Genomic DNA, 57,671 nt, shown 5'->3' on the forward strand with positions numbered 1-57,671 from the left:
ATAGAATGGCTGTGAATCAGTCCCTGAAAACACCATTACTTGTATACAGAATAATCAGGGAGTGACCTTCTATGCCAAGCAAGATTGCAGTGCATAAACCGGCAGAGCCGCAGAGCGTGAACCAGAGCAGACCGGCGCAAGTCCCGCTCGCAGACAAGGCGGCATTGAAGCCGCCGCTGCGAACACCGCTTGAGCTCAACCAGCTGGCCCACCGCCTTCGAACGGCCCCGGAGACTGTAAGCTCCAGAGAGTTCAATCTGCTCAGCGGTGTAATTGGCCTGCGGAGTGCGCTTATGCTGCTGGACCAAGGCAAGCGGACCAAGCCTGAGAAGGCTGAACAGACCCGTGCGAAAGATGACAAACCCGTTGTGCAAAAATCAGGCTCCCCAAAAACGGCTGAGATAAAGTCCCCGCCAATCTTAGAAAAACCGGAAGTGCCTCATGGCATCCATGCCTCCAGGAAAACCTCACAGCCGGAATTCATGCGGGTAGGGGAGCCGGAGGTCAAGCCTGCCGCAGTCAAAGTACAGGCAAAGAAGTCTGTAAAAGCGGAGGCGGTTATACATGCCCGGTCAGAAGGCGGATTGGGGCCTCCGGTGAAAGTGAGCTCCAGTGCGAAGCCGGAGCGCCAACCGGAAGCTAAGACGGAAGGGAATACCTCTTCGAGAATAGATGCAGCAGGTCGTAGGCCGGCAGACAAGCCAGCTGCGCCGGGGCAAAAGTCTGCAGACCATTCAGCTGCGCCAGGGCAGAAGTCTCCAGCAGCAGGTTCACGGACCTCTGCTTCGCCTCTGCAAGCCAGAAAGGCAACAGCCAAAGCCCCGGTGGTTCTTATTAAAGGCAGCAACCCGGGCAGCGTAATCCAGCAGCTAAGCAGCATTGCTCCGGCTGAAATCAGTCAGGCGTACAACCAGGCGGCAGGTGTCTCTGGTGAAGCGCTGGGGCAGCAAAGACAGCAGGCTGAGAAGGCACTTCCAGCTATTCCAACTCCAACCGGCATCGCGCCAGGCCAAGCTGCTGAAGCTTCAAAGCGCACAACGGCAGCTCCGCTGCCAGCCGCCACACTGCCTGCTCTTCAGAGCGGGAAGCAAGGCGGGGATACGTCAGCTGGAATGAACAGCTTTCCTCAAGTCAACGAGGAGACAGATCCGGATCAAATGATGGAGGAAGCAAGCAGGTATGCGGCGAATCCGCCGGAGATGAGCCTCACCGGTGAGGCCGATCCTTCCCAGGTAGAGAGCTTTCAGGCAGAGGCCAAGCAGCATGTGCAGACTGTACAGGCGTCCGAGCTGGAGCAGACCCGGCAGGATTTTGGAGAAAACCGGATTCAGCCTAAGCCGGATAAGAGCATTCTCCGTTCGGCGCATACGGTCCGTGCGGTGGCGCCGCCAGCTTTTCAGCTGAAGCCCACGGGTTCAATTCCACCCGATGTAGCTGGCTACCTCAACCCGCAGCTGGCGGCTCAACTTCAGGTCTATATGGAGAATAGTCAAGCGAAGTACCAGAAAGGAAAGGCGCCGTTTGATGCGGGAGTCACAGCTGCTGAGGGCGATACCAAGGCAGAGATAGAACGGCTGAAGGCTGAAACATCGGGGAAGCAGCAAACTGAGCAGACTGCGGCTAAAGCAGAGGTCTTAGGGTACCGGATGCAGTGGCAAGAAGAGATCAAGGCTACCAGCGGGGAATTTGACCGCGAAGCGGGGGCAGCTGCAGCAGAGAAGAATCGGGAAATCAAGGGCATCAAGGATGAGAAGGAAGGCGAGGTCAAGCGCAAGCTGTCTGATGCCGAAGCTGAATCCCGGAAGGAATATAAGAATACGAAGACCCAGGCAGAGGAGAAGCAGAAGGAAGGGGAGGCTGAAGGAGAACAAAAGAAAAAGGCCAAAAATCCCTGGGAGTGGCTCAAGCAAAAAGGCAAGCAGCTTGGCGAGGCTATCCAGAAGGGAATGAACTTCCTCTTCACCCAGCTGCGTAAGGCCGTCAAAGCTATTTTCGATAAAGCCAAGCAAGCGGTTGTAGGGCTGATTGAAGCTGGCCGGAAGCTGATAGTCAGTGCAATCAAAGGCTTCGGGAACGTGCTGAAGGGAATTGCGAATACGATTTTTGCCCGCTTCCCGGGCATTGCCAAGAAGATTAACGGCTGGATCGACCGTGCGGTGAACAAGGCAGTTCAAGCTGTGAATACGGCTGCTGCTCTCCTGAAAAAGGGGGTCAGCGCCGCACTGGATTTCATGGGGAAGACAGTGGATAAGCTGTTCGCTGGTGTCCAGTCGCTGTATAACGGGATATTATCGGGAATCGGGAAATTCTTGAGCGGTGAATTCAAAATTAATTTCGGCAAGGCTTTGGAGGTTGCGCAGATTGCTGCGGAGGTTGCAGCTGCTTTTGCAACGGGCGGGGGAAGTGTACTGGTGCAAATCGCCACTTGGCTGACCTCGACCCTCCCTAAGCTGCTGCGTCAGGCGAACACGGTTATGACTGTGGTCAATACCCTGCGGAATTTCAAGGTGCAGAATCTGAAGCAGCTTCTGAATCCGGCGGGCTTGGGCGGCTTTCTGGTCAAGGGGCTGTTCGGTGAGCTGAAGCCACTACAGACGGGCCAGGCAGATGACAAGGAGAAGGACAAGGATGGGGGCAAGGCTCCGAAAGGCGGAAGCCAGGAAAAAGGACTGATGAAGGTACTGCAGCTTCTTCAGGGCGTGTTCATAATTCTTCAAAAGACAGTCGGCAAGGTGTCAGGCGCGATTAACAAGGCTCTGCCGGTGATCAACATCTCGGGCAAGTCGTGGTTCAACCCGTTCAGCATGGTGTATGCCGGTATGGTTCAGGGTCTGGAGGTATTGAAGAACCCTGCCCAGGCGCTGAGTGAGGGAGCAGGCAAGCTGAAGGAAGCGGCTGGAGGCCTGTTCAAGGGAATTCGTGAGAAGGTAACCGAAGCCGCCAGCGGCATTAAAGCAAAGGTTCAACTGCTCGGAAAACCTACTCAGCTTATGTCCGTCTTGGCTAACAAAAGCGTCGATATGGTACTTAATTTCATCATCACTAATCCGCCGTCAGCACTGATTAAGGCTGTATTCAAAGGGATTGAAGCTGTGGCGGGCCAATCACTGGTTGACCTGATCCGCCAGCATATTCCGTTCGCAGACAAGCTGATTAACAAAATTGCCGCGTCCAGCCCGGTCCAGAGCCTGCTTCAGCCGCTTCAGGGACCTGTGGACAAGGTAGGCGGATTGATCGACGAAGCCACAGAAGGAGCAACGGGACTGGTGGATGAAGCCCAGGCGCAGACCAATCAGGTCTTCGGCAACGGCACGAAGCTGCTGTCCAATCTGTCCGGGATCACCGGCGTTGCGGGCAAAGACAGTCCAGGCAAAAAAGAAGAGCCCAAAGCCGGTGGAAAAGCGGGTGCTGCAAAAAAAGAAACCAGCGGTGACTTCCTCGGCACTGTCAAGGGAGGCGTGCATACCCGCTTGTTAGCTTTCGGCAAGCAGCTTTTGAAATCAGGAGTGAATCTCGTAGTCGCAGGTGCCGGGAAGCTCAAGAACGCCATTGCCGGCCTGCTGGTTAACTTCAAAATCGGCAAAGAAAGCCACCAGCTCTGGGTTGAGAAGCGCGGCAGCGGGCATGTGGTGATGATGGCTAGTGAGAATAAACGAACCGTACCCAAAATTATAGAGGGATTTAAGATACGAATAGGGAATTTAGACAAGATTAAAGTTGGGAATAAAGATTTTAATATTCACGAGCGAATTAAGCAATTAAAAGAACGTAATACCAAGATAGAAGCCACACCACGGGACAAGTTAGCGAATTCAGATCTTGAAACTCTCGCGCCTGTGATCAGTGAGGTTGAACAGTATCTGGAGAAAAAAGAGGGTGGGGCTGAGGGGACGGATGAAGGTAACTTATCCAAATCAGATTTAGGAAAGAAAATAGGAGAAGGGGGGAACAAAGAAGTCTTTGAATACGGTGATGATAAAGTTGTCGCAATTTTAAAAGATAAGAAACCAATAACTTCAATTGATGACGAGTTAAAAATGCTTGATCTATTAGACGAACAAGGGTTACCAAGTGTACCTAGAAAAAAAATAATTGTTGATGGAAGGCCAGGAATTGTTATGGACAAATATGCTAAAGGTTCGAAAGATATTGTTGCATTAAGCGATAAAAAAGTACAGGTTGTTAATGGCATGGATACAAGACTTCTCAATGAGAATAGTATTAAGGACTTGGAAAATATTAAAAAAACAATGGTAGATAAAAAAATAAAAATTGATGATCTGCAATTTTTAATTAAAGAAGATGGGCACATTGTAATTGCAGATCCACTAAAGGTGCATTTAAAAACGAAACCTTCTAATAATAACCTGAAAATGATTAATTTACTTATTGAAGTAGCTAAAAATAAAAAATAATTGAGGTGTAGTTTATGAAACATGATTTTTTTGAATCATCTATTCCCTCTGCCAAAAGAAACTTACTGGATCTTTTAATTGGAAAAAGAGTTGAAAATTTAATTCGATATAGCTGGTGGAGCAAAGAAGATTCAGCAACCGAATGTGAGATAGATAAAAAGGATGTATTTTCACTTACAACAGGACCTTTTTGTATCGAGTTTGAACCAAATATATTAATAGGATTTAATAGTGATGTTACAGTTAGCAGTATAATATTATGGGCTGAAACCATAGATGGTAAAGAAACTGAAGACTTAATGAAGAATGACAAAGAACTGTTTCCAATTGAAGCATGTGACCAAGAATATTCGGAGAATTACTTTAAAAATATTGTTGGTCAAAGTCTAATTAAATATGAAATAATTAAAATTGAAACAATGAATTCCTTGCAATGGGATCATCCTAGAGAAGTTGGACTTGTTTTATTCTTTTCCGACAATAGCCATATTGTTTTATCTCATCAATTAACAAATGAAGTATCTGATGATTTTACAGTAATCTGCTGGGATCAAGTTAATAAAGATATATACCCTTTATTATATAAAACGAGTGAATTTTGGGGTTGAAAACATTTAATCAATAACATAAAGGCTATCCCAACCGCCGCTTTCACGGCTTTTTGGGACAGCCTTCTTTATTACACTTATCTTAATACGAACTCAAAGACGAAGCCCCGCCAGAAGGCCCTTGCGCCTTGCGGAACGCGGAAGGGGACATGCCGCTCTGCTTATTGAAGATGCGGTTGAACTGGGAGAAGCTGTTGAAGCCGCATTGTCCGGCGATGTCGGAAATCTTGTGCCGGGTATGGAGCAGGAGCTGCTGGGCTTTGCGGACGCGGGTCATCTGGATGTATTCGGTCAAGGTGAAGCCGGTGACGGTTCTGAACTGGTGCGATAAATAATAAGGGCTGATATAGAATTCCTTGGAGATGGAGTCCAGGGATAACTCGCTGCCGTAATGGCTGTGAATGTGGGCGGTAATCGAATAGATTTTTTGCATCATGGCATTGCCGATCTCTTCCAGCACGTACGCATTCTTGTCATACTGCTGGGACAGGCTGCACAGAAACTGCTGGAACAGACTGTGAATCAGCACAGGGTTCAGGGGTGAAGTGCTGCGGGAACAGTTGAAAATGGCATTGAGCGGCTCGAACACGGCACTGCGCGGTCCTCCGGTGAACCGGAAGATCGGAACCTCCTCGGAGAACGGCTGCAGCATTGCATTGTAAGCGGTCTCAAATCCGGGCATATTCCTGGGCAGGTTGAAGTTGATAATCAGCCGTTTGTGCGGCGGGCCCGCGGGATACTGGGTCATATGCAGCCGGTACGGGGCGAGCAGAACAATGTCATATTGCTGCAGGGCATGTACATTGCCTTCAATAATATGAGTAGCGCTGGAATCCAGCAGAATATGAATCTCATAAAAGTCATGATCGTGCTGAAACTCCATATTGATGTCGTGAGAGCGCTGATCGTAGTCAAAATAGTAAAAGAGCGGATCAGCCGGAGTATTGATACGTATACTATAACCTTGTTCGTATAACAGGTCGCTGTCGAGCATAGCCTCACTCCTCACCTTTGCCGTTTACTAAAGAAGCCTGAGCCGTTTCCACCTGTATATTATAGGCCGAAAAAAGCAAAATATGCAATGAATAGAGCGGAATACAGCAAGAGTAGGGTAGTTTTTGGAGTGGAAGGTTTGCTATAGTGACCATATGAAAGCGGATACAGGGAGTGATAGGGATGTTATTCACAGAAGAAAAGCTGATCAAACGCCAGGCTGAAGTGGAAAAGTATAGATATCTTAAGGTCCAGGAGCTTACAGAGTTCGCGTTCGCTGAGGATGAGGAAGGGGCTAACGGGGTATACCCGCAGTCGGTGTCCTTTGATGGCATCATCAGGCTTCAGGAGCATTGGCGCGGGCGGGACCGTTACATCTGGCTGCGCACGGAGGTTGTACTGCCGCCAAGTCAGGCAGGCTTCAAAATTGCCGGCAGATTTGATTTTGGCAAAACAGGGGATTTCAATAACTCCGGCTTCGAATCGCTGCTGTTCGTGAACGGCTCGCCTTATCAGGGCGTAGATAACAACCATAGAGAGGTAATCTTCGGTGATGAATGGGGCGGGCAGACGGTAGAGCTGGCCTTCCGGCTGTGGTCGGGACTTGAGGGCGGCGGAGTGCCCAGAATTCAGGAGCACCGGCTCAACGAAGCATTCATCGGCTATTTGGACGAGGGCATAGATGATCTGTTCTACATGTCAAAGGCGGCGCTCGACACCTTCCGTTACCTGGGCAGAGACCAGCCGGAGAAGCAGTGGCTGTTAAGAGCACTGAATGAGGCCTTCCGTCTGATCGACTGGTCAGAGCCGGGTTCGCCAGAGCATACGGCTTCACTCTATCAGGCAGGTGCAAGTCTGAATCAGGCGATAGAGGCAATGCCGCAGACTTTTGACGTAACGCTAACAGCTGTCGGCCATACCCATATTGATGTTGCCTGGCTATGGCGCTTGAAGCATACCCGTGAAAAGACAGCCCGATCCTTCTCCACCGTACTGCGGCTGATGGAGGAGTTCCCGGAGTACCAGTTCCTGCAGACGCAGCCTCAGTTGTACGCTTATCTGGAGCAGGATTATCCGGAGCTGTTCGGTCGGATCAAAGAGAAGGTGAAGGAAGGCCGCTGGGAAGCGGAAGGGGCGATGTGGCTGGAGTCGGATTGTAATATCCCGTCCGGCGAGTCGCTGGTCCGCCAGATTATGCTGGGCAAGCGCTATCTCCGTGAACAATTCGGCGTAGAGAGCAAGTACCTGTGGCTGCCGGATGTCTTCGGATACAGCTGGGCATTGCCGCAGATTCTGCGCAAATCGGGTATCGACACGTTCATGACGACCAAAATCAGCTGGAATCAGTTCAACCGGATGCCGCATGACACCTTCTGGTGGCGGGGGATGGACGGCTCAGAGGTGCTGACGCATTTCATCACGACCTCCGAGAAGGATGGAGCTGAATACACCTATAACGGACGGATGACGGCAGGGCTGCTGCGCGGGATCTGGAATTCCTATCAGGATAAGGAGATCAACGATCACCTGATGTTTGCATACGGCTGGGGTGACGGGGGCGGCGGGCCGACGCGGGAGATGCTGGAGCTCCGCCGGCGCTTTGACAAGCTTCCCGGCATTCCGAAGATTGAGATGGGCAGTGCCGGGGAGTATTTCACCGGACTGCATGAACGGATCGGGAAGACGGAGGCGTTCGTACACACCTGGAACGGCGAGCTGTATTTCGAATGCCACCGGGGCACGTACACCTCGCAAGCCCGCAACAAGAAATATAACCGCCGGCTGGAGCTGCTGCTGCGCGATGCCGAGTGGCTGCATACGCTGATGGGTGTAAGACAGGGGAATCTTGAAACCGCTTATCCTGCGGCTGAACTGACCGGGATCTGGGAGATTCTGCTGCGCAACCAGTTCCATGACATCATTCCCGGCTCGTCGATCGCTGAGGTCTATGAGGACAGCGATGCTGAATATGCAGAAGGCGAAGCGCACTCACTTGCTCTGATTAACGGTGTGGCTGATGCTAATAGCGGCAATAAGCCGGAGCTGCAAGCATTCACTCTGCTGAACAGCACGAACTGGAACCGTCCTCGTTATGCGTTGATTCCTATAGATGCCGCTGATTCCGTACAGGTTCATAATGCTGACGGGAACCGGCTGTGGCAGCAGCGGACGGCAGACGGGGAAGTGTTGGTCTATGTTCCGTCTGTGCCTGCACTGGGCACGGCAGTGCTGAAGGTAGTACGCGGACAAGCAGCCGAGGGCTCTCAGGAGGCGCAGATTCAGCCGCTTGCAGCCGTATCCGGCAACACGCTGAGCACACCGCTTGTGGAAGTAGTGTGGAATGAGCAGGGGCATTTCACTTCGATGGTCGACCGCAAGAGCGGCCGTGAGCTGCTGGCGCCAGGGCAGCGCGGGAATGTACTGCAGGTGTTCGAAGATAAGCCGCTGGATTTTGAAGCGTGGGATATCGATATTTTCTACCAGGAAAAGATGAACGAGATCACTCAGCTGACCGGATGTGAGCTGACCGAGAACGGCCCGCTGCGGGCGGTGCTGCGCATGACCTGGACCTATCACCGTACAACGGTAACCCAGGACATCATCTTCTACCGTGATACTGTAAGGATTGATTTCCGCACGGAGCTGGACTGGCATGGGCATAACCAACTGCTGAAGGTGGCCTTCCCGGTGGATATTCATGCGCTGGAGGCTACTTATGATATTCAGTTCGGTAACGTGAAGCGTCCTACTCACTGGAATACGAGCTGGGATTACGCCCGCTTCGAAACGGTGGGCCATCAGTGGGCGGATGTCAGCGAGAAGGGCTATGGGATAGCGCTGCTTAACGACTGCAAATACGGCTATGACATCAAGGACAGCGTGCTCCGGCTGACGCTGCTGAAGTCGGCGGTGCATCCCGATCCGCAGCAGGATCAGGGGCATCATGAATTTACGTATGCCCTGTATCCGCATACCGGTGATTTCGTTGAAGGCGGGGTGGTCCAGGAGGCGTGGGAGCTGAATCATCCGCTGCGCAGTGTGGCAGGTGAGCTGGAAGGGAACCCGTTGCTCTATGTCGACGGCGCACATGTGACAGTGGATGCTATCAAACGTTCGGAGGACGGCAGTGATGTGGTGCTGCGGCTGCATGAATATGCAGGCTCCCGGACGAAGGTCACTATAGACAGCGCTTACGAGATTGCCTCCTGGCAGGAATGCAACCTGATGGAGGAGCCGCTGGGAGACTGGCAGGAAGCAGAGGAGCTGAGCTTCCAAGTGAAGCCGTATGAGATTAGAACGTTCAGAATCAAGCTGCGCGGAACGCATGTAGATGAAGGGGGTTATGGACAGTGGAAGTAACAGAGAAGCAGACGGTGCCGGTAAGCTGTGTGAGCAAGGAAGAGGTTATGCAGAAGCTGGACCTGGTTACGAATAAGCTGCTGAAGCTGGGCCGGCCGGATAATGAAGCGGAATTGCAGAACCTGGGGGAGGATGCGGAGCGCCGGGGGTATTTTGCCAGGGACTTCGGGATGGAAGAGTGGGATTGGCCGCAGGGAGTGGGGCTGTATGGCCTGCAAAAGCTTGACCGGCATTTCGGGGATGGCCGTTATGCGGAATACACCAAGCCGTGGATGGCCCGGCAGATGGAGAAGGGACTGCCCAGCCGGAATATTAATACGACTGCGCCACTGCTCTCGCTGATGGAGCTGGAGGAGGCCGGAGAGCTGAGTCTCGAATGGATAGAATGGCTGATGCACGGCCTGCCCCGGACGCTGGAGCAAGGCTATCAGCATGTGACTACGGGGACTCAGAAGCATGAGATCTCGCTCCATGAGAATGAGATCTGGATTGATACGCTGTTCATGGCGATTCTGTTCACGGCCAAAATGGGTGTGAAGTACGACAACCCGGAGTGGCGCGAGACCTCGCTGCATCAGCTGCTGCTGCATATTAAATATCTGTATGACAAAAAAACCGGCTTCTTCTTCCACGGCTGGCATTTTGAAGAGCGCCACAACTTCAGCGAAGCCTTCTGGTGCCGCGGCAACGGCTGGTTCGCCCTCGGCCTGCCGGAATATCTGGAGCTGATGCGGCCCTATCTGGCAGACGGAGTCTTCAGCTATCTCCAGCAGACGCTACAGGCCCAGGCCGAAGCCTTGCTCGCATGTCAGAGCGGGGACGGACTATGGCATACCCTGCTGGATGACTCTGGCAGCTATACCGAAACCTCCGGTTCGGCTGCGATAGCCGCCGGTATTCTAAACAGTGTGCGCCGTGGGCTGCTCCCGGAGGCTTACAGCGAACCGGCTCTGCGGGCAATCCGCGCCATCCTGGACAGAATTGACAGCGAAGGCACAGTGCTTGGGGTGTCCGGCGGTACTCCCATCGGCGCAGCCAAGGAGGACTACAAAGGGATTATCATTGCCCCTATGGCCTACGGCCAGGCGATGGCTCTGGTCGCGCTGGGCGAAGCGCTGCATTACTGCTGAGTCCGGAGTCTGGGCAGGGGCGAAGCGGGCTGAGTGAAAAGAATTGAACTAGCGGCAGTCATGGACGGAGAATCGTCGCAGACTACCGCTTGTTTATTGTTGGGGGAACGCGCAGGGGATGGGGACCAAATGTAATTGAAAAACCGATCACACTAAGTATCCAACCCATGGTCCTCATCGATGCACCAGCCGAATTCGCCGGCAATGGCCATCACCAACCCGGTTATCGCACGCTCCAATGGCTCATCTATCTTAGTTGCCGGGAGAATGACCTCGACCAGATTCACCGCTTCAATCCCCTCCAGCGTATAGTAAGCGTAGCTGCCATTCGAATTTGCGGAGAGTCCCTTCAGCCCAACATGCGCGCCATAGAGCGCTTTGGAGAATCGCAGCGGCCCGGTCTGCTCAAACCCCAGGGTCTCTACGACAAACTGCTCCAGCACTTCTGTTTTTACGCTTTTGGAGTAATCCATAGAATGAATGCTGATATAGTCATACACTTCACTCACCTCACGTCTGCATGAACTCAATCTTGCTTCTGTACAGATTCAGAATCCGCACCTGATCCTCGCTAAGCTCCCCGAAGTTCCAATACATATGCATCAGGTTGTACTCAAACAGCTCTTTCAGTCTTATAAACAGCGGCAGTTTTCTAGACATCTCAGCAGAGAGGGGATGCTCTTCCTTATATCCGTCTGTGATTGCCTTGGTTATCGTACGCTTATAATCCATAAGGTTCTGTCCACCCGGGAATGAGTACTCCAGTGCAGAATAGATCGGCACAGCTAAATCATAGGCATAATAATGCCGCTCACAATCCTGAAAATCAATCATTGTCAGCGCAGAGTCACTGTCCACCAGGGTATTGTTCAGCCACAGGTCGCCGTGGATTAAGCCGTAGTTCGCCTCATCTTTGGGCAGCATGCGGATCTGCTTGAGCACATCCTTCGCAATATCCCGTATGGCCCGCTCTTCGGCAGGAATATGCTTTAGAAAATCATATTCATCGTTATCATACCAATGCGGAATCGGCCGGGCAGCTTCAGACTGCTGATATTCTTTGCTCACCTGATGCATTCTGCCTATTTGCTGTCCGAGGGTTCTGAGTATGGTTTTGTCCCATTTAGCCCGGGGCAGGTGGATTCCGGCTGCCGCCCGGAACAAGACCACGGACTTCTCCTCTTCACTCAGCAGCAGGGTGCTGACAAGCGAACCCAGTTCAGTAGGTACAACCTCAGGCACCCGTACGCCCCGGTTGAACAGAAAGGTAGTCCAGTTCACTTCAGCTAATTGTTCTTCATAGGTCTTATAGTTCGTAATTCGGGCGAAGAATGTCCCCTTCTCCGAGTGGCAACGGTACATTTCATTGGTGACGGTCTCCATATGGGAGAGTTGAACAGGATAGGTGTTATTGAGAAATTGCAATAGTTGTGCTTGCATAGGTTTGTTAACCTCCTTTTGACTTACAGATCTTGAGACAGGCGGATCATATCCACCACCTGCATCCCGTTCTCATAGATTTCTTCACTATAATGTCTGATGAAAAAGTCCTTGTCGATTCCGGTGATCCGGAAGCCGCATTTCTGATACAGGGCAAGCTGGCCGATACTGGAATTGCCTGTACCGATCTCCAGCGTTTTGAAGCTGAGCCGCCTGGCCTGCTGAATGGCGTGATTCACCATTTGCTTCCCGATCCCCTGGCCCTGGAATGCCTCATCCACTGCAATATTGACCAGCTCGGCGGTCTCCGGCCGGGTAGGCAGCAGGACATAGACACCGACCACACGGTGATCCGCCTCGGCAACGAAGCATTGCCCCCTCGCCACATAATCCTCAACCAGCTTCGATGCAGGGTCGGCCAATAAAAGCAATTCGGTAGGTGCCTGTTCATCCGTATGTAATGCTCTGATCTCCATTTCAGCTTCGCTCCTTGTTCATTAGTAGTTGCAGAGCTAGAGCCTCACGAATGTGATGTAATCCACAGGGGCAGGCTCTGCGCCTTCCATCCGGAGGGCCCGGTTGATCTGCCCCCGGTGATATTGCCCATGTAAAAGCACCTGCAGCAGGATGTCCCGGATAGAGGTCTGGAACGAATGTCCATTCTGGCTGCTGTAGCTGATCATCTGATCCAGCACAGATTCTTCCAGCTTGCCGATATAGCTGCGGTATTCCTTAGCGTTAGCTTCGAACATTCGCCGGATCTCCGGCAGGTCTTCCGCTTCCTTCCATAACCAATACTCTGCGTTGCTCTTGCCCTGCAATCGCGACAGCCAGACTTGCTCTGCAACCGCCACATGCCGCACCAGCTTGAGAAGCTCCGTGTCCTTCGTGTGACTCGCTTCAAGTGCGTCCAAGATCCGCCCGTCTGCCCAGTACAGATGGTCCATCATGCGCATGATAGTCTTCATTTGATTTCCTCCTTTTGAGTTTACTTCATTGCTTGCGAACCAAGACAGCGCCTGTAGTTCCATCGAGCTCTCTTCTCCACCTGGATTATAGCCGCTAAGTCTGATCTTCATACAGAATGCCCTCCCAGGTCAATGGATGTCTGGGCATCAATTCATGTTAGGCTTCTGCAGGATCACCCTCTGAATTGATGGAAATGACGGTTTCGCTGAGCTGTGATGCTGCATTCGGAGGCAGATCGCTCTTATCAAACACCGCCTTCATGAATGCGGTTGCAGCTTCTGCGGTAGCGGCATGAACGGGAACTGCATGCTGATCATTGTAATGAAGCGGAATGTCGGAAAAAGACATGTGCTGAGCCCCTTTTACCCGATAGAAATAGGCGTTGTTCAGAGAGTTGAAGGCATAGCGCTGCCCGTCGATATAATCGGATGCAATGGTCTCATTCATAGAGGCTGCCATCTCCCGGTATGCCGAAGCTTCTTGCCGCAGCAGCAGAACGGGAACAGAGGACTGTCCGTCTTCCCGGCGTATGAGGTGAAAACTGGGATCGAGCAGGACAGCAGCCTTGATCCGGCGATCCTGCTTGGCGGCCTCAAGGGAGGCGGCACCTCCGAGCGAATGTCCCATGACAGCAACCTTATCCAGATCGAACAGCCCGGCTAGCTCAGTATCGGAGCGGTTAAGCACCTTAAGGTGATCCATAACTGCGATTATATATTGAACCCGGTTGTGGAGCAGACGGGACCAGCTGGTGTAGTCACTGCTTGCCAGCTCCGCCATTTCCGGTGCCTGCCTGACATAGCTGCCGTCTGGAAATACGGTGAAGACGGACTCCTGCGGAGCGCTCAGCGTAACTACCACGTGATTTTTGGAGACTAGTTTGGATATCACTCCAAGATACATATCGCGTTCTACACCGAATCCAGGCGAGAAAAGAATGACGGGGTACCCCCCTGATTGTACGGCTAATGCCCCGCCTGTTGTTACACTGGCAATATTCAGGTTGTCCAGATCAACACCCATCTCTGTCAAAAGCTTAGCTGCCTCTGCCTGGCAAGGTGCGTACAGGTCTATACCCTTCAGCGGATCTCCCCCGATTGCCGGATGAAAAATACTAATAACGAGTCTGGGGCTTCCTTCCAGAACCCTTATGAATCTTCCAATCATTATAGCTCACCTTTCTTAATGGATATATATTCCTACTAGATAGACGCCTGCTTGTCTGTTTGGTTGCGGTGATGTTCTCTTAATAGACTCAGTACCGAATCGATCACAGCTTGCGGCTGATAGAGTTGAATGGAATGCCAGCTATCCGTGGCGATGATCTGCTGCGTCTTTCCGGTTAGCTGGAGGAGCTTCTTCTGTGATTGTTGCCAATCTTCATTTTGTCTTCCGGCGGATAATACGATGACTGGTAATTCCGAATCTAAAGGCTCTGACTCTATTAACTGGAGGGCACTTTCTATGGTGCAGAGAGATTCCAGATAAGCCGCTTTATACGCATTATTCCGATATCCCAGAGCAGTCACTTTTTGTTGGACAGGTGGAGGTAACCGTTTTGCACCAATATGTTGTTTTAATAGACGGGGCAACCCTATGGGGGACCAAAGATAACCCATTCGCAGTCGTCTCAGGTGCCGCAGCCGCTCTTCATATCTGATTTGATCAAAAGTGGATTCGATGAATCTTTGCTCATGTGTGGAGTCCACAAGAATAATCCCGGAGACCTCTTCAGGATACTTAGAAGCATACAGCCGCATGATCATTCCGCCATAGGAGTGCCCTACAAGGATGTATGGGGGTTCTAATTCAAGCTGCGTTAGTAATTCCCGCAAATCACGGACATAGCCTTCGCAAGTCGGCTCACTGATAGGTGTAGTGCTCCAACCGAACCCGGCCCGGTCATAGGAGAGGACCTTGGTATGTTTGGCTAATACGGGCTGAACCAGCGACCAATCCAGAGCACAACCGCCCATTCCTGATTCCAATAGAATCGTCGGAAGATTACTCGTGTTGCTGCCGGCAACAATCGCATGGAGACGGTGTGTTCCCACAGAGATTATTTCTCCTGGAGCCTTATATTTATACAGAAGGTATCTGGAAAGAGCCGCTTGAATCCATGTGAATGGAAGTCCGATCAGAGAGATAATTACACGAAGAAGGCTTTCGGTATAATTAATTTTGCTCATGAGACACCTCATTTCCTGTTCTAACTTGCATATTATAGGATTCATTTGATTGTTAAAGAGAAATCTCACAGTATCCATTTCCTATTTTATTTCGGCCTACGCTTATCTGATCTTTTGGAGAAAAGATTTGCTTGAAGCTTTCCCGGGCATGAAGTATACTATTCTCGGGAAGGTTAAGCGCTTACCCTCTGAGGAGGATAAGCGAACATGGTTAAACCGATTGTAGTTGGCATTATCGGTGCGGGGAGAATCGGCCGCCTCCACGCTGACAATCTGCGTGCGATGCCGTCGTTCAAGCTGAAGTCCATAGCTGAAGCTATGATGAGTGAGGAATTGCTGGCCTGGGCAGAGAGCAGGGGGCTTGGCTCTGTTTTTGCTGCGGGTGAAGATATACTGAATGATCCTGAGATTGAAGCGGTGTTCATCTGCACGCCGACCGATTCGCATGCGTCCTGGATTGAGCGGGCTGCGCTTGCGGGTAAACATATTTTCTGTGAGAAGCCCATCAGTCTCTCCTCGGAAGAAACCCAGCGGGCCTTGCAGGCGGCAGAGGACGCTGGTGTGCTGCTGCAAGTGGGCTTCAACCGCCGGATGGACCCCAGCTTCCGCAAGCTGAAGCGGCTGGTTCAATCTGGGGAACTGGGAAATCCGCATATTGTGAAGATCACCTCGCGTGACCCGCAGCCTCCCGGTGAGGCCTATGTACGGTCTTCGGGCGGAATGTTCATGGATATGACGATTCATGATTTCGATATGGCCCGTTATCTGGTAGGCAGTGAAGTGGCCGAGGTCTACACCCGGGGGGCGAATCTGATTGATCCGATGTTCGGCCGTTGCGGGGATGTGGACACCGCCGTCATTACACTGACATTCGTGAACGGGGCGATCTGTGTGATCGACAACAGCCGGAAGGCTGTATACGGCTATGATCAACGGGTCGAGGTCTTCGGGACGCTGGGTTCGGCAACGGCCGACAACTGCCGCCCGACAACAGTGGAGGTATCCACCGCGACTTCGGTTACCCGCGATCAGCCGGAGCATTTCTTCCTGGAGCGCTATAACCAGGCATTTATGGAGGAGATTGTTGCATTTGCCCGTTCGGTAAGGCTCCAGGAGCCTGTCATTTGCAGCGGCCGTGACGGCGAAGCCGCACAGCTCATTGCTGAAGCGGCCAGACAATCGTATCTGAGCGGACTTCCCGTCAAGCTGTCTGTGACTGCTGCGGAAGCAGGGTTTTCTGAACTGCAAGCCTTGTAAGCGGATACAGATATTGAAGACAGAGGAGGATGAACGAAGATGCCTGATTTACTCGTTAAGGCCGGAGCGCCGGATAAGGATGGCTGTATCGCTGCGGTCAGCCCGGAGAGCGCCGGATGGAAATATGTCGGGTTCGAGGTGTACCAATTGCAGGCCGGGGCTACCCTGGAACGTGATAGCGGTGGGAAAGAGATCTGCCTGGTGCTGCTGGCAGGCAAAGCAGATATAGTGGTGGATGGCGAGCGGTTCGCCGACATCGGCGGACGGATGTCGGTCTTTGAAGACAAGGCTCCTTATGCTGTATATGTTCCGGCGGGAGCGCATTATGAGGTTAGCGCATTGACAGAGCTGGAGCTTGGGGTCTGCCTTGCTCCGGGAAGCGGTAAATATCCGGCACGGCTGATTACCCCATCAGATGCGGCAATCGAGGACCGCGGCTATGGCAGCATGACCCGCAAAGTCGTTAATATCCTGCCGGAGCACAGCGTAGCCGAGAGCCTGCTGGTGGTCGAGGTGCGCACGGGCGGCGGCAACTGGTCCAGCTATCCGCCGCACAAGCATGACCAGGATAACCTGCCGGCGGAATCCTACCTGGAGGAAACGTACTATCACCGGGTCAATCCCGCCAAGGGCTTCGTGGTGCAGCGGGTCTACAATGATGACCGCAGTCTCGACGAGACTATTGCTGTCCCGGATAGGAGCATCGTGCTGGTGCCGGAGGGGTATCACCCTGTCTCTGCGCCGCCGGGATATGACTCCTATTATCTTAACGTAATGGCCGGACCCGTCCGCACGTGGGTGTTCCACAATGATCCCGATCATGAGTGGCTGTTCAAGCCGGGTGCAGGCGGGCCTGCCAAGGAAGAGTGAACGGGTGACGCAGGCAGTTTCATAGAGTAATCTTAAGGCTTCCGCTGGGCGGAGGCCTTTTCTGCCTTTACAATCCAAATGAAGCTGTGCGATGCTGCCGATGTAGTGATTCGGAGTTGGCTTCTGTGCGAAATGCTGTATTTTTTGCAACAATGAGGAATAGATAGCTGAAGTTTGGCAGAGATGTTGCAGGGAATGCAACAATATCTCCAGAAGGTTGCCAGAAGAAGGCTGAATCCTGCTAAAAGTACAACAATTCTGCGTTTGGAGACTATGCGGAGAGAGGATGTTGCATTATGTGCAGGATTTGCGGAAAGTAACAGGACTTGCGCGAACTGGCGGAGCTGACCTGTGTTAACCGGTAAACCAATCTGTGGCGGCACACCTGTTGAAATAGACAGCGCTGGAGGACTTCCTTATAATCTAGTTATTAGAAGGCATGAACGCAAAGGCGGGCTTAAACCATGAAACCTACAATCTATGATGTGGCACGGGAAGCAGGCGTCTCTATCGCTACGGTGTCGAAGGTATTGAATAAGAGCGGCCGGATCAGCGACAAGACGCGGGAAAAAGTAGCACGGGTCATGGAGGAGCTGAACTACCAGCCCAGTCTGGTAGCTTCTGCTCTGACCAGCCGCCGGACGGGGACCATCGGGCTGATGATTCCCGATATTGCCAATCCTTTTTTTGCGGAGACAGCCCGCGGCATCGAAGATGTTGCCCAGGAGCAGGGCAGCGACTTAATCGTATGCAGTACTGACCGCAGCGACGAGAAGGCGGCCCGGTACATCTCGTTGCTGCTGCGTAAACGGGTGGATGGCCTGATCATTGCCTCTCATACGGGGAATCCTGAGCTGATTCGCGGAATGGTGGCTGATCATGTGCCGCTCGTGCTGTTCTCAGCCGATATCCGTATGCTGGAGGGCAACAGTGTCACCGTCGATGATTACAAAGGCGGCTATCAGGCCACGGAATATTTGCTGTCCCTCGGTCACCGCAGACTGGGAGTGATCTCTGACAATCTGCCGGGGAGCAGGCTGCGGGTGGAGGGGTTCCTGGATGCGTTGAAGGCGGCAGGGATTTCTTTTGACAATCCGGCGAATCTGATCCACACCTCGGCTACACTGGAGAACGGACGCACGGCAGCGGCAGAAATGCTGAACCAGGCACAAGAGATACGCCCGACCGCCATTTTTGCCTGCAATGACCTGCTGGCGATCGGGGTGCTCAAGGAGGCGCGCAGTGCCGGCCTGTCGATTCCCCGCGACCTGTCCGTAGTGGGCTTCGACAATACGATGCTGGCCGAAATCTGCCATCCCTCGCTGACCAGTATCGCCCAGCCTCTGCGCGAGATGACCGAGCAGGCGATGCTTCTGCTGAATGAAGCGATCAGCAACCCCGCCAGCCCCAAGCGCAAAATCATGCTGATGCCCGAGCTGGTCATCCGCCATTCGACCGGTCCGGTTCCGCACTAACCACACACTATCTACTCAAGACCTGTTCCGGCTGCGGCTGGGAGCAGGTCCTTTTTGTGTGCTGTAGTAGTGTGGAAGAGCGCAGGTGTGTGGGGGACGTGGACCGGATGTATGCGGAAAACGGAATACAATGGGCTAGTGAGCCTATGAGTGGGCGGAGGTATGCGGAAAACCGAATACATTGGGCCGGACGAATGCGCGTGGGCAAGATGTATGCGGAAAACGGAATACAATGGGCTAGTGAGCCTATGAGTGGGCGGAGGTATGCGGAAAACCGAATACATTGGGCCGGGCGAATGCGCGTGGGCAAGATGTATGCGGAAAACGGAATACAATGTGCCGGACGAGTGCACGTGGGTGAGGATATATGCGAAAAACCGAATACAATGTGCCAGCCGACTCTCCCCGTTAGGCATCAGCGTGTGCTAAGGCGGAGAACAAGTGGATTTACTACAACTACTGAGGAACGATTGCCCGCCAGAGGGACAGCAGTTGGAAAAATGGCACTTAAATAATCCCGATATCCACATCGGCGGCAAAATCAATCAGAGTAGTTGCTGTTTTTCCGCTTGCTTGCTCCTTATCGACAAAAACCGATGAATTAAGCTGCGTTTTTCCACCTATTTTCCGTGGGGGGCTCTTCCCCTTCAACTTCTTCCACCCGATTTTTGATATCGCTTTCAAATTGAGGATTGCCAAAAGCGCGCTTCTAAACTATACTAAAGTAGAAAATTAGGTTAAGCGCTTACCCTCCCCCCAAGAGATGAAATGAAACACTCTGTTCTTACGATTGTGCGATTTATAACTTCATTATGCGATGTACAGCTTCACTGTACGAATTACAACTTCCCTGCGCGATGATAGCTCCACTGTACGATTCACAGCTTCACTGTCCAATTGACGACGATTTACAGCCATTCGTATTGCCGAATGAACTATCTTTTCCCTAGCTTGATTAAGGAGGCATCACTATGAAGGGTTTACAGTTCGACCCTGACCGGCGGCTGGATGTAGTTGCTGTTGGCCGGTTGTGTATAGATTTGAACGCCAATGAGACCGGGCGGCCGATGGAAGAGACGATGACCTTCACCAAATATGTCGGCGGCTCTCCGGCCAATATTATCATCGGTGCAGCGCGGCTCGGTATGCGTACCGGCTTCATCGGCAAGCTGGCCGACGACCAGATGGGCAGGTTCATCCGCAGCTATCTGCAAAAGGATGGCATCGACGACAGCCAGGTCTGCGTGGACCGGACGGGTGCGGTGACGGGGCTGGCTTTTACAGAAATTAAGAGCCCGCAGGAATGCAGCATTCTGATGTACCGCGACCATGTGGCCGATCTGCTGCTGAACACGGAGGAGATCTCAGAAGAGTACATCGCCAGCTCCAAGGCGCTGCTCATCTCCGGCACGGCGCTGGCGCAGAGTCCTTCCCGCGAAGCGGTGTTCCTGGCGCTGGAATTCGCCCGCAAGCATAACGTGACCGTGTTCTTTGATCTCGATTACCGCCCTTATACCTGGACATCAGCCGCTGAAACGGCGGTCTACTATAACCTTGCTGCCGAGAAAAGCCACTGCATCATCGGCACGCGCGAAGAATTCGACATGATGGAGAATCTGTACAATCTGGCAGGCGCGGATGATCAGGCGACGGCAGCCCGCTGGTTCTCGCATCAGGCAGAGCTGGTGGTCATCAAGCACGGCGGCAGCGGCTCGATCGGCTATACAGCGGATGGGCAGAGCCACCGGAGCGGGATTTTCCCGGCTAAGGTCCTCAAGACGTTCGGTGCAGGCGATTCCTATGCGTCAGCCTTCATCCACGCTCTGATGAGCGGGCACAGTGTCAGCGAGGCGATGCGGCGCGGCAGTGCTTCGGCCTCCATTGTCATCTCCCGCCACAGCTGCTCCGATGCGATGCCAACCCTGGAGGAGCTGGAGGAATTCCTGCGGACCAACGAGGAGGTTACAGCAGGAGCGCAATAAGCAAGGGTAGTCAGCAGACTTTATATAGAACCGAAGGAGTGGACATAAATGACAGAGCAAACGGCACAAGTACTCAAAAATTATATCGGCGGGCAATGGGTAACAGCCGATACGGAGCAGACGGAGCCGGTAGTGAATCCGGCCACAGGTGAGCTGCTGGGCAGAACGCCTCTATCCGGCAGAGCCGATGTGGACCGGGCGGTGGCGGCGGCTAAGGCAGCTTTTGCAGGCTGGTCCGCAACACCGGTGCCGCGCAGAGCACGGATTCTGTTCAAATATCAGCAGCTGCTGGTCGAGAATTGGGAGAAGCTGGCGAAGATCATCACCATGGAGAACGGCAAAAGCTTCAAAGAAGCCTACGGCGAGGTCCAGCGCGGCATTGAATGCGTAGAATTCGCGGCGGGTGCTCCGACACTGATGATGGGCCGGCAGCTGCCGGATATTGCTACTGGTATCGAGTCGGGGATGTACCGTTACCCAATCGGGGTGGTCGGCGGGATTACCCCGTTCAATTTCCCGATGATGGTGCCTTGCTGGATGTTCCCGCTGGCGATTGCCTGCGGCAATACCTTTGTGCTGAAGCCCTCGGAGCGGACACCGCTGCTGGCAGCCCGCCTTGCGGAACTGCTGGAGGAAGCCGGACTGCCGGAGGGTGTGCTGAATGTGGTGAACGGCGCGCATGAGGTGGTGAACGGGCTGCTGGAGCACCCGGATGTGAAGGCGATTTCTTTTGTCGGATCACAGCCGGTGGCGGAATATGTATACAAAAAAGGAACGGACCATCTCAAGCGCGTGCAAGCGCTGGCCGGAGCGAAGAACCACTCGATCGTGCTGGCGGACGCGAACCTGGAAGCCTCAGCCTCCCAGATAGTGAATGCGGCCTTCGGCTCTGCCGGGGAACGCTGCATGGCCTGCTCGGTAGTAACGGTACAGGAGGAAGTCGCTGATGAGCTGATCTCGATCCTGCTGCGGGAGTGCAATAGCATGACCATCGGGAATGGACTGGAGGAGGATACGTTCCTGGGGCCGGTGATCCGTCAAGGCCATAAAGAGCGAACTGTTAGCTACATTGAACAGGGAATCGCCGAAGGCGCGAAGCTGCTCAGGGATGGCCGTGAGGATGCGGCGGTGCAGGGAGAAGGTTATTTCATCGGACCTACGCTGTTCGACGGAGTGACGGAGGAGATGAAGATCTGGCAGGAGGAGATTTTTGCGCCGGTGCTGTCAGTGATCCGGGTGAAGGGTGTGGCTGAGGCGGTGGAGATTGCGAATCGCTCGCGGTTTGCGAACGGGGCTTGCATCTTTACGAATAATGGCGGTAAAGTCCGTTACTTCCGCGAACATATCGAGTCCGGCATGCTGGGAGTCAATGTTGGAGTGCCTGCGCCGATGGCCTTCTTCCCGTTCTCGGGCTGGAAGGATTCGTTCTACGGCGATCTTCATGCGAACGGAAGCGACGGAGTAGAATTCTATACGCGCAAAAAAGTCGTCACTGCCCGCTGGCAGTAGACAAGGCGAAGGGAGGACATGAAGTGGAACGTATCCGATTAACGACAGCGCAGGCGCTGGTTAAATTTCTGAATCAGCAATACGTGGATTACGGCGGCGGGCCGGAACGCTTCGTGCACGGGGTATTCACCGTGTTCGGGCATGGCAATGTACTTGGATTGGGGCAGGCCCTGCAGGAAGCGCCGGGTGAATTGACCGTCTATCAGGGACGCAATGAGCAAGGGATGGTTCACGCGGCAACGGCATTCGCCAAGCAGAGCCGCAGACGGAAGATTATGGCGTGCACCGCTTCAGTAGGTCCTGGAGCTGCTAATATGCTGACGGCTGCTGCAACAGCAACGGCGAATCAGATTCCTGTGCTGCTGCTGCCAGGAGATACCTTCGCTACCCGCCAGCCTGACCCAGTGCTCCAGCAGATGGAGCATACGCATAATCTGTCGATCACGGTTAATGACGCCTTCAAGGCAGTCAGCAAATACTGGGACCGGGTGACCCGGCCGGAGCAGCTGATGTCGGCAATGCTCAGCGCGATGCGGGTGCTGACCGATCCGGGAGATACCGGGGCGGTTACCATTGCGCTGCCGCAGGATGTGCAGGGCGAAGCCTGGGAGTATCCGGCGGATTTCTTCCGCAAGCGGATTCACCGGGTCATCGCCCGGCTGCCGCACCCGCAGGAGATCGCGGCTGCGGCTGAGCTGATCGCCAGCAAGCAGCGGCCGCTGCTGGTCTGCGGCGGGGGTGTCCGGTATGGGGATGCCGGAGCGGCGCTGCGTGCTTTTGCCGGGAAATTCGCCATTCCGTTCGGAGAGACCCAGGCCGGTAAAAGTGCCGTAGCCAGCAGCTTCGAGTACAACCTCGGCGGCATCGGTGTCACCGGCAACGGCTGCGCGAATGCGCTGGCCCCGGAGGCCGATCTGGTGATCGGCGTCGGCACCCGTTTTACGGACTTCACCACCGCCTCGAAGAGTCTGTTCAGTCATCCCGAGGTGGAATTCCTGACGCTGAACGCTTCGCCCTATCATGCGGCCAAGCTGGACGCGCTGGCGGTGGTCTGCGATGCTGCCGAAGGCTTGAACGCCTTAGCCGCAGCGCTGGAGGAGCGGGGATACCGTTCTGCGTACACGGATGAGATCACCCAGGCGAAGAAGTCATGGGCTGCGGAGAGAGAACGTTTAGCTGGCGTGGAGTATCCGGGGAATGCCGGGAATAGCGTGCCAGCGGGCAGCGCGTCTGTGGAGAGTGTTGTTGACGATAACGCCGCTGCTGGTGTGCCGGGAGCGGAGCGCTCTACAACGTCGTTCACCCCCGAAGTAGCCGGACATCTCGATGAGAAGCTCCCGGAATATGCAGAGGTGCTGGACACTTCGCTGACCCAGACGCAGGTGCTGGGGATCATTAATGAAGCTATTCCGCAGGATGCGATTGTCATTGGAGCGGCGGGCAGTCTGCCGGGAGATATGCAGCGGATGTGGAACTCGGAGGTGCCGGATACCTATCATATGGAATACGGCTTCTCATGTATGGGCTATGAGATTGCCGGGGCACTGGGCATCAAGCTGGCTGAGCCGGGGCGTGAGGTCTATGCGCTGGTCGGGGACGGCAGCTACCAGATGCTGCATTCCGAGCTGGTAACCAGCTTACAGGAGAACCGGAAGATTAACGTCCTTCTGCTGGATAATGCAGGCTTCGGCTGCATTAATAACCTGCAGATGGAGCAGGGAATGGAGAGCATGGCTACAGAATTCCGCTACCGCGAACCGGACGGCCAGCTCAGCGGCGACCTGATGCGAATTGACTATGCGGCGAGTGCGGCTGGTTATGGAGTGCAGACCTTCCGCGCGTCAACAGTTGGGGAGCTTCGCACGGCCCTTGCTGCGGCCCGCCAGTCGGAGCGTTCCACGCTGATCGATATCAAAGTGCTGCCGAAGACGATGACCCACGGGTATGACGCCTGGTGGAATGTCGGGGTTGCGGAGGTGTCCGGTAAGGAAGCCGTACAGGAGGCTTATGACCGGAAACGCAGCGGACTTGAGAAAGCCCGGAGCTACTAAGCGGGCGCTGCATGTGCGTGAAGCAGGCAGACGGCGCACAGTGCATCAAGGATTCTGCCATACTTGGGAGTGTGGAAGGGGTAGAACATGAGCATGTTCAGAGACAATGCCGTCCGGCTGGCGATCGCTCCGATTGCCTGGACGAATGATGATATGCCTGAGCTGGGAGGCGGCAATACGTTCGAGCAATGCATCAGCGAGATGGCGCTTGCCGGATATGAGGGCAGCGAGGTGGGCAATAAGTATCCGCGCTCCCCGGAGGTGCTGCACCGGGCGCTTGCGTTGCGCAGCCTGAGTATCGCCAGTGCCTGGTTCAGCGCCTTTCTGACGGTGCGGCCGTATGAAGAGACGGCTGAAGCGTTCAGAGCGCACCGGGATTTCCTGCATGAGATGGGCGCCAAGGTCATAGTCGTATCCGAGCAGGGCCGGAGCATTCAGGGGCAGATGGATACGCCGCTGTTCGCTGATAAGCCGGTATTTACCGATAGCGAATGGACTACGCTCGCAGAGGGGCTGGGCGGACTTGGGCGGCTGGCGGCGGAGAAAGATATGTCGCTGGTCTATCACCATCACATGGGCACCGGGGTGCAGACCGCAGCAGAGATTGCCCGGCTGATGGAGCTTACAGATCCTAATGAAGTGTCGCTGCTATACGATACGGGGCATCTGGCCTTCTCCGGCGAGAATCCGCTGGAGGTGCTGCGTGAGCATCTGCCGCGGATTAAGCATGTGCATCTGAAGGACATCCGGCCGGAGATGGTCCAGCGGGTGAAGGCGGAGAACCTTAGCTTCCTGCAGGCGGTAAAAGCGGGAGCCTTCACCGTACCGGGTGATGGCTGTATCGCGTTCGGAGAGATTTTTGCCGAACTGGCTGCCTCGCCCTATACGGGATGGTTCGTTGTCGAAGCGGAGCAGGACCCCGCGCTGGCCGATCCGCTGGAATATGCGATCAAGGCGCGGCGGTATATCCGGGAACATAGCGGTTTGTAGGACATCCGGGTGGCAGCCTGTATGTCTGAAGGGCAGGAATATGCGGGGGTGCACAGCTGCGGCTGTGCGCGCTCCTTTTTTTCATGAAATCCATCGATCAGGTGGAAGCTACGGGTGGAGCTAGTTGGAATTACTCCACTTGCTGCCGGAAGAATGAATCCTGGTACAACAGCAGTTGGAAAAACAGCACTTAATTTAATCACATTTCATTCAAAGTGCCATTAGCGATACGATTAAATGCTGTTTTTCCACTTGCTTGGGTATTAACGTAAGCAATTGAATAAATAAGATACATTTATCCACCTGTTGTGCCGGAGTCGGTTGCAGGCGGGGCCGAGTGGGTTGAAGGCAGTGCCGGAGTCGGTTGCAGGGGTATGGCGGGGAAAAAGGCCCGGGGGGAGTTGACTTTATCTGGTTAGCTGGAGGAGAAGCGTATGTGCTATAATGGCAGGAATTCGAACGGCGGTCAGTTGAAGAAGCTGCCGGAGTTGAAATAGATCTTATGTCGGAGAGCCGCCGCAGAGCAGCCTTGGACGAAGCATATATGAAGCGGCCGGATACGGCCGGGTATCCTGATGGTTGTGGAGGAGGTTGTCGAATGTTCCGTTCCTGGTATCGCCGGTTGCTGCTGTCTTATTTCCCTATATTTTTGCTGACGGTGACGATTCTGATCTTTGCCTCTTTTGTGTTTATTAATGATATCTCCCGGACGGAAACGAAGAAGGCAGACCGCATCTCCGCCAGCTATCTCAGGGATAGTGTAGACCGGACGATCAAGGAAGCTGAGCTGTCGGTGCTCGATGCGGTAGAGCGGAGCGATGCTTACAAGCTATACTTCAATAATCAGGGAGTGACGGACACATCGACTATCTATGCTGTGGCCCTGAGTCTGCGCAATCTGATTAAGGAATCCTCGTATATCCAGTCGGTGTATTTGTATGACCGTGTGCGTGGAAGCGTTCTAACCGATACGGGGCTGAAGGAGCTGGAGGGATTCGCCGACGAGGACTGGATCAGGGCCATGACTTCGAATCCTACAGTTCCGGAAGGCTGGCAGCCGGTCAGGGATTACCATTCGGATCTGTCCCAGCGTACAGAAATTCGTGTGCTGACAACCAATAAAGCAATGCCGCTCCCCTTCGGCTCCGGGGGGATACTGGTCATTAATATCAAAATGAGTGCACTGGAGCAGCTCATCGACAGCATGGTTAACCAGCAGCTCTCGTTCATGACGATTCTGGACGCTAATGGCAACACCGTGTACCAGGCCCATTCCGATACGCAAGGTGCGGCTGACGGTAAGCTGCTGAACACACTTAAGCTGGAGAGAAACGGCTGGACGTTTGAGAGCGGAATCAAGGCGGGGAATCTGTTCAGCTGGGTCTCTGTGATCTCTTATCTCTGGGTAGCGATTGCGGTGGGAACTGTGGTCTGTGCAGTATTGTATCTGATCTATGTAACCCGGCGCAATTATAAGCCGATCCAGGTGATTATGAACCGGATTGAGGGCCATCAGATCCGCATGATGGATCAGTCTACCGACAGGCCGGACGAGATGATGCTGATTGACGGCGTGCTGGAGGATCTGATCAACCACATGACTGATTATGATACCAAAACCAGGGAGAACCTGCTGCTTCAGCGCAGCAAGCTGTTCACTGATCTGCTGCACAGCGAGCGGCTGGAGCAGGTGACCCAGCGGCTGGAGGAGCTGTCTCCGCTTACCGGTGCGAATGCTTCCTCGCGCTTCATCGTTGTGCTTGGGGAGATTAACCGCTATGAGCAAGTATTCGAGGACCGGTATACCCGGGGGGATCAGAATACGCTGAAATTTGCTCTGATGAATGTATTCCAGGAATTGGCGCGGAATGCGGAGCTGCAGGGATGGGCAGAATGGGTGGGTACCGAACGTGCAGCGATCCTGTTCCTGGCAACCGGCGGCGATCATGAGATGGAGTCCAAACTCCGGGTCTTCGCGGAGGATTGCCGCTCCTGGGTCGAGCAGAATCTGCGGATCTCGCTCAGCTTCGGCATCGGCTCAGCCGCCGCCGGGCCGGGGATGATCCGCGAGTCTTATGCGGCAGCCGAATATGTGATGCAGCACAAGCTGCTGATTCATGAGGATATCGTCTTGGCAGGCAGCGGTGAAGTGCGCCAGCCGCTGCTTGAGACGTATAAATATCTGCAGATGATTGCTGAATTCGTGAAGTATTTCCGCATGTCGAGCGGCCAGTGGCGGGAGCAGCTGGAACGGATCTTCGAGTCGTTCGAACAGGATTTCCTGAAGGACGAGGATATCCGTTCCCTGATCCAAGCTATGCTGCAGATGCTGAGCCGCGAAGTGGCGGTGATGTCTGAGCAGCTGCAGGATGAGCTGTCGGCGGAGAATGCAGAAGTTCGGCTGAAGCAGCTGGAGGAGGCCGAGGCGCTGCATGAAGTGAAGACCATTCTCTTCGAGTATGTCACCGATTTATTCCGTACCTATGTCTCTGCAAGCGAAACGAAGAGCTACCGGGCCATGGTCAATGAGATGAAGGATTATATCGAAGAGAACTTCACTAATCCCGATCTTTCGCTGAAGCATCTGAGTGACCGGTTCCAGGTCTCCGGCAAATACGCCAGCTATCTGTTCAAGACTGAATTCAAAATGAAGTTCGTGGATTTCCTCACCGAGCTGCGGATGAAGGAAGCCGAGCAGCTGCTGACCGATACGGATTGTTCCCTGCAGGATATCGCGCTTCAAGTAGGATATGCGAATGCCATTTCATTCGGCAGAGTCTTCAAGCGCATTGCCGGTATCACGCCGGGCGATTACCGTTCCTCCAGACGCCGCGAAGCAGCCTCCAGAATGGAGCCGCAGGACTAGAGCAAGCTGTAATAATGAAGGAATTCCATTAGCCGGTGCAGTAGGGGAATCATCTGCCGCATTCGTGTAAGGTCCAGGCCGCATTTCTCTTACGCCAACCTTTGAACAAGGGGGCGAATAGCGATGCGGCCTGTATTTTTGCCCATATGAAAGCGGTTTATTGTACGAAAATGGTTGGTCTGATAAACCGGATGTCCGAATTCAGGCGCTTTGCCGCATCCGAAACAGGTTTATTGTCAGACCTTCGAAAGTTATGGAATACTGTGGTCATCCCGGAACAACAAGCAGCCTTGAACGCTGAGGGTAATACAGGCTTGAACGGGACAATGCTAAGAGTACGGGCACAGTGAAGCTCGGGGGTATCATGAAGTCACCATTATAGCCTGCTAAGGCGAGGGAGATGGAACAATGACAGTGAACGTAAACCAAACAGTTCTGAAGAAGGCAATCGGCATCGGCTTGACCGCAGTAATGGGAGCTACTCTGCTTGCAGGCTGTTCCTCAGACGGTAAATCGAATTCGGCAGCCGGAGGTACAGACGCACCCGGGAAGAGCGCAGAACGCGTAACCTTGAAGGTAGAGATCTTCGACCGCGGTAAAACGCCGAAGCAATACACCATTACCAATAACTTCATGTCTCAGATGATTCAGAAAAATTTCGGTGATCCGAATAATATCAATGTAGAATTTGTTCCGGTGCAGCGTTCAGAGGAAGTGACCAAGCTGAACGTACTGATGGCCAGCAATACGGATGTGCCGGATATTGTCTTCACTTATGATTCCAGTGTCTTCTACCGTTACGCCCAGCAAGGCGGGCTGACCGATGTGGGTTCCCTGCTTGAGGAGCACGGCCAGACGCTGAAGAAATTCATTGGTGACGAGACGATGGCCTTCGGCCAGCTCGACGGTAAGCAATTCGCGATTCCGGGTAAACGGGCGATTACAGGACGCTACACTTCATACATCCGCCAGGACTGGCTGGATAAGCTGGGGCTGCCGGTACCGAAGAACACCGATGAGCTGTACACAACTTTGAAAGCGTTTAAAGACAAGGACCCGGGCGGTCTTGGCAGCAAAACGATTCCGATGGGCATGTCCCTCGGCTCCGCTCAGCTGGAGACGCTGATCTACTCCTTCATCAAGCCGATCAGCGGCGACCTAACTTACAGCCAGCGCTACGAGCTGCCGCTGCATGAGGGCTTCAAGGATGCGGCACAGTTCCTCAACAAGCTCTACAATGAAGGTCTGGTCAGCAAGGACTTCAGTCTGGATGAAGACAAAGCCCAGGTGTCCAAGGACATTCAGAACGGCAACGTAGGCTTCTTCTCCGAGGATGTGGACAGTCTGTTCTATGCCGACGGTACGCTGGAAAATCTCTATAAGAATGTACCGGGCAGCAAGCTGCAGCCGGTAGATGTCCTCACCAATGCCAAGGTGGACAATAAGTATATCAAATCCCGCTATGCCTCGAACGGTATGTACATCATGATTCCTAAGAGCAGCAAGCGTGCAGTGGAAGCTGTGAAATACCTTGACTGGATGGCAACCGGCAACAATCTGATTGACATCTACAACGGCGTTGAAGGCGAGAACTACGTTATGGTGGATGGTATTCCGGTAGTTAAGGCTGATGTTTCTCAGGAATTCCAAGACCGTCTGTTCACTTCCGGGGACACCGCGATTATCTCTAACGGTAAGAATCTCGGCGATCAGGCCACCAATGAGAAAGCCTGGATTATGGGCTTCCCTGCGAACAACCAGGAGGCGCTGAAGCAATCTATTGATATTGCCAACACAGATACTGTGGGTCCTATCGTCTTCGGCAAGCCGATTGAATCAGAATCGAAATACGGCACTACGCTCAGCGACAAGCTCAACGTGATTATCGTGAAGACCGCGATGGCGAAGCCGGATCAATTCGATACGATTTTTGAACAGGAAATGAAGGATTACATGTCTCTGGGCGGAGACAAGCTGAAAGCGGAGTTGGAGCAGGCGCTTACAGAGATTCCAGCCAAATAAACTAAAAAAAGTGAAAACCGGGGGAGCTGGCATGCTGCTCTGCCCGGTTTTTTCTCCATAGGAGGAGAGGACCTTGAGCAAAGCGTCTTACATCAAAAGGTACTGGCAACTATACGCGCTGCTTTCACTGCCCATTATGTATTTCCTGATTTTCCGCTACGGCCCGATGTACGGGGTGCAGATTGCCTTTAAGGATTTCAACCTGTTCCAAGGCATCAACGGCAGTGAGTGGATCGGCTTCGATGCATTCCGCGAAGTGTTTGGCATGAAGGAGTTTTACAGCAGTCTGCGCAATACGTTTATGCTGAATTTTCTCGATTTGGTAGTGTCTTTCCCGGCCCCGATTATTCTGGCTATTATGCTGTATGAAGTGAAGTCGGTATGGTTCAAAAAAATATCACAGACCCTTCTCTACATTCCCCATTTCATTTCCTGGGTGATTATCGGGGGGATCGTCTATCAATTGTTCGGCAACCAATCCGGTATGGTGAACGGCCTGCTGGAGAGTATGGGGCTGAACCCTATTCCATTTTTGACCGAAAAAAATCCATGGCTGATTACTTACCTGTTCACTGGTGTCTGGCAAAGTGCCGGCTGGGGAACCATCCTGTATCTGGCGGCGCTTACCGGTGTCAACCGCGAGCTGTTCGAGGCTGCTGAAGTGGATGGTGCTACCCGGATGAAGAAGATCATCTACATTACACTGCCCAGTATCAAACCAACGATCATTACTCTGCTCATTCTCAACCTGGGGAAAATGGTCAGCATCGGCTTCGATCGTCCTTACATTATCGGGAATACGGCAGTGCGCGAATACTCCGATGTGCTTAGTACCTTCGTCTACCGGATTGGTCTGGAGTCGGGCCAGTATACACTGGCGACTGTAGTCGGATTGTTCCAGGCGGTGGTTGGACTGGTATTCATCCTTGGTTCCAATTATATATCGAAAAAAGTGACCGGCGACGGCATTCTATGATTATACAGAAAGGAGGCGGAGTACGATGAGTGAACGTACCTCTAACCGGATATTCGATATCGTTAACGTTACCTTTATTGCACTGTTCGTGCTGTTCTGCCTGGCTCCGTTTGTCCACGTTATTGCGGTATCCCTCAGCTCCACGCGGGCTATTACTTCCGGGGAAGTTACGATTTTCCCGATTGAGCTGAACTGGAAGGCGTATGTGCAGGTCTTCACCGACAATGCGATGATCCGCTCGCTGATCTTCACCATTATCCTGACGGTTGCGACTACGGTATTATGTATGCTATTCACCGTTGCAGCCGCTTACCCGCTGACCAAAAGCAAGCTGAAGGGACGCACGATGTTCATGTACCTGATCATCATCACCATGTTCTTCAGCGGCGGTATTATTCCTGAGTACCTGCTGATCCGTGATCTGCATATGATCGACTCTGTCTGGTCGCTGATTCTGCCCGGTCTGGTCAGCCCGTTCAACCTGATTATCCTGATCTCCTTCTTCCGCAGCATTCCACCGAGCTTGGAAGAGTCAGCAGAGATTGACGGCAGCTCGCATTTTCGCACCCTGCTCAAGATCATCCTGCCGTTATCTATGCCGGTTATGGCTACACTCGCGCTCTTCTATGCGGTGGGACGCTGGAACGGATTCCAGGATTCCCTGATGTATATCAATAATCCCGATTTGTATCCGCTTCAGCTGAAGCTCTTCCAGATGGTTCAGAACAATATGATCACTGAGCTGACGAACCTGGAGGGGGCGGCCCGTACCAAGCTGCCGCCGGAGAGCCTCAAGGCCGCTACTGTCGTCTTTGCCACGGTACCGATTCTGGTCGTCTATCCTTGGCTGCAGAAATATTTCGTCAGTGGTGTTATGCTAGGAGCTGTGAAGGGCTAACTAACAACACTGCGATACTGTGAGAGGAGAGACAGAGAAGATGGATAAGGGAGAGTTTTCATTCTCAACATGCTGGAACATGAGACGTCATACTACAGGTGATGGACTGCTTAATGAGATCCGGGAGCTGGGATTCCGCAGGGTAGAACTGAATTATAATGTGACGGAGGAAATGCTGGTTACCATTGAGCCGATGATTGAACGCGGGGAGATCGGTATATCGAGCGTTCATAATACGTTCCCCCATGTCGCGGACCCTGACTATGGAACGGATTCGGTCCTGCTGGGCTTCGAGGATAAGGAGAAACGGAAGCGGGCGATAGACCTGCTGGTCCGCTCTGCAGAGTACGCTCAGCGTTACGGCGGCGAAGCTGTGGTAGTGCATCCGGGAGAGGTGCCGTTCCCGTATGATATCTCTGGGGAGCTGGAGCAGATCTACGAGGGACAGGGCAGGGATTCGGCGGCTTACCGCAGCAAGTGGGCGGAGCTGATGGAGCGGCGTGAAGCGTACAGTGCCGGCTATGTACAGACCATTATCGAGAGTCTGGATGAGGTGTGTAACCGCGCGGTTTCCAAGGGGCTGGATATCCGCTTCGGCATCGAGACACGCTCCAAGCCGCAGCAGATTCCGACGCTGGCGGAAGCGAAGACGATTATCAACGCATTAAAAGGAGCACCCGTCGGCATCTGGTATGACACAGGCCACGCTATTCTGATGGACCGTCTGGGTCTGTATGACAGTATAGCGGAAATGGAAGGGCTGATGGATGATATCGTCGGTGTCCATATTCATGAGACGATCGGCCTTGCCGACCACTGGTGCCCTTATGTGAACAGCGGAGATCCGGATTTCTACGATGCCTATCTGCCGATGATTGAGCGGGCGCAGGTCAAGGTGTATGAGCTGAAGGCTGCCTGCCGGCCGGAAGAGATTCATGAGAGTCACCGTCTGCTTACAGCCAAGCTGGCACGCAGGGGATAGGCCGATTGGCGGGAGCTTCGAGAGTTCCGAGATATCCGCAAGGAGGAAGCGCAATGTATAAGCAACTGGTGGATAGTAATGACAAAGCAGTAGAACAGGGAATTCCCCGGCAGGTGCTGGATGAGAGCGACCTGTATTATGGAGGAACCCTTGATCCCCATACAGGGATTGCCTGGGTGAATCACACGACCGGCACCCCGACGGACATGTGTTATTGGGGTGCGGCGCTGGTGAACCCGGATTCCCGGTATTACCGGGATGAGGAGCTGCTGGAGCGGCTGAAGCTGGCCACGGAGTTCGTGCTGCGCTTCCAGCATCAGGACGGCTCTATCTCCCCGGGCTGGACGAATTATCATTCGCCGCCGGATACGGCCTTCGTTGTGGTCGGCTACGCGCAGTTATATCAACTGCTGGCGAAGCACGAGTGGCCGCCGCTTCAGCCGGTGCTGGACAACATGCTCCTGTTCCTTAATCAGTCCCTCCCCGTTATGCTTACGGGCGGAGTCCATACTCCGAATCACCGCTGGGTGATGTGCGCGGCGCTAGGATTTCTCTATGAGCTGTTCGGCGAAGAAGAGGCCCGGCAGCGGGCGGATGAATGGCTGGCGGAAGGAATGGATATTACACCGGACGGGGAATGGACCGAGCGGAGCAACGGCATCTACAGTGCCGTAAGTGATATTATGCTGATTCATGCCGCCCGGCTGCTGGATAAGCCGGAGCTGCTGGACCCGGTGCGCCGGAATCTGCATATGATGGTCTACCTTGTGCATCCGTCCGGCGAAGTCGTGACCGATTATTCCGGGCGGCAGGATCTGGGGGTGCTCCATGATCTGTCTCCTTATTATCTGCCCTATGCGATTCTTGCCCGTTCGGATAAGGATGCCGTGCTGGCGGGTATGGCGGAGTGGGCCGGACGCTCCTTATCCAATCCGGGCGTCTGCTCGGTGAACGCTCTGGTACGGATGCTGCTGGAGCCGGAGCTGCAGCGGCCGCCGGAGGTTACAGCAGAGCTGCCCGTGCAGTATGAACAAATCCTTAACGGTGATTTCCTGAGGGATGGCTATCTGCAAAGAATGGAGTCGGCGGGTCACCAGGGGAAGATCTACCACAGCCGGCTGCATACCGACTTCGGGGCGCCTGTGGCACGGCTTAGAGACGGGACGACCAGCGTGACGCTGATCACGGAGACGCCATCGTTCTTCGCGTTGCGCCACGGCGCTGTAAGGCTGCTGGCCGTTCAGCTGAATACCAGCTTCAATCCCGGATTCGTGCCGATGCAGGAGATGACCCGGCTGCCGGAGGGCTATTCACTGAAGGGCGTGCAGAAGAAGGGCTACTACGGTCCGGTTGAGGGGGCACTGCTCCCGCCGGAAGCGGGAACGGCGGTCAGCCCGTGGTATCTTTTGCCGCATCAGAGCCGTCCGCTGACCCATGAACAGACGTTGTCTGTAGAGACAGAGGTACACCGTACAGAGACGGGCTGGACGATCCGGCTGCACTGCGCGGAGCCTGCCCAGGTCCTGGCTCAGTTGTCCTTCAAATTCGGCTGGGAAGGCAACTTCACTTCAGGTGAGCTGCAGACGCTGGACGAGGACAACTTCCTATGGAGCGGCGGTCTGCTCCGGTACACCTATGGCGGAGACTGGATCGACCTGACGGGCGGCGAAATGGCACATCTCGGCAGAACAGCCCCGGAACCCGGTTCGCTCAAGAACTACAAAACCGTGCAGGTTAACCTCGTGACCCCGTTCGATAAGACCTTCACGCTTACTCTCTCTCCTGCACAGTAGAGAAGGCGGAGGTCGGAGCGTGTGGGCGATGGCATGTTCGCTTGGGCAGACACCAACATCTTCGGAGGCTGGTGTCTTTGCTGTGTGGAGGGTTAGCGGAAATGGGCACAAGCAGCGCAGTACCCCCGGGTTCGAGAGGAAACAAGTGGAAAAGTGTAGCTTAATTTAGCTATTTATGGTGGGTGTAGGGAAGTAAGTGGAAAAACGTAATTTAATTATGTTAGTTTCGGCATCTTTGGGTGGTACTTGTTAGTTTAAGTGTAATTTTTCCAACTGTTGTTGTAGAGGGGGATATTCTTATATGAGCAAGTGGAGAAAATCCAACTGGAGTAGCGAGCATATCGTAGCGAGTACATAATCTAAACGTAGCAGGCGTTCACCGTAATGATACTCAGCAGAGGAGCCTCCCAGTCTGCTGCTTCCTGGCAGTCCGGGAGGCTCCTCGATTTGTAAATGTTAGTCGCCACCGCCGCCGCCAGAATCTCCACCGCCGGAATCGCCGCCTCCATGGCTGCTGTGACCTCCGCTGTCCCAGCCCCCGTGGCTGCCGTCATGATGACCGCTATCCCAGTGACTGCCTCCATGGTTATGAGAATGATCTTGTGAATGATTCCCGTGGTGATGACCCTGATGATCGCTGGCCCCGCTATGCCCATCCGTGTTCCGCTGTTCATCGTGGCGGCTGTCACCAGCGTAGCTGCCGGCATCAGCTCCGGTACCTGTGATGAAATAATGATCTCCCGAGTGAGAGCGGGTTCTATTGCCGTAATTTTTGTACCGCGCATTACGATTACTGCGATTAATAAACATCACCGCAACGAAGATAACTGCTCCTGCGAATAGTAAGCTTCCCATCATGCAGAACCTCTCCTTTAACCAAATGTTGGATTGCCCTCATAAGAGAATCATACCATACTCCTGGAACCTACCTGGAATGCTGCTTGAATTGTCTCGGGGTGAGGCCGGTATACTTCTTGAATACTTTGGTAAAATAGCTCTGGTCGTTAAAATGCAGACGGGTGGCGATATCCGATAGCGTGATCCCGGGCAGCTGGATCAGCCGCTTGGCTTCTTCGACCCGCTGCTGCTGGATGTAGTCGCTGATGGCGGTGCCGGTTTCTTTTTTGAACAGCTGGGACAGGTAGCTGGCGCTCATTCCGGCGTATTCAGCCAGCCTGCCGAGCGGAAGCTCCTCATACAGGTGATTGTATATATAATTCCGGCACCGGTCGGAGATGCGGGAATGTCTTGCGCTGCGGCTGCCCTCTACCTGATCAGCGAAGTCGCATAGAGCGGCCAGCATGGCGCTGTCCACCGCCGGAATATCGCGAAGCTCCTCAATGTGCTGGATATGGAAGTCACTCAGGGTATAGGCAGCCTCCCAGAACAACCCGCCTTCAATCGCCGCTCGGGTGGCCAGCGTGATGGAGGAGACAGCCAGATTTTTTTTGCTGCGCAGCTGGCTTTTGCGGGACAGCCTTCCGTAGCTCTCTTCGGCAAAAGAAGCATGGGTCCGCAGCAGCCCCGCCTTGTCCCCGTTCGTAATATGGCGGAACATTTCGCGTTCCTGCATCGGGTCATGGTGCAGCCATGTATGCTCCCGGCGGTAGGATAAGTCCAGATCCGGGCTGTCGTCAGCCGGATGCAGCGGTTCTGCCAGCGTACCCGCCGCCAGCAGCAGCTCTGTCACGGACAACGCCTGCCCGGTGGCAAGCGTGTAGAGCAGGAGCGCGGCATGATACCAGCGCGTCAGGCTGATCACAGGCAAGCTGCCGTAGTACTCTAGCCAGCTTGCCTGCTGCCCGGGCGGAATGTTGTGATCGCGCAGCAGGCTGGCTGCGTTATCACCGGTAACAGGTGCGTTCAGCGCCGGACCGATGACGATAGCACCGCCATTGCCCTGAAGCTGGAGAATAATGAAACTCTCCAGGAAGCCGGTTGTGTGCAGATACGGTAAAGCGTCTGCAGCAGCAGTTCTGCCCGTCACTGCGCTAAGCATCCCGCCTTCAGTTGCTGTTCCGCTACTAACCGTGCTATACATCTCGTCCGTCTTCACGTTGAGCGTCCTGCCCGCCGCCGCCACTCCGTATCCCCGGACAAGCTCCATAACCTCGACCGGCAGGCCGCCCGTCCCCTGAACGGAGGGCCGGTCCACTAAAGCCGATGCCATAGTAAGACGGAGCGCAGCCGCTTCATCAATCCACATGACCGGCACCCGGTAAGCTTCGTAGATCAGCTTACAGATGTACTCTGGATCTTCGTCATTCCCGCTTAGCTTCGCCATGGGCCACCTCCTTTATTTGTATACTTAGAATACCAAAGATCGAAAGAAAGTACCATAAATGGCCGGTACAGTCGTATAGAATGGAGTCAAGAAACCGTATTCATAGGAGGCAATACAATGGTAAAGGACATAACCGCGATTCGGAAGCTCATTTCACAAATGACACTGGAAGAGAAGGCCGGACTCTGCTCCGGGCTGGATTTCTGGAACACCAAAAGTATCGAGCGGCTGGGCATTCCATCAGTGATGGTAACAGACGGACCCCACGGGCTCCGCAAGCAGCAGGGCGACGCAGATCATCTGGGATTGAATAACAGTGTGCCGGCAACCTGTTTTCCTTCAGCGGCCGGACTGGCCTCCTCTTGGGACCGCGACCTGATTTTCCGGGTAGGCGAGGCGCTGGGAACGGAATGCCAGGTGGGGAATGTCGCCGTTCTGCTCGGACCGGGCAATAATATCAAGCGATCTCCGCTGAATGGCCGGAATTTTGAATATTTCTCAGAGGACCCGTTCCTGGCCTCAGAGATGGCTGCGAATCATGTGAAGGGGGTGCAGAGCCAGGGGGTCGGCACTTCCCTGAAGCATTATGCCGCCAATAATCAGGAGCACCGCCGCATGTCTGTAGATGCTGTTATTGACGAGCGGACGCTGCGTGAGATTTACCTTGCCAGCTTCGAAGGCACTGTGAAGCAGAGCCAGCCGTGGAGTGTCATGTGCTCGTATAATCAGGTGAACGGGGAGTATGCTTCCGAGAGCTATGAGCTGCTGACCAAGGTGCTGCGGGAGGACTGGGGCTTCGAAGGCTTCGTCGTGTCGGACTGGGGAGCGGTCAATGAGCGGGTGAAGGCGCTGGCGGCAGGGCTGGAGCTGGAAATGCCGTCAAGCGCTGGAATCGGAGACGCTAAGATCGTAGCGGCTGTGAATAGCGGCGAATTGGCTATGGAGACGCTGGATCTCGCGGTAGAGCGGATGCTGGCCTTTATCTTCAAAAGTGTAGAAAACCGCAATCCGCAAGCGGTCTTCGATGCAGATAAGCATCATCAGCTTGCACGCGAAGTGGCCCGGGAGAGCATGGTGCTGCTGAAGAACGAAGGCGGAATTCTGCCCCTGGCGAAGAGCGGACAGATTGCCGTGATCGGCGAATTCGCCAAGCAGCCGCGCTATCAGGGCGGGGGCAGCTCGCATGTGAATCCATCCCGGATGGATGATGCCTTCGTTGAATTACAGGCCGTTGCGGGGGATGCAGCCAGCTTCCTGTACGCACAGGGCTATGAGCTGGAGAGCGATGACATCAATGCTGATCTGCTGCGCGAAGCCTGCGATACAGCAGCCAAGGCGGATGCAGCTGTGCTGTTCCTCGGCCTGCCGGACCGCTACGAATCGGAGGGCTATGACCGTAGCCATCTGCTGCTGCCTGCGAGCCATAAGGCGTTGATTGAAGCGGTGGCTGAGGTGCAGAGCGAGATTATTGTAGTGCTGAGCAACGGCGCGCCGGTTGAGATGCCTTGGCTGCATAGGGCGAAGGCGGTGCTTGAAGGCTACCTTGGCGGTCAGGCTTTTGGCGGTGCGGTTGCGGATCTGCTCTTCGGCGAAGTGAGCCCAAGCGGCAAGCTGGCGGAGACCTTCCCTATGAAGCTGAGCGACAATCCGTCATTCCTGAACTTCCCCGGTGAAGGCGATACGGTGGAGTACAAGGAAGGCTTGTTTGTAGGCTATCGTTATTATGATAAAAAAGAAATAGAGCCGCTGTTCCCCTTCGGCTTCGGCCTTAGCTACACGCAGTTTGAATATAGCGGTCTGCTTCTGGATCAGACCCGGATTCAGGACACAGATACCGTTCAGGTGTCGGTCACGGTCAAGAACACCGGCAGCATAGCGGGCAAGGAAGTTGTGCAGCTCTATGTCAGCGATGTGGAGAGCAGTGTGATCCGTCCGCTGCAGGAGCTGAAGGGCTTCGCCAAGATTGAGCTGCAGCCCGGGGAAGAAGGCGTCGTAACCTTCACTTTGGATAAGCGTTCCTTTGCCTACTACAATGTGAAGCTGGCTGACTGGCATGTAGAGAGCGGGATGTTCAAGATTTCTGTTGGAGCTTCGTCACGCGATATCCGCCTGAGCACGGAGCTTGCGGTAGAATCCACCGTGAAGCTGCACGGCCGCTTCCACCGCAACACCACAGTCGGCGATCTGCTCGCCAATCCGCTGACGGAGGAGAAGGCGAAGAGCTTCAGCAGTGTGTTCGGGCTGGAGGATGTGCTTGGCGACAATCCGGAGATGCTGCTGGCCATGATGAAATATATGCCGCTGCGCGCCATGATCGGCTTCGGCCAGGGCAAGTATACCGAGGCGGATCTGGAGGCGGATCTGCAGGAGCTGAACAGGCTGGCTGGACAGGCGTAAGAGCATATTCCGCGGGAAGACATATCGTTTGTCCTCCCTATACAAAGATTAAGAGGCAGCGGGATATTCAGTCCGCTGCCTTAAGCTTAGGAAAACGGCATGCCAGATTAATATTCTCCAATGCCACCGCATTCCGCACACCGGCGGGCAGCTTAACCCTGGTGATTGCCAACCCCTATAAGGAGTCCCGGACACTGCATCTGGAATACGGTGCTGCGCTGCACTCCTTTGTGCTTGAGGCGGATTCAGAAGAAGGGCTAATCATGAGCCGTGACCTCCGGAGGCTGGAGAGTTGCTTTTGGCAGCGTGATTTGCTAACATAGGATGTAAGTTAATAATTTAGTTAATAGTTCTCTAGGGTTCCGCAGCAGGTACACACCGCTGGTCTGGTCCGAGGGAGAACACACGGATGAAGCGAATCCGTGTATACACGGAGGGACAAAAGCCCGGGAGGTATCGTCAGGTAATGACGATAGCCTTCCGGGCTTATTTTATGAAACAGGAGGACGGAGAAATGAAGAAGAACACTAAGAGCTGGATCATGATTGCAGGCGCTGCCTGCTTTGAAGTGATATGGGTCATCGGGCTGAAGCATGCCTCCGCTCCATGGGAATGGGCGGTAACGGTAGCGGCTATCCTGATCAGCTTCTACGCCCTCATCTGGGCTAGCGGCAGGCTGCCGGTAGGCACGGTCTATGCTGTATTCGTCGGACTTGGAACAGCGGGCACCGTTCTGGCGGGTGGAGTTCTGTTCGGTGAACCGCTGCGGCCGCTGAAGCTGCTGCTGATTGGCCTGCTGCTGGCGGGCGTTGTCGGCTTGAAGCTGGTTACCCCGGCTCAGGCTGAACCTGAACAGGCAAAGGGGCTGAACTGAGATGGCATGGGTGATGCTGATTGCTGCCGGAATATGTGAAATGTTCGGGGTCGCCATGATTGGCAAGCTGTACAAGAACCGCAACTGGCAGTCCTTCTGCCTTTTGATACTGGGCTTCGGGGCAAGCTTCCTGTTGTTGTCTCTGGCGATGGAGAGTCTGCCCATGGGGATTGCTTACGCGATCTGGACAGGAATTGGAGCGTCAGGAGCGGCGATCATGGGGATGATATTCTACGGTGAAGCACGGGATGTGAAGCGGATTGCCTGTATTGTAGTGATTCTGGGAGCTGTAGCGGGCCTGAAGCTAATTGGCTGAGGCTGCTGAAACTTTACAAGCTCCACACTTACCCGGATGTTTCGCAGACGCTATTATGGTAAGTATATAAGTAAGAACATTATTCTTATAAGGAGACTTATCACATATGAGCAAACCTGTATCTGAGAGTATCCGCCTGAATGACGGAGCTGTGCTGCCCAGACTGGGGCAGGGAACCTGGCAGATTGGCGACCAGCCAGCGAAGCGGGCGGAAGAGATTGCTGCGCTTCGCCAAGGCGTGGAGCTGGGCATGAATCTGATTGATACGGCTGAGATGTACGGGGACGGCCGCTCCGAAGAACTGGTTGGTGAGGCGCTGCAGGGCATCCGTGACCGCGTATTTCTGGTCTCCAAGGTGTACCCGCATAATGCGGGCGGGGCCAAGCTGATAAGCAGCTGCGAAGCCAGCCTGAAGCGGCTCGGCACAGACCAGCTGGACCTGTACCTGCTGCACTGGCGCGGCAATATTCCTTTGGAGGAGACGGTGGAGGGGATGGAGGCACTGGTGGCTTCCGGCAAAATCGCCCGCTGGGGCGTATCCAATCTGGATACGGCAGATATGCAGGAGCTGCTGCATATCTCCGGCGGCAATCACTGCGCAGTGAATCAAGTGCTCTATCATCTGGGCTCAAGAGGGATTGAGCATGAGCTGCTGCCTTGGCTGAGAGGACATAAGATTCCTGTCATGGCCTATTCTCCGCTGGCACAGGCGGGAACGCTGAGAAAAGGGCTGACCGAGAATGAAGCCGTGCAACGGATTGCCCGGAATCATGAGGTCACTCCGCTGCAGGTTCTGCTGGCCTGGACCATCCGTGACGGGGATGTCATCGCTATCCCCAAGGCCGCCACCCGAGAGCATGTGAAGGAGAATGCGGCCGCCGCTAGGCTTGTGCTTACAGACGACGAGCTGTGGCAGCTCGATGACGCTTTTCCCCAGCCGTCGTGGAAGGTTCCGCTGGACATGATTTAATCATAGCTTAACTGCTGCTGCATGGCATAGCATAGCCGTCTCCGCATGGGGGGCGGCTTTTTTTTGTTAACCGAATACAATGGGCGACCTGATATTATACGTGAATTTGTGCATCCTATGGAGAAGCTTGTAGGCCGATTGGAGCAGCACGGATACCGGACTTAAGCCCCTTGGCAGGAGCTCTTAAATGTTGTCAACAATGTTCATGCCGAAACCGTGTTTTCAATTTGGTGACAAAGAAAGCGCTTTGATTTACGATGTGTTCAAAGGGAAAACACCTTTCAGAGTGCGGTGCGGAAGGTTCCCGTTCATTACAATAAGGGGGCATCTTAAATGGCCACAACGGCAACGAAACAAACCTCATCCGGCGGTGCAAGGGTGAAGGTTCAACAATTCGGACGTATGCTCAGCGGTATGGTAATGCCGAATATCGGCGCTTTTATCGCTTGGGGATTGATTACAGCATTATTCATTCCAACGGGCTGGTATCCTAATGAAAGCCTTGCAGCTCTTGTAGGCCCAATCATTAACTACCTGCTTCCACTCTTGATCGGCTACACCGGCGGACAGATGGTTCACGGCAAGCGCGGTGCTGTCATCGGCGCACTGGTAACCATGGGGGTTATCGTCGGCTCAACCATTCCAATGTTCCTGGGTGCGATGATTGTCGGTCCGCTGGCTGCCTGGGTGCTGAAGCAGTTCGACAAAGCAGTGGACGGCAAAATCAGAGCCGGGTTCGAAATGCTGGTCAACAACTTCTCGCTGGGGATCATCGGCGGCGCGTTGACGCTGGGAGCCTTAAAAGGCGTTGGGCCGCTGGTTCAGGGCTTGACCAACATCCTCTCAAATGGTGTAGAGTTCCTGGTTAACCACAATCTGCTGCCGCTCATCAACATCATCATTGAGCCGGCCAAGGTACTGTTCCTGAACAATGCGATCAACCACGGGGTACTGGGACCAATTGCGCTTGAAGAGTCCCAGAGAATCGGCAAATCCATCCTGTTCATGCTTGAATCGAATCCGGGTCCTGGTCTGGGCATTCTGCTGGCCTACTGGCTGGCGGGCAAAGGCTCTGCCAAATCCTCCGCACCGGGCGCCATTATCATTCACTTCCTGGGCGGGATTCATGAGATCTACTTCCCTTACATCCTGATGAATCCGCGTCTGATTCTGGCAGTCATCGGCGGCGGAATGTCCGGTACATTCACCTTCCAGATGCTGGGCGCAGGTCTTGTAGCTTCTCCTTCTCCAGGCAGTATCTTTGCTTACTTCGCAATGACGCCTAAGGGCGGATATCTTCCAATGATTGCCGGGGTTGTCGTGGCTACCATTGTATCGTTCCTGATTGCAGCTGTGCTTCTGAGATCTTCCAAGAATAATGATCAAGAAGAGATGGATTTGGAAGCGGCAGAGGCCAGAATGAGAGACATGAAGTCTGCCGGTACGGCAGCACAGACTGCTGCAACTGCAACTGTAGCCTCCAATGTCCGCACCAAAGCCAATGTGAACAAAATCGTCTTCGCTTGTGATGCAGGGATGGGCTCCAGCGCAATGGGCGCCTCGGTCCTGAGAAAGAAGCTGCAAAATGCAGGGGTGAACATCACCGTTACGAACTCTGCGGTCAGTGAAATTCCGGCGGACGCGGACATCGTGGTCACGCAGAAGACGCTTACCGACCGGGCGATTGCCAGCAATCCGCAGGCAGAGCATATCTCGATTGATAACTTCCTGAAGAGCCCGAAGTATGATGAGCTTGTAGAACGTTTGAAGTAAACGGCATAAGTGTAAGTTGAAGTAGACGTATACAATGCTAAATAAGGAGACGCTGGCCGCCAAAGCCAGCGTTGTCTCCATATAGCGAGGGTTAGCGGAAATGACGAAAATTACCGCCAGACAGCGCCAGATCCTATGGCTTCTGCTTGAAGCAAGCGGAGAGATTACCGCTGTGAAAATTGCCGAGGCTACCGGGGTAAGCGTAAGGACCGTACACCGGGAGATGGAGGATATAGAGTCCGCGCTTGAGAACTTTGATCTTAATCTGATCAAAAAATCAGGCAAAGGCATCCAGTTGAGCGGCCCGGAGGCCGGTCTTGCGGAGCTGCGCCTGTTCCTGCGGGAAGAGAAGCCGGCGGATTATTCCGGCGAAGACCGCAAGGTATTCGAGCTCTGTGTTCTGCTGGAGGCGGAGGAGCCGGTGAAGCTGTTCACACTTGCGCACTCCCTTAAGGTTACAGTTGCTTCTATCAGCTACGATCTGGATGAACTGGAGCAGTGGGTCCGTAAGTTCGGGCTGGAGCTTGTCCGGAGAAGAGGCTATGGCGTTGAAATTACCGGCAGCGAGCTCGACAAGCGCCGGGCGATTGGCCGGTTAGCCGCAGAGCATCTGGATCTGTCTGATCTGGTCGGTCATGGTTCTCTGGCTGAGAGCAATCCGGCTTTTCGTGTGCTGTTGACTACAGTCGGTCAGTCCAACCTTATGGAAGTAGAGAATACGCTGTGGGATATGGAATGGAAATGGACGGCGGAGCTGCCCGAAATTGTCTATATGGAAATGCTCCTGGCCCTTGCCGTCACTACCCGGCGGATTGAGCTTAGCCGGAGCATCGACAGCGGGGCGGAAGCAGGCTATTCCAGGGTCTCCGACCACCGGAACATTGCCGGAGCCGAGCGATTTGTGCAGCAGCTCGCAGAGGTGCTTGAGCTGAAGATTCCCCGGGTAGAGATTCTATATATTGCCGGGCTGTTCGACCGGGTTCAGGATTCCTTCTCCTCTTCCGGCTATGCTTACGGCGATATTGAATTAATGGAGATTGTTTACAAGCTTACCGAGAGCGTGGTCAAGCGGACGGGGTTGCCCTTCCAGAGCGACCGTTCCCTGCGCGAGGGCCTGCTGGAGCATATTGATCCGGCATTGAAGCGGATTCGGGAGGGTACCCGTATCCGTAACCCGCTGCTCGGCCCGATCCGCAGGGATTACGAATATCTGTTCAACATCCTCCGCGCAGCCGTGGAGGATATGCAGCTGGAGCTTACGATCCCGGATGAAGAAATCGGATTTCTGGTCATGCATTTCGGGGCTTCCGCAGAGCGGCTGAACCAGCTAAGGCGCAACGTAAGAGCCATTCTGGTCTGTGCCAGCGGCCTAAGCTCCTCCCGGCTGCTGGCTACCCGGCTGACCAAGGAAATGCCGCAGATTGAGATTCTCGGCAACATCTCCTGGTATGAAGCGGCGCGCCTGCCTGATGAAGATTACGATCTGATTATATCTACCATCGATCTGCCGATTGACAAGGAGCGTTACATCAAGATCAGCCCACTGCTCACAGCGGAGGAGATTGAGAAGCTGCTGAATTACATTCAGAACACGACGCTGCGGGAACGGGGGAAAGGGCGGAACGGTGAACCGGATCAGGCGGTCCGGGAGGAAGCCTCGCTTGAACGTCTCAGGAGCTACAAGGGTATTCTGGATGAGATCGTCAGCCTGCTGGAGCGTTTCCGGTTCCATCCCATTGATAACCAGGGGATGGATCTGTCAGCGACGATCGTGGAGATGCTGGAGACGCTGAATGGAAACGGCGTGGTCGGGGATGCCGGGATTGTGCTGGAGCGTCTGCTGGAGCGGGAGCGGATGACCAGCCAGGTAATCCCGGATACGGCGCTGGCGCTGTTCCATACCAGAAGCAGCCATATTCACCTGTCATCGCTGACCCTGTACCGTCTCGATCAGCCCGTAATTCTGGAGGGGGATACAGAGGTCCGGGTCATTCTGCTTATGCTGGCTCCGCGCAGACTCTCTAAGGAGAGCCTGGAGGTGCTAAGCGAGATCAGCGCACTGCTGCTGAACTCTGAGCTGGTTCAATTGCTGGAAGAACGTTCAGAGTCAGAGATCCGGGGGTACTTGTCCTCGGAGCTGCTTCATTTTTTCCAAAATAAATGTTGAAAGAGGGAGAAACCCTATGAGTATACTGTCAGAAAATAAAGTGATTATGCACGGTGCCGCAAACGATAAATACGAAGCCATCAAGATGGCGGGCAAGCTGCTGGTCGATGCAGGGCATGTAACGGAGGAATATGTTCCCAAGATGCTGGAACGCGAGGAAGTGGTGTCCACGTATATGGGCGGCGGATTGGCTATTCCGCATGGTACTAAGGAAGCGCGGCCTTATATTAAGTCCACTGGTTTGTCTATCATCCGCTTCCCGGACGGGGTGGATTTCGGCGGGGATGAGCCGGCGTTTGTTGTCATCGGCATTGCTGCCGCAGGCGACGGGCATATGGAGGTTCTGACGAACGTGGCGATGATATTCACCGAGGATGATGCCATTGACCGCGTCATGAACGCTCCTACGGCTGCTGATGTTATTGCAATCTTTGAAGGAGGACTGGAGTAATGAAGGCGGTCCATTTCGGCGCGGGCAATATCGGCAGGGGCTTCATCGGGCTGCTGTTGTCGCAGGCGGGCTATGAAGTGACTTTTGTGGATGTGAATGAGGCCTTTGTCACCCAGCTCAAGGAACGCGGCGAGTATCCGGTCACGCTGGCCAGCGGCGGTCAGGAAACGGTCATCGTGAAGAATGTAACGGCTCTTAGCAGTGTAACGCATGCGGATGAAGTAGCGGCCGCCATTGCTGAAGCGGATCTGGTGACAACTGCGGTTGGTGTGTCCATTCTGAAGCATATCGCGGGTGTACTGGCTGATGGCATCAGCAGAAGAGCAGCTGTCTCCTCCGCACCGCTGCATGTAATCGCCTGCGAGAATGCGATTGGCGGCAGTGCACAGCTCAAGGAGCTGGTGTACGCGAAGCTGGATGAAGAGACCCGTGCGAAGGCTGAATCTTCGGTTGCTTTTCCGAACGCGGCAGTGGACCGGATCGTTCCGCTCCAGCAGCATGAGGATATTCTGAAGGTGGTTGTTGAGCCGTTCTATGAATGGGTGGTGGACGCCTCGCAGATGATCCCGGGCTATACGCCGGTTGAAGGGGTGCATTATGTAGAGAATCTGGAGCCGTATATTGAACGCAAGCTCTTTACTGTGAACACGGGCCACTGCTCTGCGGCGTACCTTGGCTTCCTGCAGGGCTACGAGACCATTCAGCAGGCTATGGCGGATGAGGCGTTAACGGCGAAGGTACGTGAGGTGCTGGAGGAGACCGGCGCGGTGCTGGTCCAGAAGCATGGCTTCGATGCAGCGGAGCACAGCCGGTATATCGATAAAATCCTGGAACGCTTCCGCAATCCGGCGTTGACCGATGAGGTGTCCCGAGTAGGCCGCTCGCCGCTGCGCAAGCTGTCGCCGAATGACCGTCTGGTATCCCCTGCAACGCAGGCGTATGACAGAGGGCTGAGCTACACGGCGCTGACGCGTTCCATGGCCGGTGCGCTGCTGTTCAAGGCGGGGGATGACCCCGAAGCGCTAGAGCTGCAAGCTGCAATCGCGGAGCTTGGAGCAGAAGCAGCGTTGACGAAGTATACGGGGCTTGCTGCGGATCACCCTATTCATCAGTCTGCGATGGAGCAATATGCGATTTTGAGCTAAGAACATATAAATACAGCCGCAGGGAAAGCCTATAAGCTTATCCCTGCGGCTATTTGTGTTAGAAAGATACGACTTTATATGTTTTGTGGGGAGGTTGGTTAGCTGTTCTCCAGAATCGTCTGCAGTGTCGTGCGGTCCAGTCCCTGCACCAGCTTAATCAGCAGCTCTTTGGCTGCCGCATAATCATCACTGTGGATGATCGAGGTGGCCGTGTGGATGTAACGGGAGCAGATCCCGATTACCGCTGAAGGAATGCCGATGCCGCTGAGATGCACCTGACCCGCATCCGTTCCTCCCTGGGAGACGAAATACTGGTACTTGATCTTATGAGTGTCGGCTGTATCCTGCACATATTCAACCAGCCCCCGGTGGGTAATCATCGTCGGGTCAAAAATACGCAGCAGCGCACCCTGTCCCAGATGGCCGAAGGCCTGGCGGTCGCCGGTCATATCGGCAGCGGCGCTGGCGTCCAGCCCGAAGAAAATATCCGGGGCCAGCAGATTGGCAGCCGTCCGGGCACCGCGCAGCCCAACCTCTTCCTGAACGGTAGCCCCGCAGTAGAGCGTATTCGGCAAGGCTTGTCCGTGCAGTTCCTTCATTAATTCAATAGCCAGTCCGACACCGTAGCGGTTGTCCCAGGCCTTGGCCATAATCTTCTTCGGATTGGCCAGCGGCGTGAACGGGCAGACCGGAACGACCTGCTGTCCCGGAGCTACTCCGAAGCTCTGTGCTTCCTCGCGGCTGTCTGCACCGATATCAATGTACATCTTGCTGATCTCCCCGGCCTTGCCGCGTTCATCCGCGCTTAGCAGGTGGATGGGTGTACTGCCGACCACGCCGTTCAGCGTACCCTTCGGCGTAATGATCTGCAGCCGCTGTGAGGCCACGGCCGAAGCCAGCCATCCGCCCAGCGGTGTGAAGCGGATCATCCCGTTGTCTGTAATGCCGGTCACCATGAAGCCTACCTCATCGAAATGGCCGGCCACCATAATCTTGGGACCGTTAGCTTCACCGCGCATAACGCCGAACAGGCTGCCCAGCCGGTCCTGCACGAATTCATCCGTATAAGGCGTCATAGCCTCCTTGACATAAGCGCGCAGCTCGCGCTCGAAGCCGGAGGCTGAGGGAAATTCTGTTAAGGTTTTGAACAATTCAAGGGTGTCTGTATTCATACATATATCGCTCCTTTATGACATCTACATAAGCTGAACTTAAGAATAATGGCCGGCTGATTGACGAAACCTTTGTATATTCAAGGATTTCGTCAATCAGCAAGTCAGATTCTTAAGTTCACTCTTTTAGTATGAACATTCTTACGCCGCTTGTCCATGCCGGGAGGGCAAATGAACACAAGGGCTCCCTGTGCGAATACTATACGGTAAGGGCTCTGCAGGCAGGAGCCGGAGAAAGGAAGCGAGGAGAATGTGGCTCTCGGGGATCGTAGCCCAGGCAGGCAGCCGGAGCGGATTCCGCAAAGTGCCGGTCCGCCGGCAAAGCTTGCCCAGGCGTTACCGCCGCCGGTACGGGCGGGAGAATGAGGCGGTACTGATCCTGGTGCTGTTTTTGCTGCTGATTGTTGTGCTGTTTTATTTTTCCTGAGCAGGAGGGACATAACGGGGCCGCCTGAAGTGAATAATAAGGAAAACTTAATTCCGCATAACACGAAGGGACGGGACTGCTGCTTACCCGCTGCCCGTTCCCTTTCGTATCCAACAGTTCAGGGGGTGTCTGCATTGCCGGCAAAAACAAAAAAGTCAGGCGTCAAGCTGAACCTTGACGGTCTGACCCCGAAGGCCTATCAGGAATTGGCCAAGCCTTACGTGCCTTCTCGTCCTGTATTCAAAAATTGTATGCGCGCCTTCCTCTCCGGGGGACTCATCTGTGTGCTGGGACAAGGCATCCAGGAAGCATTCATGGCGATATTCGATATGACCTCCAGAGAGGCGGCAAGCCCGACCGTAGCCATTCTGATTCTGCTCTCCGTCATACTGACCAGCTTCGGGGTATATGACAAGCTCGCCCAATGGTGCGGTGCAGGCACAGCAGTGCCGGTCACAGGATTCGCCAACAGCATGTGCTCTGCGGCACTGGAGCACCGGGCGGAAGGGCTGGTGCTGGGCGTGGGCGGGAACATGTTCAAACTGGCCGGGTCGGTTATTGTGTTCGGCGTCGTTGCTGCTTTTATCGTGGGTGTAGTGTATGCCGTTATGGGCTGGGGAGGTGCGCATTAAACGATGAAGCAGCTCGGCAAACAGACCTGGGAATTTACGAACCGTCCGGTGATCCTCGGAACCTCTGCTGTAGTGGGACCCGAAGAGGGGGAAGGGCCGCTGGCCTCAAGCTTTGACTTCGTCTATGATTCGCTGGAGATGGGCGAGAAGACATGGGAGAAGGCAGAACGCGCCCTGTTCGAAAAAGCCGCCAAGCTTGCCCTCATGAATGCGAATCTGGAGCAGGAGAAGCTGGAGTTCTTCGTCGGCGGGGATCTGATGAATCAGATCATCAGCAGCTCCTTCGCCGCGCGCAAGCTCGGCGTGCCTTACCTCGGGGTGTTCGGTGCCTGCTCCACCTCGATGGAGAGCCTTGCCATCGCCTCGATGATCGTGGATTCCGGCGGCGGCAAATACGCGCTGGCCGGTACATCCAGCCACAACTGTACGGTTGAGAAACAGTTCCGCTACCCGACAGAGTACGGCTCGCAGAAGCCGCCCACCGCCCAGTACACCGTAACAGGCTCCGGCTGCGCAGTGGTAGGGGTGAACGACGGGACGGTTCAAGGGCCGCATGTAGTGTATGCAACACTTGGTCGCATCATGGATCTGGGGCTGAAGGATCCGTTCAACATGGGAACCGCTATGGCCCCGGCAGCCGCCGATACGATTACGGCGCATTTCCGCGATACAGGGCTGACACCCGGGCATTATGATCTGATTGTTACGGGCGATCTGGCTTCCGTCGGCTTGCCGATTGCCAAGGATCTGTTGGCTAAGGAAGGCATCCCGATGGAGGAGACGGTGTTCAATGATTGCGGGCTGATGATGTATGACCTGGACAAGCAGAAATACGTCATTGCCGGGGGCAGCGGCGCGGGCTGCTCGGCTACAGTGACTTACGGGCATATTATGAAGCGTATGAAGAAGGGTGAACTGAAGCGTGTATTGATTGTAGCGACCGGAGCGCTTCTGTCGCCGCTGTCATATCAACAAGGGGAGAGTATTCCGTGCGTAGCCCATGCGGTAGCCCTGGAGAGCGGAGGTGAGGGAGCATGATTTATTTATGGGCTTTTCTGGTCGGGGGTGCGATATGCGTGATCGGCCAGCTGATGTTCGATGTGCTGAAGCTGACTCCGGCCCATACCATGAGTACGCTGGTGGTGCTTGGTGCGGCTGCCGACGCTTTTGGTATCTACGATCCGCTGGTGAAATTCGCCGGAGCCGGGGCCAGCGTGCCCATTACCAGCTTCGGGAATTCGCTGGTCCACGGCGCGCTGACTGAGCTGGAGCGCGATGGCTGGGTCGGTGTCGTCACCGGGATCTTCGATGTGACCAGCGCCGGGATTTCCTCGGCGATTGTCTTCTCTTTCCTGGCGGCGCTGGTCGTCCGCCCGAAGGGGTAACTGACGGTAAATGGAATGTATATAGATATGTTAATTCCGGGATCGCCTATGGCGGTCCCTTTTTAATTAAAGGAGGCTTACTCCGCCTGATGACGGGTTTCTTTTGGACAACTCTGGCATGCCGCTCTACAATTTCACTTGGCCTAACATGTACTTTCGGTACTCCTATCATGTAAAATGTATATATTACTGCTTATTCTGATATAGGAGGGTTTAACATACATGCCCGTACGTCAAGAATCTACGCAAATAATGAACGCTGTCCGCACTAATCTGGAATCCTGTATTCTTGGTAAAAGCTTTGAAATAGAACTGCTGCTGACTGCCCTGTTAGCAGGCGGACATGTCCTGATTGAGGATGTTCCGGGGACTGGCAAAACCCAGCTTATCCGCGCACTCTCCCGGTCGATGTCCGGCGAATACCGGCGTATCCAGTGTAACCCGGATATTCTTCCGAGTGATATTACCGGCGTATCCGTCTATCATCCGCGCGATGAGATGTTCCACTTCCGTCCGGGCCCGGTGATGACCAATATTCTGCTGGCCGATGAAATCAACCGGGCGACCACGAAGACCCAGTCCGCACTCCTTGAGGTAATGGAGGAACGCAATGTTACGGTCGATGGAGAGACCTATCCCCTTCCGCATCCGTTCATGCTCTGTGCGACCCAGAATCCGATAGATTTCGAGGGAACCTATACCCTCCCCGAAGCTCAGCTCGACCGCTTCATGCTGCGGATCAGCCTGGGCTACCCGGATGCCGACACCGAGAAGAACCTGCTGCGTACCCATCAGCAGGGCCAGCCGGTGGACAGGCTGGCTCCGGTAACCAGCATGGAGACGATCGCCGCCATTCAGGAGGAGATCCGCGATGTATTCATCAGCGAGCCGGTGCTGAACTACCTGCTGGATGTGGTCCGCCAGACGCGGGTGCACCCGCTAGTGCTGCTGGGCGCAAGCCCCCGGGCATCGTTATCGTTCATGATGGCCTGCAAGGCCTACGCTTTTCTCCAGGAACGGGACTATGTGCTGCCTGATGATGTGAAGACCCTGACCCCGTATACGCTGGGACACCGTATCCTGCTGCGGCCGGAATCACGCCTGGACAACGTCAGCATGGACTCCCTGCTGCAGAAGCTGCTTCAGAGCATTAACGTGCCTGTAACTATGAGGCAATAAGATGAGAGCCTTACTTACACGGGCTGCCGCTGCGATTGAGCTGAGGAAGTTCACGGGCGTTCTGGCGATTTGGGTCATCACACTCTTCTACGTGCTGTTTCAGGGCGGCAAAACCTCGTTCATGCTGTTCATCATGGTCTCTGTACTCATTCTGTATCTGTTCATTGGCGGCCTTGAAGGGGTCCGGCGGGCCAGAGGCACACGCAGCTTTTATTCCGAACAGGATAAGCCGGACCTGCTCTATGCCGGGGGCTTTCTCAAGGTGAAGCTGGAAGTGACCATTCCGGGATTTCTGCCCTTGCCCTACGTGATCGTAAGGGAAATTCTGAAGCGCCATAACGGAGAGTCCTGGGTGTTCGAGGAGAGCCTGATTCCGAACATGGGCGGACGGGGCGAGCTGCTGTTCCAGACACCGCTGCTGGAGCGGGGCCGTTATACTTTTGAGAATACGGATATTCTCAGCGAGGACATCTTCGGTCTGATGGAGCACAAGGGAACCTTCAAGGCAGAAGGCCAGTTCCGGGTCATGCCCCGGGCCGTCGTAGTGCCGCGCTGGCAGCTGTACGAGCGCAAGGCGCGCCTGTCGGGGCCGCAGGTATCGCTGCTGCAGTCCAGGCGCGAGACCACGCAGATCAACGGTGTCCGTGATTATGTCTACGGCGACCGGCTGACACGCATTCACTGGAATGCAACGGCGAAGACCGGTGAGTGGAAGTCTAAGGAATTCGAGCATGAATCCGTTCCCAGAACCATTCTGGTGCTGGACGGCACCTCCAGCGGCTATTACAACTCCGCACAATTCGAGCTGGCGGTCTCGGTCACGGCTTCTCTTCTCGGCTTCGGCATCCGGGAGCGGATCGGCATCGGCCTGTGCTGTCTGGATAAGCATAATAAGGTGTTCAGTCCGGCGGAAGGCAATGCCGAGCGGCAAAAGATGATTCAGTATTTAATTGACATCAATGCGGAAGGCAAGGGGCCGCTGATTAACAGGCTGGAGAGTGTCCAGCGGCTGTTCCCCAAGGGGTCGTATTTCGTACTGATCAGTCCGCAGAGCGGCAGAGTGGTGCTGGATACGCTGCGCTGGGCGGAGAACCGGGGGATGACGCCTTCCCATATTCATGTTCTTCATCCTTCCGGGAAATACCGGGCCGGTGAGTGGCAGAATATCCTGCACTCGCATGGCGTTACCGGACATAGCATCAGCACACTTCAGGAGCTTCCTGCGGTACTTGGAGGTGATTCGGTCCGATGAAGAACTGGTTCCAGGCGATACGTTCCTCATGGCATCACGGGCTGACGCTACTATGGCTGAGCATTATCGCTATGCAGTGGGTGTCCTATACGGTGCCCTTCTGGCTGCAGGAGACCACCGTTTCTGTGGCGTTAACCCTGCTGGCCGTTACAGCTATTGAAATTATTTTTCCGTTCAAAAGAGTGTACCGCATAGTGCTGGAAGGCGCGGCAGTGGTATTTATTGTATACAACGTGATTATCAGTTACGGCATCTACATTCCTGATCCTCTGCTGCCGGCATTTCTTGACCGGCTGCCGGGGATAGCGGTATCGATGAATCCGTACATCTGGTTTGCGCTGGGGGCTTGGGCGCTGCTGCTTGTGTCCGCCTGGTGGGTGAACGGCAAGGCGAGGATTCTGATGTTCGTCGCAGCGAATATCACGGCCTTCGCCGCGCTGGATTCGTTCACGGTAGCGGTCATGTGGCAGGAGGTAGCCTGGACGGTCTTTGCCGGTATGGGCTGGCTGGTCACGCGGCATCTGAGGAATTTCCAGCTGCACTATCCGCGCGGCTGGACCTATATGCTGAGATACCCGATGAAGGTTGCCTTGAATATAGCGATTATATTCTCACTGGTCATCCTTGTCGGTGTGAACATGCCGGGTGTGCGTCCCACCTTGACCGATCCTTATACCGCCTGGCAAAAGTGGAACGGTAACTCGGTCTCGTCCAGACCCTCCTCCGGGGGCGGGGACGCCGGAAGCGGCGGGTCAGCGGCGAACGGGACGACATCGGGCTACAGCCTGAACGATGACAATCTGGGCGGGGGCTTCAACTTCGATTATTCGCCGGTCATGCAAGTGACCTCCGATCTGCGCACCTATATGCGCGGAGAAATCCGCAGCGTGTATTCGGGCAAAGGCTGGACAGATGATGATACCTCCGGCCGGGGACAGCATAACGAGGTACAGGTGGGTGAGCCGCTAGAGCGCGCAGCCGCCTCTAAGACAGAGACCCGTACACTCAAGCAGACCGTCAAGCTGCTCGGAGGGAACAGCTATCCGGTTCTGTTCGGCGGCTATTCGATCTCGGGGGTAGACTCGGTGGATGGTCAGGAACAAAGCAGCGGTTTATCCTGGCGGAGTAACGACAGTGAGCTGCTGTGGAATCCCGGAGGTAAAACGAGAGCGTACCCGCAGACCTATGTGATAACCTCGGAGGTGCCGGTGGTTCCCCTTAAGGAACTGAGCATGCAGACCTTTGAGCAGCTCTACAGCAACAAGAATATCGATCCGCAGTATCTCCAGCTCCCGGATAACTATCCTGAGCGGGTGAGCGCGCTGGCCAAGGAGATTACGGCGAGAGCGCAGACGCCATACGAGAAGACGATTCTGCTGCAGCAATATCTGCAAGCTTCCTTCCCTTACACGAATCAGCCGGATACCTCACGGGCCAGAAGCAAGGACATGGTCGAGAGCTTCCTGTTTGAGATTAAGGAAGGATACTGCGATTACTATTCCACGGCGCTTGTTACTATGGCAAGATCACTGGATATACCGGCCCGATGGGTGAAGGGATATGCTCCAGGAGAGCAGGCCGAGATTCCGGATAGCGTAATGCTTCAGCAGGGTGCTGCCGGTTATGTGAATAATAACTATACGATTACTAATGCGGACGCCCACTCCTGGGCCGAGATTTATTTCGGCGATTACGGATGGGTGCCTGTAGAGGCAACGCCTGGCTTCGATGTCCCGGTGCTCACGCAGAGTGAGCAGGATATTCCTGACCAGCCTGAAGTGCAGGAAGAGGAGCCGGAAGAGTCTCAGCCGGCGGCATCGGGCCAGACGGACAAGTCTGCCGGATTCCATCCCGGCACCTGGGCTGTGACCGGAGCAGCCGCTGTACTCCTGCTCTGGACCCTATTCCTGATCTGGCAGCGCCGGCTAAGCCTGCGCTTCCTGATTACACGCATGCGTCTGGGTGCTCAGCCGACTCCGGCGCAAAAAGTTATCGCAGAAACGGAGCGCTGGGTAAGGTATATGCGCAGGAAGGGTATGCTGAAGAAAGAGCATGAGACCCTGCGCGAATCCGTGGCACGGTGGAGCGCGGAACGTCCGCAAGCAGCGGGCAGTCTGCCTGCACTGCTGAAGATGTTCGAGCGGGCGAATTACAGCCCTGAGGTTATTGAAGACAAAGACTGGCACAGCGTGTATACTGAAGCTTTGCGGCTGCGAAAAAGCATGAAGTCCGGCAAGTAATGCCCCATGGTAATGAAATGCTGCCGGACCCTGGAATTTGAGCAGTCCTATAGTGCCGGGTTACAAGTTTCCTGTATGAAAATGAGGTGAAGGAATTGTTCGAAAGATTAGTCCCCAAGCTCCGCGTAAACACGGTGTTTGATATCGCTCTGGAAGAGCTGTACCGCCAAGGCTATCGGGGAATTATTACGGATCTGGATAATACGCTGGTCGGCGCCAAGGCGCCGCTGGCTACTCCTGAGCTGCTGCTCTGGTTCGCCAAGGTGAAGGAACTGGGCTTCAAGCTTGTGATTGTATCCAACAACAATATGGACCGGGTGTCGCGTTTTGCCACCCCGCTGAATATTGAATTTGTACATCAGGCCAAGAAGCCCAGCAATTCCCCGTTCCTGCGGGCCATGAAGCTGATGGAGCTGGGACCGGAGCAGACGATTGTAGTTGGCGACCAGATGCTTACCGATGTATACGGCGGCAACCGGCTGGGTCTGTTCACGGTACTCGTGCTGCCCATCTCCGTCAAGGATGAAGGAATAGGAACAAGAATTAACCGCAGAGTGGAGCAGATTGCCTTGACCCGTCTGCGGAAGCAAGGATTGTGGCAAGAGGAGGATAAATCTTAATGAATGCAATGAACGATGAAAAGATCCGGCCTGAGAAATGCAGCGGCTGCGGCATTAAGCTCCAGAGTGTGGACAAGGAGCTTCCCGGCTATATCCCGGAGGTCGCCTTCGAGCGGGAGCCTGTCATTTGCCAGCGCTGCTTCCGGATTAAGAATTACAATGAAGCCTCTTCCGTATCGGTGAATCAGGATGAATTCCTGAAGCTGTTAAGCGGAGTAGGGGAGAAAAATGCACTGGTGATCCACATCGTGGATCTGTTCGATTTCGAGGGCAGTCTGATTTCCGGGCTGCAGCGGTTCGTCGGCAATAATCAGGTCATCCTGGCGGTGAACAAGATCGATCTGCTGCCGAAGGTAACCAACTGGAACCGGCTGCGCAACTGGATGCAGCAGCGCTGCAAGGAAGAGGGACTGCGCACGGCGGAGATTGTCCTGGTCAGCGCGAAGCGCAATCAGGGCTTCGACCGTCTGCTGGAGGCCGTTACCGAGCTGCGCGGCCAGCGTGATGTATATGTCGTCGGGGCTACCAATGTAGGCAAGTCCACCTTGATTAACCGGCTGATCTCCGATTACAGTGACCTGGAAGAGGAGCTGACGACCTCCCGTTATCCGGGCACCACCCTCGATATGGTGAAAATCCCGCTGGATGACGGCCATTCCATCATTGATACGCCTGGGATCGTATACCCTTGGCGCTACAGTGAACTTGTCGAGCGCAAGGATCTTGGTGCAGTGATGCCCGAGAATCCGCTCAAGCCTGCGGTCTATCAGCTGAATGAAGGCCAGTCGCTGTTCTTCGGCGGATTGGGACGCTTCGACTTCATTCAGGGGGAACGCCAGTCCTTCACCTGCTTCATCAGCGGCACCCTGAAGATTCACCGTACGAAGCTGGAGCGTGCAGATTCCCTGTACCAAGACCACCGGGGCGAGCTGCTGTCTCCGCCGGGAACTGCCGACATGGACAAGCTGCCGCAGTGGCAGCGGCATGAATTCCGTATCGCTAGGAATAGTGAGACCGACCTGTTCATCTCCGGCCTGGGCTGGATCAAGGTGAACGGTACAGCCGGAGCGGTAGTAGCTGTTCATGTGCCGCGCGGCGTCAAGGTGCTAACCCGTCCGTCGCTGATCTAATTATACAGGAGGAAGGCGGCATGACTGAGACAGGCAGGAACACACAGAGTCACGGGGAGCTTCTGCTGGGTGTGATGGGCGACCCGATTGCCCAGTCCAAATCCCCGCTGATGCACGGGGCGGCGCTCCAGGCACTCGGTCTCTCCGGGGCTTACGTGCCGCTGCACATCACGCCGGACAAGCTGGGCGATGCGGTGCAGGCGATAAGGACGCTTGGCTTCCGGGGAGTGAATGTAACGATTCCCCACAAGGTTGCTGTGATGGAGTATCTGGACCGGCTGGATTCAAGTGCGGTGGATGTCGGTGCAGTCAATACCATCGTCAATGACAATGGGATACTGACCGGCTTCAATACGGATGGGATCGGATATGTCCGCTCGCTTAAGACAGAGGCTGCGCCGGATCTCACCGGTACCCGTATTCTGGTGATTGGAGCCGGCGGTGCGGCCAGAGGGATTGTCTCGGCGCTGTTGAAGGAGCAG

General features: G+C 54.5%; 46 protein-coding genes and 1 riboswitch (1 of these 47 only partly in view). Of the genes, 35 read left to right on the plus strand and 11 right to left on the minus strand.

Annotated elements, in window-relative coordinates:
• Positions 1-71: 71 nt before the first annotated feature.
• Complete coding sequence (locus tag MKX63_RS20270; RefSeq protein ID WP_341019597.1) at positions 72-4,415, plus strand: hypothetical protein; 4,344 nt, start codon at positions 72-74, stop codon at positions 4,413-4,415.
• Positions 4,416-4,429: 14 nt separating this feature from the next.
• Entirely contained in the window at positions 4,430-5,023 is a 594-nt protein-coding gene (locus MKX63_RS20275) for a hypothetical protein (RefSeq protein WP_341019600.1), read from the plus strand.
• An 82-nt stretch (positions 5,024-5,105) separates the two neighbouring features.
• Here MKX63_RS20275 and MKX63_RS20280 read toward each other — a convergent pair whose 3' ends face one another.
• Positions 5,106-6,017, minus strand: coding sequence for a helix-turn-helix transcriptional regulator (locus MKX63_RS20280; protein WP_341019602.1), 912 nt, complete (start codon positions 6,015-6,017; stop codon positions 5,106-5,108).
• Positions 6,018-6,199: 182 nt separating this feature from the next.
• Here MKX63_RS20280 and MKX63_RS20285 point away from each other — a divergent pair, with 182 nt between their 5' ends.
• Both MKX63_RS20285 and MKX63_RS20290 read left to right on the plus strand, forming a co-directional pair.
• Positions 6,200-9,376 carry an alpha-mannosidase gene (locus MKX63_RS20285; RefSeq protein WP_341019603.1) on the plus strand — a complete coding sequence of 1,059 codons (3,177 nt, stop codon included), beginning with the start codon at positions 6,200-6,202 and terminating at the stop codon, positions 9,374-9,376.
• The gene (locus tag MKX63_RS20290; protein ID WP_341019604.1) at positions 9,367-10,506 is read left to right on the plus strand and encodes a glycoside hydrolase family 88/105 protein; all 1,140 of its coding nucleotides are present in this window, start codon (positions 9,367-9,369) and stop codon (positions 10,504-10,506) included. The genes MKX63_RS20285 and MKX63_RS20290 overlap by 10 nt, the downstream gene beginning before the upstream one ends.
• Positions 10,507-10,658: 152 nt before the next feature.
• Here the strand turns inward: MKX63_RS20290 and MKX63_RS20295 are convergent, their stop codons facing one another.
• The 6 genes from MKX63_RS20295 to MKX63_RS20320 form a co-directional block, all read right to left on the minus strand.
• A complete protein-coding gene (locus MKX63_RS20295) occupies positions 10,659-11,036 on the minus strand; it encodes a hypothetical protein (RefSeq protein WP_341019605.1) in 378 nt (125 codons plus the stop codon).
• Positions 11,017-11,946, minus strand: coding sequence for a phosphotransferase enzyme family protein (locus tag MKX63_RS20300; protein ID WP_341019606.1), 930 nt, complete (start codon positions 11,944-11,946; stop codon positions 11,017-11,019). Before MKX63_RS20300 ends, MKX63_RS20295 begins: the two co-directional genes overlap by 20 nt.
• A 23-nt stretch (positions 11,947-11,969) precedes the next feature.
• The gene (locus tag MKX63_RS20305) at positions 11,970-12,422 is read right to left on the minus strand and encodes a GNAT family N-acetyltransferase (protein WP_341019607.1); all 453 of its coding nucleotides are present in this window, start codon (positions 12,420-12,422) and stop codon (positions 11,970-11,972) included.
• 36 nt (positions 12,423-12,458) lie between these two features.
• Positions 12,459-12,914: a DinB family protein gene (locus MKX63_RS20310; RefSeq protein WP_341019608.1), complete on the minus strand. Its 456-nt coding sequence runs from the start codon at positions 12,912-12,914 to the stop codon at positions 12,459-12,461.
• Positions 12,915-13,071: 157 nt separating this feature from the next.
• Positions 13,072-14,082: an alpha/beta hydrolase family protein gene (locus tag MKX63_RS20315; RefSeq protein WP_341019609.1), complete on the minus strand. Its 1,011-nt coding sequence runs from the start codon at positions 14,080-14,082 to the stop codon at positions 13,072-13,074.
• A 35-nt stretch (positions 14,083-14,117) separates the two neighbouring features.
• Positions 14,118-15,104 (minus strand): alpha/beta hydrolase, encoded by a 987-nt coding sequence (locus tag MKX63_RS20320; RefSeq protein WP_341019611.1) that lies wholly within the window; start codon positions 15,102-15,104, stop codon positions 14,118-14,120.
• A gap of 207 nt (positions 15,105-15,311) precedes the next feature.
• On the opposite strand from MKX63_RS20320, the gene iolG reads away from it, so the two are divergent.
• The 3 genes from iolG (at position 15,312) to MKX63_RS20335 (ending at position 18,706) form a co-directional block, all read left to right on the plus strand.
• The gene (iolG, locus tag MKX63_RS20325; RefSeq protein ID WP_341019612.1) at positions 15,312-16,361 is read left to right on the plus strand and encodes an inositol 2-dehydrogenase; all 1,050 of its coding nucleotides are present in this window, start codon (positions 15,312-15,314) and stop codon (positions 16,359-16,361) included.
• Between the two features lie 39 nt (positions 16,362-16,400).
• Positions 16,401-17,231 carry a 5-deoxy-glucuronate isomerase gene (gene iolB / locus MKX63_RS20330; RefSeq protein WP_341019613.1) on the plus strand — a complete coding sequence of 277 codons (831 nt, stop codon included), beginning with the start codon at positions 16,401-16,403 and terminating at the stop codon, positions 17,229-17,231.
• Between the two features lie 464 nt (positions 17,232-17,695).
• The gene (locus MKX63_RS20335) at positions 17,696-18,706 is read left to right on the plus strand and encodes a LacI family DNA-binding transcriptional regulator (RefSeq protein WP_341019615.1); all 1,011 of its coding nucleotides are present in this window, start codon (positions 17,696-17,698) and stop codon (positions 18,704-18,706) included.
• Positions 18,707-19,213: 507 nt separating this feature from the next.
• On the opposite strand, the gene MKX63_RS20340 is transcribed toward MKX63_RS20335, so the two are convergent.
• Positions 19,214-19,405, minus strand: a complete 192-nt coding sequence (locus MKX63_RS20340; RefSeq protein ID WP_341019618.1) for a hypothetical protein — start codon at positions 19,403-19,405, stop codon at positions 19,214-19,216.
• A gap of 272 nt (positions 19,406-19,677) precedes the next feature.
• On the opposite strand from MKX63_RS20340, the gene iolC reads away from it, so the two are divergent.
• The 10 genes from iolC (at position 19,678) to MKX63_RS20390 (ending at position 34,775) form a co-directional block, all read left to right on the plus strand.
• A complete protein-coding gene (gene iolC, locus MKX63_RS20345) occupies positions 19,678-20,688 on the plus strand; it encodes a 5-dehydro-2-deoxygluconokinase (RefSeq protein ID WP_341019620.1) in 1,011 nt (336 codons plus the stop codon).
• Between the two features lie 48 nt (positions 20,689-20,736).
• Complete coding sequence (locus MKX63_RS20350; protein WP_341019622.1) at positions 20,737-22,197, plus strand: CoA-acylating methylmalonate-semialdehyde dehydrogenase; 1,461 nt, start codon at positions 20,737-20,739, stop codon at positions 22,195-22,197.
• Positions 22,198-22,220: 23 nt separating this feature from the next.
• The gene (iolD, locus tag MKX63_RS20355; RefSeq protein WP_341019623.1) at positions 22,221-24,248 is read left to right on the plus strand and encodes a 3D-(3,5/4)-trihydroxycyclohexane-1,2-dione acylhydrolase (decyclizing); all 2,028 of its coding nucleotides are present in this window, start codon (positions 22,221-22,223) and stop codon (positions 24,246-24,248) included.
• A gap of 93 nt (positions 24,249-24,341) precedes the next feature.
• Positions 24,342-25,238: a myo-inosose-2 dehydratase gene (iolE, locus tag MKX63_RS20360; protein WP_341023151.1), complete on the plus strand. Its 897-nt coding sequence runs from the start codon at positions 24,342-24,344 to the stop codon at positions 25,236-25,238.
• A gap of 598 nt (positions 25,239-25,836) precedes the next feature.
• Positions 25,837-28,104, plus strand: coding sequence for a helix-turn-helix domain-containing protein (locus tag MKX63_RS20365; protein ID WP_341019625.1), 2,268 nt, complete (start codon positions 25,837-25,839; stop codon positions 28,102-28,104).
• A 408-nt stretch (positions 28,105-28,512) separates the two neighbouring features.
• Entirely contained in the window at positions 28,513-30,126 is a 1,614-nt protein-coding gene (locus MKX63_RS20370; protein ID WP_341019627.1) for an extracellular solute-binding protein, read from the plus strand.
• A 136-nt stretch (positions 30,127-30,262) separates the two neighbouring features.
• Positions 30,263-31,102: an ABC transporter permease gene (locus MKX63_RS20375; protein WP_341023153.1), complete on the plus strand. Its 840-nt coding sequence runs from the start codon at positions 30,263-30,265 to the stop codon at positions 31,100-31,102.
• A 25-nt stretch (positions 31,103-31,127) separates the two neighbouring features.
• A complete protein-coding gene (locus MKX63_RS20380; RefSeq protein ID WP_341019629.1) occupies positions 31,128-32,000 on the plus strand; it encodes a carbohydrate ABC transporter permease in 873 nt (290 codons plus the stop codon).
• Between the two features lie 79 nt (positions 32,001-32,079).
• Complete coding sequence (locus tag MKX63_RS20385; protein ID WP_341019631.1) at positions 32,080-32,982, plus strand: sugar phosphate isomerase/epimerase family protein; 903 nt, start codon at positions 32,080-32,082, stop codon at positions 32,980-32,982.
• A gap of 53 nt (positions 32,983-33,035) precedes the next feature.
• The gene (locus MKX63_RS20390) at positions 33,036-34,775 is read left to right on the plus strand and encodes a hypothetical protein (protein WP_341019633.1); all 1,740 of its coding nucleotides are present in this window, start codon (positions 33,036-33,038) and stop codon (positions 34,773-34,775) included.
• A 359-nt stretch (positions 34,776-35,134) separates the two neighbouring features.
• Here MKX63_RS20390 and MKX63_RS20395 read toward each other — a convergent pair whose 3' ends face one another.
• Together MKX63_RS20395 and MKX63_RS20400 are read right to left on the minus strand one after the other, a co-directional pair.
• Entirely contained in the window at positions 35,135-35,560 is a 426-nt protein-coding gene (locus MKX63_RS20395; RefSeq protein ID WP_341019634.1) for a hypothetical protein, read from the minus strand.
• A gap of 140 nt (positions 35,561-35,700) precedes the next feature.
• Complete coding sequence (locus tag MKX63_RS20400) at positions 35,701-37,059, minus strand: helix-turn-helix domain-containing protein (protein ID WP_341019635.1); 1,359 nt, start codon at positions 37,057-37,059, stop codon at positions 35,701-35,703.
• Positions 37,060-37,176: 117 nt separating this feature from the next.
• Here MKX63_RS20400 and MKX63_RS20405 point away from each other — a divergent pair, with 117 nt between their 5' ends.
• The 8 genes from MKX63_RS20405 to MKX63_RS20440 all read left to right on the plus strand — a co-directional run bounded on the left by MKX63_RS20405 (position 37,177) and on the right by MKX63_RS20440 (position 47,152).
• On the plus strand, positions 37,177-39,456 hold the full coding sequence (locus tag MKX63_RS20405; RefSeq protein ID WP_341019636.1) for a glycoside hydrolase family 3 C-terminal domain-containing protein: 2,280 nt from the start codon (positions 37,177-37,179) through the stop codon (positions 39,454-39,456).
• A 343-nt stretch (positions 39,457-39,799) separates the two neighbouring features.
• Positions 39,800-39,911, plus strand: a riboswitch (guanidine-I (ykkC/yxkD leader).
• A gap of 59 nt (positions 39,912-39,970) precedes the next feature.
• Positions 39,971-40,330, plus strand: a complete 360-nt coding sequence (locus MKX63_RS20410; protein WP_341019638.1) for a DMT family transporter — start codon at positions 39,971-39,973, stop codon at positions 40,328-40,330.
• Between the two features lies 1 nt (position 40,331).
• On the plus strand, positions 40,332-40,646 hold the full coding sequence (locus tag MKX63_RS20415; RefSeq protein WP_341019640.1) for a DMT family transporter: 315 nt from the start codon (positions 40,332-40,334) through the stop codon (positions 40,644-40,646).
• A 106-nt stretch (positions 40,647-40,752) separates the two neighbouring features.
• On the plus strand, positions 40,753-41,616 hold the full coding sequence (locus MKX63_RS20420; protein WP_341019643.1) for an aldo/keto reductase: 864 nt from the start codon (positions 40,753-40,755) through the stop codon (positions 41,614-41,616).
• 333 nt (positions 41,617-41,949) lie between these two features.
• Positions 41,950-43,389, plus strand: a complete 1,440-nt coding sequence (locus MKX63_RS20425; RefSeq protein ID WP_341019644.1) for a PTS mannitol transporter subunit IICB — start codon at positions 41,950-41,952, stop codon at positions 43,387-43,389.
• A gap of 100 nt (positions 43,390-43,489) precedes the next feature.
• Positions 43,490-45,556 (plus strand): BglG family transcription antiterminator, encoded by a 2,067-nt coding sequence (locus MKX63_RS20430; RefSeq protein ID WP_341019646.1) that lies wholly within the window; start codon positions 43,490-43,492, stop codon positions 45,554-45,556.
• Positions 45,557-45,572: 16 nt separating this feature from the next.
• Positions 45,573-46,007 (plus strand): PTS sugar transporter subunit IIA, encoded by a 435-nt coding sequence (locus MKX63_RS20435; protein WP_341019648.1) that lies wholly within the window; start codon positions 45,573-45,575, stop codon positions 46,005-46,007.
• Positions 46,007-47,152 carry a mannitol-1-phosphate 5-dehydrogenase gene (locus tag MKX63_RS20440; RefSeq protein WP_341019650.1) on the plus strand — a complete coding sequence of 382 codons (1,146 nt, stop codon included), beginning with the start codon at positions 46,007-46,009 and terminating at the stop codon, positions 47,150-47,152. The genes MKX63_RS20435 and MKX63_RS20440 overlap by 1 nt, the downstream gene beginning before the upstream one ends.
• A 98-nt stretch (positions 47,153-47,250) precedes the next feature.
• Here the strand turns inward: MKX63_RS20440 and MKX63_RS20445 are convergent, their stop codons facing one another.
• Positions 47,251-48,324: a M42 family metallopeptidase gene (locus tag MKX63_RS20445; RefSeq protein ID WP_341019652.1), complete on the minus strand. Its 1,074-nt coding sequence runs from the start codon at positions 48,322-48,324 to the stop codon at positions 47,251-47,253.
• Positions 48,325-48,574: 250 nt separating this feature from the next.
• On the opposite strand from MKX63_RS20445, the gene MKX63_RS20450 reads away from it, so the two are divergent.
• The 10 genes from MKX63_RS20450 to aroE all read left to right on the plus strand — a co-directional run.
• Positions 48,575-48,751 (plus strand): hypothetical protein, encoded by a 177-nt coding sequence (locus MKX63_RS20450; protein ID WP_341019655.1) that lies wholly within the window; start codon positions 48,575-48,577, stop codon positions 48,749-48,751.
• A 134-nt stretch (positions 48,752-48,885) separates the two neighbouring features.
• On the plus strand, positions 48,886-49,383 hold the full coding sequence (gene spoVAC / locus MKX63_RS20455) for a stage V sporulation protein AC (protein WP_341019656.1): 498 nt from the start codon (positions 48,886-48,888) through the stop codon (positions 49,381-49,383).
• Positions 49,384-49,386: 3 nt separating this feature from the next.
• Positions 49,387-50,421, plus strand: a complete 1,035-nt coding sequence (gene spoVAD, locus MKX63_RS20460; protein ID WP_341019658.1) for a stage V sporulation protein AD — start codon at positions 49,387-49,389, stop codon at positions 50,419-50,421.
• Positions 50,418-50,768, plus strand: a complete 351-nt coding sequence (gene spoVAE / locus MKX63_RS20465) for a stage V sporulation protein AE (protein ID WP_036697920.1) — start codon at positions 50,418-50,420, stop codon at positions 50,766-50,768. Before spoVAD ends, spoVAE begins: the two co-directional genes overlap by 4 nt.
• Positions 50,769-50,990: 222 nt before the next feature.
• Positions 50,991-51,947, plus strand: a complete 957-nt coding sequence (locus MKX63_RS20470) for an AAA family ATPase (RefSeq protein ID WP_340755715.1) — start codon at positions 50,991-50,993, stop codon at positions 51,945-51,947.
• Position 51,948: 1 nt separating this feature from the next.
• Positions 51,949-53,199: a DUF58 domain-containing protein gene (locus MKX63_RS20475; protein WP_341019660.1), complete on the plus strand. Its 1,251-nt coding sequence runs from the start codon at positions 51,949-51,951 to the stop codon at positions 53,197-53,199.
• A complete protein-coding gene (locus tag MKX63_RS20480) occupies positions 53,196-55,439 on the plus strand; it encodes a DUF4129 domain-containing transglutaminase family protein (protein WP_341019663.1) in 2,244 nt (747 codons plus the stop codon). Before MKX63_RS20475 ends, MKX63_RS20480 begins: the two co-directional genes overlap by 4 nt.
• Before the next feature lie 95 nt (positions 55,440-55,534).
• On the plus strand, positions 55,535-56,059 hold the full coding sequence (locus MKX63_RS20485) for a YqeG family HAD IIIA-type phosphatase (protein ID WP_036697929.1): 525 nt from the start codon (positions 55,535-55,537) through the stop codon (positions 56,057-56,059).
• A gap of 8 nt (positions 56,060-56,067) precedes the next feature.
• Positions 56,068-57,189, plus strand: coding sequence for a ribosome biogenesis GTPase YqeH (gene yqeH, locus MKX63_RS20490; RefSeq protein ID WP_445323560.1), 1,122 nt, complete (start codon positions 56,068-56,070; stop codon positions 57,187-57,189).
• A 20-nt stretch (positions 57,190-57,209) separates the two neighbouring features.
• On the plus strand, positions 57,210-57,671 hold the 5' portion of the coding sequence (aroE, locus tag MKX63_RS20495) for a shikimate dehydrogenase (protein ID WP_341019665.1). It continues 417 nt past the right edge of the window; 462 of the gene's 879 nt are visible here — the first part of the coding sequence; the start codon lies at positions 57,210-57,212; its stop codon lies beyond the right edge, outside the window.

Origin of the sequence: Paenibacillus sp. FSL R7-0179 (assembly GCF_038002265.1) — a bacterium.
Taxonomy (GTDB): Bacteria; Bacillota; Bacilli; order Paenibacillales; family Paenibacillaceae; genus Paenibacillus_AQ.

What these genes read in the sequence shown, in the direction of transcription:
- MKX63_RS20270 (WP_341019597.1), top strand. Translation starts at nt 72, where the DNA reads ATGCCAAGCAAGATTGCAGTGCATAAACCGGCAGAGCCGCAGAGCGTG.
- MKX63_RS20275 (WP_341019600.1), top strand. Translation starts at nt 4,430, where the DNA reads ATGAAACATGATTTTTTTGAATCATCTATTCCCTCTGCCAAAAGAAAC.
- MKX63_RS20280 (WP_341019602.1), bottom strand. Translation starts at nt 6,017, where the DNA reads ATGCTCGACAGCGACCTGTTATACGAACAAGGTTATAGTATACGTATC.
- MKX63_RS20285 (WP_341019603.1), top strand. Translation starts at nt 6,200, where the DNA reads ATGTTATTCACAGAAGAAAAGCTGATCAAACGCCAGGCTGAAGTGGAA.
- MKX63_RS20300 (WP_341019606.1), bottom strand. Translation starts at nt 11,946, where the DNA reads ATGCAAGCACAACTATTGCAATTTCTCAATAACACCTATCCTGTTCAA.
- MKX63_RS20305 (WP_341019607.1), bottom strand. Translation starts at nt 12,422, where the DNA reads ATGGAGATCAGAGCATTACATACGGATGAACAGGCACCTACCGAATTG.
- MKX63_RS20310 (WP_341019608.1), bottom strand. Translation starts at nt 12,914, where the DNA reads ATGAAGACTATCATGCGCATGATGGACCATCTGTACTGGGCAGACGGG.
- MKX63_RS20315 (WP_341019609.1), bottom strand. Translation starts at nt 14,082, where the DNA reads ATGATTGGAAGATTCATAAGGGTTCTGGAAGGAAGCCCCAGACTCGTT.
- MKX63_RS20320 (WP_341019611.1), bottom strand. Translation starts at nt 15,104, where the DNA reads ATGAGCAAAATTAATTATACCGAAAGCCTTCTTCGTGTAATTATCTCT.
- iolG (WP_341019612.1), top strand. Translation starts at nt 15,312, where the DNA reads ATGGTTAAACCGATTGTAGTTGGCATTATCGGTGCGGGGAGAATCGGC.
- iolB (WP_341019613.1), top strand. Translation starts at nt 16,401, where the DNA reads ATGCCTGATTTACTCGTTAAGGCCGGAGCGCCGGATAAGGATGGCTGT.
- MKX63_RS20335 (WP_341019615.1), top strand. Translation starts at nt 17,696, where the DNA reads ATGAAACCTACAATCTATGATGTGGCACGGGAAGCAGGCGTCTCTATC.
- iolC (WP_341019620.1), top strand. Translation starts at nt 19,678, where the DNA reads ATGAAGGGTTTACAGTTCGACCCTGACCGGCGGCTGGATGTAGTTGCT.
- MKX63_RS20350 (WP_341019622.1), top strand. Translation starts at nt 20,737, where the DNA reads ATGACAGAGCAAACGGCACAAGTACTCAAAAATTATATCGGCGGGCAA.
- iolE (WP_341023151.1), top strand. Translation starts at nt 24,342, where the DNA reads ATGTTCAGAGACAATGCCGTCCGGCTGGCGATCGCTCCGATTGCCTGG.
- MKX63_RS20365 (WP_341019625.1), top strand. Translation starts at nt 25,837, where the DNA reads ATGTTCCGTTCCTGGTATCGCCGGTTGCTGCTGTCTTATTTCCCTATA.
- MKX63_RS20370 (WP_341019627.1), top strand. Translation starts at nt 28,513, where the DNA reads ATGACAGTGAACGTAAACCAAACAGTTCTGAAGAAGGCAATCGGCATC.
- MKX63_RS20375 (WP_341023153.1), top strand. Translation starts at nt 30,263, where the DNA reads ATGTATTTCCTGATTTTCCGCTACGGCCCGATGTACGGGGTGCAGATT.
- MKX63_RS20380 (WP_341019629.1), top strand. Translation starts at nt 31,128, where the DNA reads ATGAGTGAACGTACCTCTAACCGGATATTCGATATCGTTAACGTTACC.
- MKX63_RS20385 (WP_341019631.1), top strand. Translation starts at nt 32,080, where the DNA reads ATGAGACGTCATACTACAGGTGATGGACTGCTTAATGAGATCCGGGAG.
- MKX63_RS20390 (WP_341019633.1), top strand. Translation starts at nt 33,036, where the DNA reads ATGTATAAGCAACTGGTGGATAGTAATGACAAAGCAGTAGAACAGGGA.
- MKX63_RS20395 (WP_341019634.1), bottom strand. Translation starts at nt 35,560, where the DNA reads ATGCGCGGTACAAAAATTACGGCAATAGAACCCGCTCTCACTCGGGAG.
- MKX63_RS20400 (WP_341019635.1), bottom strand. Translation starts at nt 37,059, where the DNA reads ATGGCGAAGCTAAGCGGGAATGACGAAGATCCAGAGTACATCTGTAAG.
- MKX63_RS20405 (WP_341019636.1), top strand. Translation starts at nt 37,177, where the DNA reads ATGGTAAAGGACATAACCGCGATTCGGAAGCTCATTTCACAAATGACA.
- MKX63_RS20410 (WP_341019638.1), top strand. Translation starts at nt 39,971, where the DNA reads ATGAAGAAGAACACTAAGAGCTGGATCATGATTGCAGGCGCTGCCTGC.
- MKX63_RS20415 (WP_341019640.1), top strand. Translation starts at nt 40,332, where the DNA reads ATGGCATGGGTGATGCTGATTGCTGCCGGAATATGTGAAATGTTCGGG.
- MKX63_RS20420 (WP_341019643.1), top strand. Translation starts at nt 40,753, where the DNA reads ATGAGCAAACCTGTATCTGAGAGTATCCGCCTGAATGACGGAGCTGTG.
- MKX63_RS20425 (WP_341019644.1), top strand. Translation starts at nt 41,950, where the DNA reads ATGGCCACAACGGCAACGAAACAAACCTCATCCGGCGGTGCAAGGGTG.
- MKX63_RS20430 (WP_341019646.1), top strand. Translation starts at nt 43,490, where the DNA reads ATGACGAAAATTACCGCCAGACAGCGCCAGATCCTATGGCTTCTGCTT.
- MKX63_RS20435 (WP_341019648.1), top strand. Translation starts at nt 45,573, where the DNA reads ATGAGTATACTGTCAGAAAATAAAGTGATTATGCACGGTGCCGCAAAC.
- MKX63_RS20440 (WP_341019650.1), top strand. Translation starts at nt 46,007, where the DNA reads ATGAAGGCGGTCCATTTCGGCGCGGGCAATATCGGCAGGGGCTTCATC.
- MKX63_RS20445 (WP_341019652.1), bottom strand. Translation starts at nt 48,324, where the DNA reads ATGAATACAGACACCCTTGAATTGTTCAAAACCTTAACAGAATTTCCC.
- MKX63_RS20450 (WP_341019655.1), top strand. Translation starts at nt 48,575, where the DNA reads ATGTGGCTCTCGGGGATCGTAGCCCAGGCAGGCAGCCGGAGCGGATTC.
- spoVAD (WP_341019658.1), top strand. Translation starts at nt 49,387, where the DNA reads ATGAAGCAGCTCGGCAAACAGACCTGGGAATTTACGAACCGTCCGGTG.
- spoVAE (WP_036697920.1), top strand. Translation starts at nt 50,418, where the DNA reads ATGATTTATTTATGGGCTTTTCTGGTCGGGGGTGCGATATGCGTGATC.
- MKX63_RS20470 (WP_340755715.1), top strand. Translation starts at nt 50,991, where the DNA reads ATGCCCGTACGTCAAGAATCTACGCAAATAATGAACGCTGTCCGCACT.
- MKX63_RS20475 (WP_341019660.1), top strand. Translation starts at nt 51,949, where the DNA reads ATGAGAGCCTTACTTACACGGGCTGCCGCTGCGATTGAGCTGAGGAAG.
- MKX63_RS20480 (WP_341019663.1), top strand. Translation starts at nt 53,196, where the DNA reads ATGAAGAACTGGTTCCAGGCGATACGTTCCTCATGGCATCACGGGCTG.
- yqeH (WP_445323560.1), top strand. Translation starts at nt 56,068, where the DNA reads ATGAACGATGAAAAGATCCGGCCTGAGAAATGCAGCGGCTGCGGCATT.